Origin of the sequence: Brevibacterium album DSM 18261, from assembly GCF_000426445.1 — a bacterium.
In the GTDB taxonomy this organism is placed as follows: domain Bacteria; phylum Actinomycetota; class Actinomycetes; order Actinomycetales; family Brevibacteriaceae; genus Brevibacterium; species Brevibacterium album.
In genome coordinates this window covers 623,883-677,965 of sequence record NZ_AUFJ01000010.1, presented here as the reverse complement: position 1 = coordinate 677,965, position 54,083 = coordinate 623,883, and the positions used below count along the sequence as shown (strand labels likewise).

Sequence of the window (54,083 nt, the reverse complement as noted above, 5' to 3'; positions counted from 1 at the left end):
CCGCGTGCTCGAGTTCGGAACCCTCGCCGGCTATTCGGCGATCTGGTTCGCCCGCGCTGTGGGGGAGAGCGGCCGCGTGGTCACCCTCGAGCTGGAGGAGCAGAATGCCGAGGTCGCCCGCGAGAACCTCGCCCGCGCCGGGGTGGCCGAGCGGGTGGAGGTGCTCGCCGGCCCCGCCGCGCGCACTGCTGCAGAGCTGATCGCGGCAGACACCGAGCCCTTCGACCTCGTCTTCATCGATGCGGACAAGCCGAGCAATCCCGAGTACCTGGCCGCAGCGCTGAGCCTCACTCGGTCCGGATCCCTCATCGTCATCGACAACGTGGTGCGCGGCGGGCACGTCGTGGACGAAGACAGCGACGATCCGCGGATCCACGGCGTGCGGAGGGTGATCGAGGACATCTCAGCCAACCCGGAGCTCGATGCGACGGCTCTGCAGACGGTCGGCGTCAAGGGCTGGGACGGACTCCTCGTGGCCCGCAGACGCTGAGCGGACTCTCCTGTCGAGCGCGCGGAACAGCGCCTCCCGCATCGCCGCCCCTGTTCGGCCTCGCCCTACTCGGCCTCGGGCCGCCTGCGCTGCTGCTTCGTCACCGAGCGGCGGCGCTTGCCCTCGATCCGCCGGCGCCGCGATCCCCGCGTCGGCCGGGTGGGCCGGCGCTCGACCGCTGGCACGAGCGCCTCACGGAGCAGGTTCGCGAGCCGTTCCCGTGCGGCTGCGCGATTGCGACGCTGAGACCGATGCTCCTCCGCGCTCACCGTCAGCACCGTGCCCGTGAGCCGTCCCGACAGCCGCTGCAGTACCCTCACGCGCTGCACCTCCGTGAACACGGAGGCGGTGGCCAGATCCAGGCTGAGCTGCACCCGGGAATCGGCCGTGTTCACTCCCTGACCGCCGGGGCCGGAGGCATGTGAGAACTGCTCGCGCAGCTCCCTCGCGGGTACGACGAGACCGCGGGGCGCGCCGGGGCCGGGAGGGATTCGCAGATCGTGCACCTCACGAGTGTGCCTCACCGGGAGTCTCCGTGCCGGAGCGCTCGGGCGCCTGTCGGTGTCGGTCTAGGGTGAGAGGAGCACCGGCAGAGAAGGAGACGAGGCATGGGAAACGCCCCCGAGGTGGTGATCCGTCCCGCGGACGGCACGGCTGAGCATCCGCGGCTGGTGCAGATCTGGCGCAGCGCCGTTGATGCCACCCATGATTTCCTATCCCCGCAGGACAGAGACGCGATCGAAGCGCGCCTCGCCGCCGAGTACTTTCCCCACGTGCGCCTCCATGTGGCCGCGGTCGACGGTGAGGCGGTGGGGTTCGCGGGCACCGCCGCCGGGAGCCTCGAGATGCTGTTCGTCGACGCCGCGCATCGCGGCCGCGGCATCGGCGGCGCGCTGCTCGCCCACGTCCTCGGGAGGGGGACCGTGACCCGGGTCGATGTGAACGAGCAGAACGCGCAGGCCGCAGGGTTCTATGCGCGCTGGGGCTTCGAGGTCGTGGGGCGCAGCGAGCTCGACGGAGAGGGCCGCCCCTACCCCCTGCTCCATATGGCGCTCGCACGCGCTGCGGTGCGCCGAGGAGGGGATGCCTGATGGAGGACGGGACGGGGCGGGGAGCTGCGGCGGACACCCACCTGGTGCGGCTCATCCTGGAGAAGTTCGACGCGCTCGCGGCGCTGACGGCACAGCTGGACGACGGTACCGCGAACACCGTGCTCGCGGTTCCCGGCAGCAACTCCGTCGTCCAGCTCCTCGTCCACTGCTGCGGTCTCCTGCGGCGCTGGTCTTCGACCGTGAACCTGGGTGTGACGATCCCGCGTGACAGAGACGCCGAATTCGAAGCCGAGATGCCGGTCGCCGCTGCCCTGGCGCTGGCCGCGCAGACGCGTGCGGCCTTCCTGGCGGACATCGCCGTCACGGATCTCGCCGCCGCACCGCGCCTCCCTCCGCCGGACCACGACGACTTCTGGACCGCTACCTGCGAGGGCGTGCTTCTGCACGTGCTCGAGGAGCTCAGTCAGCACCTCGGGCATGCGGAGATCACCAGAGACCTGGTGCCGGACATTCTGGGACCTCAAGCTGAGGAATGTCGGTTCCCGGCCATCGAAGGAGAGCAGGACGGTTGAACAGACGAAGGGCTCTGCAGACCGAGGGCGCCAGTGAGCGAGCTGGGCTCACCGCGGTCCGCAGAGACTGAGCGTCACCGCCGCGGCCGGTAGCGCCTGCCGAAGCTGCGCGGACTGTCCTCGAGGATCTCCACGAGCTCCCAGTCGATGCGCCGCCCTCCGGGCACATCGAAGATCCGCACCCCGTCGCCCAGGAACACCGGCGCGACGAAGATCTGCAGTTCGTCGATGAGATCGTGTTCGAGCGCCTGCCGTGCGATGTCGGCGCTGATGATCTGGACGTCCCTCTCACCAGCGAGTTCACGCGCGCGGGCGACGACCTCGCGGATATCGCAGTCCAGCGCGATCACGGACGGATCGCCGGCGAGCTCCTCGGGGCGGTGGGTCAGGACGAACTCGGTGCCCGTCCACGCCCCGCCGTAGGCCTCGGAGGTCAGCTCGTCGCGCTCGTCCTGCTGCGCCTTCGCGGCGTCATAGCCGCTGCGTCCGGAGATGATCACGGCGACGTCTCCGGCCATCCGCTCCACGGTTCCCGGAGCGAGCGGCTCTGCCGCTGACATCCAGCTCATGTCGTGCCCCGGACCGGCGATGAAGCCGTCGATGGAACTCGTGAACCCCCATGTGACCCTGCTCATGCGATGACGCTACGGGCACGGGCGGCGAGGGTCAACGGCGCATCAGGAGGAGCAGGCGCCTCCGCGGGAGCGGCGGGAATCGTCATCGGGGCCGTTCGTCATCGGTCGTGAAGCCGTCTCGGGCCGTACGGTCCTCCAGCGACTCGAGTTCCTGGAAGAAGGTGACCTGCCACCCGGCCGGTCCCTGCACGCGGGCGCTGAGGGTCCGGAATGGGGTGCGGATCGGCGGTGCCAGCGTTTCGGCACCGTGCTCTGTCGCTGCGGCGACGGCACGCTCGGTGTCGTCCACCTCAAGCGCGATCCGCAGCGTCGGGCCGGGGAGTGGGGCGCACCCTCGACGGCGTCGATGCTGCGCGCATGTGCGGGCGTGGCGAGCTCGACCGTGGCGATGCCGGCGTGCAGGATCGAGACCCGGTCGTCGCCTTCGGTTGCGAATGCCGGCTGCTCCGGCATGCCGAGCACATCGCGGTAGAACCGGACGGCCCCTTCGAAGTCGTCGGTCTCGATGATCAGACGCAGCTGCGTGGGAGGAGTGACATGAGTCATGCCACCCATTGTGCGGCACGCAGAGCGCGCAGGCACCTGTTCCCCGGCCTCGGCGCGGTATAGGATGAGCCCGCGCGAGGCCCGCCCGCCCGACCGGCGGGACGCGCTCCGTGATCCGCACCCCGCGGGTCCGCGCACTCGATGAGGAGATGCCATGACCACTCAGATCTTCGTCAATCTGCCGACGGCCGATCTGCCCCGGGCCAAAGCCTTCTACACCGCGCTCGGGGCGGAGATCGTCCCCGAGTTCACCGATGACAACGCCGCATGCGTGAAATGGGACGAGAACGTCTTCTTCATGATGCTGACCCGGGACTACCTGGCGACCTTCACCGACAAGCCCATCGCGGACCCGCAGACCACCGCCCAGGTGCTCACCGCACTGAGCCGGGACTCGCGACAGGAGGTCGAGGAGACCCGTGCGACGATCCTCGCCAACGGGGGCGGGGAGAACAAGGAGCCGCAGGACCACGGCTTCATGTACGCGATCAGCATGACCGACCCGGACGGGAACATCCTCGAGTTCATGCACATGGACCCGGTCGCGGCTGAACAGGGGCCGGAGGCGTACTTCGAACAGCAGAGCGCGGGCTGACCCGGCCGCCGGCCGCTCAGTCCTCTGGCTCTGCGGCCATCCCGCGCCATGCGGTGTCGAAGGCCGCGCGACAGCGTGCGAGGGTGGCGGCCTCTCCCAGGTCCGCGCCCCGTACGACCACCTGGTAGTAGAAGACGCCGTTGATGAGGTCGATGCACGCCTCGGGATCGAGGTCGGGGCGCAGCTCGCCGCGCTCCATCCCCGAGCGCAGCGCCGCGACCATCCCCGAGCGGCGCCGTCGCACATGGGAGTCCCAGTATGCCCGCTGCAACTCGGGGCTCTCGAGCACGAGCATCAGCCTCATGCGGAACCGGCGGTCGCTGTAGCCTCGGCCCCGCGTCGCCTCCGGATCGTCGAAGAGCAGCGCGAGGAAGGTCTCCCTGATGGTTCCCGAGGTGTCGGGCAGGATCGGCGCCCGCCCCCGGTCGAGGGCCGCCGCGATGAGATCGGCGATGCTCGGCCAGCGCCGGTAGAGAGCGGCGCGGGAGACTCCGCTCGCCGCGACCACCGCATTCACGCTGATCCGCTCGCCTGCATCGATGAGACCGATGACGGCGTCGATGATCCGCTCGTCGTGCTGCGGGTCGCGCGGCCTGCCGGGCCCCGACGCCGTGCGTGGCGCTGCGATGTCGGGGGTCCGACCGGTGTGCGCTCCGCCGCGCGCGGCGGCAGTGCTCATGCGTGCGCGCGCTCCCTGAGCGTGGAGACGAGCCCGTCGGTGAGGCCCGCCGCACGCAGCGGCAGCAGCGGATCCGTATGCGTCCGGGCGAGGTGGCCCAGCAGCCCCGCCATCGGTGCGGAGGAGAACTCCGCGCGCAGCGCGGCCTTCGCGGCGTCCTCCAGGCGGATCCCGGTGTTCGCGAGCAGGGGCTCCATGACGGGAGCGATCCGCTCCATGATCCGGGCGGAGTTGCCGCCGGTGCGAGCGTAGTCGCTGATGATCGCCTCGGGCTCCGCGCCCAGAGCCATGAGGAGCGAGGCCGCGAGCACTCCCGTGCGGTCCTGACCGGCCGCGCAGTGGAAGGCCGTCGCGCCCGGGGAGGTCGCGATGATCGCCAGCGCCTGCACGATCCGCGGTGCCGCGGTCTCGTACATGCGGATGTACATCTTCTCGAAGGAGGGCTGGTGGGTGAGCGACTCACCGTCCTCCTGCCCCTCGTTCACGGAGGACAGGAACGGGACGTGGTGATAGGTCACGGGCATGGCCGCCAGGGGGCCGCGGCCGGTGAGCTGCACCTCGGCCGCGGTCCGGAGGTCGATGACCGTCGTGAGGCCCTCGCCCACGAGGCGTGCGGCCGTGTCGGGGTCGGCGGTCGAGAGGTCGTCCGCGCGCAGTGCGAAGCCGGCGCGCACGGGCCCGGCGGCCGCGGGGATGCCGCCCAGATCGCGGAGGTTGACGGGTGCGGTGAGCGGGATGTCCAGGATGGGAGCGGTCATGTGATCTTCCTTCTGATGAGTGCGCTGAGCTGGTCGATGATCGTCACGAGGACGATGATGCAGAGGACCATCGCGCTGAGGTGGCCGTACTCGTAGCGGTTCATGGCGGTGGTGAGCTCGAGGCCGATACCGCCGGCGCCGACGAGTCCCAGGATCGTGGCACCGCGGATGTTGCCCTCGAAGAGGAGCAGCGTGTAGCTCGTGAGCATGGGCAGCGCCTGCGGCACGATCGCGTACTGGATGATCTGGCGCTTGGAGGCGCCCACGGACTCCATCGCGGTGACGGGTCCGCGGTCCACCGCCTCCATCGCCTCGGCGAAGACCTTGCCGATCGAGCCGATGGAGCCGACCGTCATCGCGAGGATGCCGGCGAAGGGGCCCAGGCCCACGGCGGAGACGAACATGAGCGCGATGACGAGATCCGGGAGCGCGCGGATGACATTCATCGTCCACCGGCACGGGTAGTACAGCCAGACGGGGGCGATGTTGCTCGCGGCCCCGAACGCGACGACGAGCGAGAGAACCGCGCCGATCACGGTGCCGACGACGGCCATCTGCAGGGTCTCGAGGAGGAGGGAGAGGATGAGGCCGATCTTCGAGAAGTCCGGCGGGAACATCCGGCCGAGGAACTCGCCCATGTTGGCCGCGCCCTCGCCGAGCTTGAGGAAGTCGAACTGGGCGCCGTTCGCCGACCAGACGAAGAGCACGACGGCGGCGACGGCGCTCATGCCCACGCGGGCACGCGGGAGGCGGAACGCCCGTTCCATCCGTGCGCGGTCGCGCTCGTCCAGCTGCGGGGCCGAAGTGCGGGATGCGGTGGCGGTGCCGGTCATTCTGCTTCCTCCTCCGTGTCGTAGACGGGTGCGAGGGCGTCCGCGTCGAGGTCCGCCGCATCCCCGGAGACGACGACCTGCCCGTGGCGCAGGCCGATGATCCGGTCCGCGTGCTCGAGCGCCAGCGGGAGCACGTGCAGGCTCACGAGGACGGGGATCTGCTCCTCACGGGCGATCGAGCGCAGGAGCTCGAGGACCGTGTGGCTCATCCGGGGATCGAGCGAGGCCACGGGCTCATCGGCGAGGATGAGCTGCGGATCCTGCATGAGCGCGCGGGCGATCGCCACCCGCTGCTGCTGTCCGCCGGACAGCGAGCGGGCCTCGGCCCCGGCCTTGTGGGCGATGCCCACCCGGTCGAGGAGGTCGAGGGCGCGGGCGCGGTCGGCGCTGCGGAAGGTGCCCAGCAGATTGGCGGCGCCGGCGCGGTGCAGCGAACCCGTGAGCACATTCGTGAGCACGCTGAGGCGGCCCACCAGGTTGAACTGCTGGAACACCTGGCCCACCTGGACGCGGAGGGCGCGCATCCGGCGCTGCGGCAGACCGGCGACGTCGAAGCCGGCCACCTGAGCGGTGCCGTCGGTGATGGGTGCGAAGCCGGTGAGCGCCTTCATGAGGGTCGACTTGCCGGAGCCGCTGGAGCCCAGCAGCGCCACCGTCTCACCGCGGAACAGGTCGAGGTCGACGCCGTCGAGCACGAGCGGTTCGTCCGCGGAGTAGCGGACCCGCAGATCGCGCACACGGGCGAGGGCGGGGCCGGCTGCGGCGGTGGAGGCCTGCACCGAGCTCGAGGCCGGGGACTGCGCGGCTGCGGTCGCGAAGGGAAGGCCTCCGCGGTGAGCGGGGGCGATGGCGGGAGCGGTCATGGATCCTCCTCAGTCCAGGTCCGAGATGTCGACGTCCGCAACGGCGGCGATGTCGACGAAGGGGGTGAAGACATCGTCCGCGGGCTCGATCATGGGCTCGACGCCCTCCGGGATCGCCTCCATGTAGATGCCGAGCGCCTTGCGGTTGGCATCCGAGTACACCCGCGGGAGCGCTTCGAGGAGGACCGCGCGCTTCTCCTCGCTCATGTGCTGGCTGCCGAGCACGGAGATGGACACCGGCATGGAGATGCTCTCGCCGATCGAGCGGGTCTCGCCCTCCTCGAACGGGAACATGGGGTCGTCCTGCCCGGCCATGGAGGTGAAGATCGTCGAGGTGCACGCGACATCGGCCTGCCCCTCCTGGAGAGCGACGAAGCTGCGGTCGTGCCCGCCGGAGAACAGTTCCTCGAAAGCGCCCTCGTCCGCACGCAGGCCCGCCTGGTCGAGCATGTGGGTGGGCATGAAGTAGCCCGAGCTCGAGGCGGGATCGGCGAACGCGATGGTGGTCTCGGGGGTGATGTCCTCGAGGCTCGTGAGCGGCGAGTCGTCGAGGACGATGCAGCTGGAGACTGGCTCCTCCGTGCCGGGCCAGGCGACGAGCGAATCGACCTCGCCCGTGCTGACGGCCAGCGCGGAGGGGAAGCCGCTCATGAGGCCGATGTCCTCGTGACCGGCGCGCACGGCCTCGATGACGGCCGAGTAGTTGGGCACATCGGTGATCTCGACGGTCATCCCGGACTCCTCCTCGATGAGGGCCTTGAGCTCCTCGACGGGGGTGGCCACGGAGGGGTCGTCGGTCACGGGCATGGTGGCGAAGCGGATGACATCGTCGTCCGCGGCGGTGCTCCCGGATGCGGAGGCGCAGCCGGAGGCAAGGAGGGCGACGGCGGAGGACAGTGCGCAGGCGGTGAGTGCGGCACGGGATCGCATGGTGACGGTGGCCTTTCGTTCAGCGGCGTCAGCGGAGGTGACGACACCATGAAAGGCCGCGGAGGTGTCCGCGAATTACGAGAACGACGGTCTCGCAGTGGAAGGCGAGGTGAACGGTCGGTGATGCCTGTGGCGTCCGTCACTCGGGGCGCGGGACGGGACGCGGGGTGCTCGCGGCGGGTGCCGGGCCGCTCAGCGGTGGGCGCCGGGCCGTTCAGCGGCGGGCGCCGAACCTGGCCGCGAACCAGCGCCGGCGCGCCCTCCGCCGGATCACGACGAGGACGACGCCGGCCGCCAGGACGGCGAGGCCGGGCAGGCTGATGAGCGCTCCCGTGGTGTAGACGGGGCGTGCGAACTCCTCGAAGGCCTCCACGTTCCCGCCGCCGCCCATGAGGAAGAGGAGCATCGGCGTCACGAGGACGAGGAGCCCCGCCGCGAGGATGAGCGCACCTGCCACCAGGCACACCACTCCGAAGACGAGGGAGGGCGGCTTCTGCGGGACGTGCGTGGGGTGCGCGGTCATGGGAGCACAGTAGCCCAGCGGCCCAGCGGCCCAGCGGCCCAGTGCACACCCTGCTGCGCCCGCGCTGCTGTGCGTCCGTCCTGCTACGCTCCTGCGCATGAGCCGCATCTTCACGACGAGCTTCGCCTCCGTGTACCCCCACTACGTCGCCAAGGTCGAGAAGAAGGGGCGCACGCGGGCCGAACTCGACGAGGTGATCGAATGGCTCACCGGTTTCGACGCGGACGCGCTGGCTGCGCATCTGGCCGCGGAGACCGCCTTCCAGGACTTCTTCGCCGCCGCACGGCTCAACCCGCACGCCTCGCTCATCACGGGTACGGTGTGCGGGGTCCGCGTGGAGGACGTCGAGGACCCGCTCATGCAGCAGATCCGCTGGCTCGACAAGCTCGTGGACGAACTCGCCAAGGGCCGGCCGATGGAGAAGGTGCTGCGCGGCTGAGCGCAGTGTCCCTCCCCGCCGTACCGCAGAAGAACCATAAGGTGCCGATGTGACCGAAAGCTCCGTCCCCGCCGCACAGGACGGGCCTCCGCAGTCCGCCGTCGCCGAAGTGATCCACGAGCAGCGCGGCAGCCTTCAGCGCCGCCTCGCCTCCCGGCACCTCGGCATGATCGCGATCGGCGGGGCGATCGGCACCGGCCTGTTCCTCGGCTCGGGCGGCACGATCGCCCAGGCCGGTCCGGGCGGTGCGCTGCTCGCCTACGCGATCGTGGGCATGATGGTGCTCTTCGTCATGCAGTCCCTCGGCGAGCTCTCCACCCATCTGCCCGTCGCCGGCTCCTTCCACACCTACGCCAGCCGCTATGTGAGCCCGTCCTTCGGCTTCGCGATGGGCTGGAACTACTGGTTCAACTGGGCGATCACGCTGGCTGCGGAGCTCGTGGCCGCGGGTGTGATCATGTCGTTCTGGTTCCCGGACGCGCCCGCCTGGGTGTGGGCTGCGGTGTTCCTGGCCCTGCTCACCGGCCTCAACTGGCTCTCTGCCCGGGCCTTCGGCGAGGGCGAGTTCTGGCTGGCGCTCATCAAGGTCGTCACCATCGCGGTCTTCCTCGTCCTCGGCGTGCTCATGATCGCAGGCGTCCTGGGCGGATCCTCGCCGGGCCTGTCGAACTGGACGCACGGGGACGGCCCGTTCGTGGGCGGCTGGGTGTCCGTCATCAGCGTCTTCATGATCGCGGGCTTCTCCTTCCAGGGCACGGAGCTGGTGGGGGTGGCCGCGGGCGAGTCCGCGAACCCGCGTCGGGACATGCCGCGGGCCATCCGCTCCGTGTTCTGGCGCATCATGCTCTTCTACATCGGTGCGATCGCCGTGATCGGCTTCCTCCTGCCGTACACCGACCCCTCGCTGCTGGCCGCCGCGAACAGCGAGGACATCACCGCCTCCCCGTTCACCCTCGTGTTCGAGCGCGCGGGCATCGCGGTGGCCGCCGGCGTCATGAATGCCGTCATCCTCACGGCGATCCTCTCTGCGGGCAACTCCGGCCTCTACGCCTCCACCCGCATGCTCTACGCCATGGCGAAGGAGGGCGTGGCACCGCGCCTCTTCGCCCGGCTCAACGCCCGAGGCGTCCCGGTCATGGCGATGCTCGCCACCGCCGCGATCGGCCTGTTCGGCTTCCTCACCGAGGTGATGGGCGACGGGGCGGCCTACACCTGGCTCATCAACGTCTCCGGCCTCTCCGGGTTCCTCGTGTGGGTGGGCATCGCGTGGAGCCACTACCGGTTCCGCCGCGCATGGGTGCGGCAGGGGCGCCGCGTGGACGAACTGCCGTACATCGCGCCGCTCTTCCCCCTGGGCCCCCTGCTCGCGATCACCCTCCTGCTCATCGTCATCATCGGCCAGAACACGCAGGCGGTGGCGAACGGTCAGGTGCTCGAGGTCGTCTCGGCCTACATCGGCCTGCCAGTCTTCCTCCTCGTGTGGGGCCTCCACCGGCTCGTGACCGGCCGCGCCTCGAGGACGGTGCCGCTGCAGGAGATGGACCTCAGCGGGGAGTTGCCGGACACCGCCAGCTGAGCTGCTCTGCTGCTCGGGTCACTGCGCGTGCAGGGAGTGATCGACCAGTCCGTTCAGCACGTGCAGGCCGTCGGTGGACAGCACTGATTCCACGTGGGCCTGCACCGAGGCGAAACCCGGCCCGCGCAGTGCGATGACGTCCCCGCTGCCGGGCAGCACCGCGGCCTCGATGCCTTCGCCGAGCGCGCAGACGTCTTCGCCCGGGGGAGCGGCGACACCCTCCCCCGCCTCCTCGCCGGTGTTCGGTGGTGCGGACACACGGGCGGTGAACGTGTTGTAGAAGCCCAGCCGCGCGTCCCGGCCCCACAGCGGCACGGTGAGCTGCGCCCCCTGACGGGGCGCGTCCAGCGGGACGAGATCGAGGCCCAGCTCCGCGGCGAGCAGCTGATGGCTGAGGCAGACGGCGAGCAGTGCCCGGCCCGCGGCGCGGCGGCGGGCCACGAGCCCGCGCATGCGGGTGATGCGCGCGGAGGCCGCGTCCCGGGGATCGCCGGGGCCGGGTCCGGCGACAAGCAGATCCGCCGCGGCTGCCTCGGCGTCCATGACCGCATCCCAGTCCGCTGCGCGCACCTCCATGCCGAGGTGTCGGAGCTGGTGGGCGAGCATCGTCGTGAAGCGGTCCTCGGCATCGACGACGAGCGCGCTCCGGCCCGCGAACGGCGGAGCGTGGGGCGCGTCCTGCGGCTGGAGCCAGAAGTCCGCGAGCCGGGAGTTGCGCTCGCGCAGCTGCGCGTCGAGCTCTGCTCCCGCGCGCGTGGTCCCGGAGGCGGTGACGGGTGAGGGGACGGACCCGGCAGGGGCGCCCGGGCGCGGGATCGCCCCGAGGGCGCCGAGCACGCCGGCGGCCTTGCTGTGGGTCTCGGCGACCTCGGATGCGGGCACCGAGCTGCGGACGAGGGTTGCGCCCACCGGTACGCGCATCCGGCCGTCCTCCAGATAGGCAGTGCGGATGAGGATCGGCGCGTCGAGGTCGTGGCTGCCGGCCCCGTTCGGGGTGAAGAGGCCCGCAACGCCCGAGTAGTAGCCGCGCGGACCGCGCTCGTGCCGGGCGATGACCGCACAGGCGTTCTGCATGGGCGAGCCCGTCACGGTGGGGGCGAACATCGTCTCGCGCAGGATCTCGCGCGGATCGAGCGCGCTCGCGCCCCGGAGCACGTACTCGGTGTGGGTGAGGCGCGACATGCGCTTGAGGTGGGGACCGGTGATGCGCCCGCCGTCCGAGCAGACCGCGCTCATCATCTTCATCTCCTCGTCGACGACCATGAACAGCTCCTCGGTCTCCTTGGCGTCGCGGAGGAACGCGGCGAGGGCCGCGTCCGTGGCGCCCGAGGCCGGGTGCCGGAAGGTGCCGGAGATGGGGTTCATGGTCACCGTGCCGCCGCGGGCGATGACGTGGGCCTCGGGGCTGGCACCCGCCATGACGCCGCGGTCGGTGACGACCGCGAAGGTCCAGTAGGCGCCCGTCTCGTGCTCCATGAGGGCGCGGAACCAGGCGAGCGCCGTGTGCGCCTCCGCCGCGTCCACCCGGGCCGTGTAGTCGCGGCGGATGACGAAGTTCGCGCCCTCGCCGCGGCCGATCTCCTCGGCGATCACCCGGGAGACGGTGTCCGCGTAGTCCTCGTCGGAGACGTCGAAGCCGGCCTCGCGGAGCGGAGGCGGTGCCGCAGGCAGGGCGGCCAGCACCTCGGCGGCGGGGAGGGTGTGGTGCTCGTCGACCAGCAGGCAGGCCAGGGGAGTGCCGTCATCGGCGACGTCGAAGCCGCGCTCGCGGATCTGGCAGTAGGGGACGAGGGCGAGCACCTCGCGCGGACGGTCGTCCGCGCACAGGGGGATGTCTGCGAGCGCCTCGACGGTGACGAGCTCACCGGTGAGGATCTCGATGTGCGCGCCGTCTCCGCGGGAGAGCAGGGCGAAGGGGCGGCCGGAGGTGCTGAGCTCTGCGAGCAGCTGTGCAGTGGGGGTCATGACGTCTCCTGGTGGGTGCACCGGGACGTTCGCACTGGACACAGCAGGACCGCCCCGAGTGAGGCGGTCCGGTCTGCGAGTACGCGAAAGGGGCCGCCTAGGAGGCGGGCCACCAGCTGAGGTTCGCGTGCATGGCGTCACAGTAGCACGCTGTGAGCCGCGGTTCCGCCCTGGACGGGGCCGGCAGTCTGCGAGGGAGCGGTGGAGGGTTCTGGGCGAGGAGGAGGGGCTCCGATGAGCGACAGGAGAGCGGACGGGCGGGGCGCGGGCGTCCAGGGCCCGGGCGGTGCACGCCGGAAAGCTCTGGCCGCCCGGGGCCTGCTCGCGGCGGACGGCCTCGCCTGTGCTGCAGCCGGCATCGCCCTCGGAGGCGGCGACGGGCTGCTGCGGGCCGTCGACCCGAGCCTGCGGCTGCGCCTGCAGCTCGTCCTCGCTCTCGGCGCCACGAGCGCCTCGCTGCTGAGCGCTGCCGCGCGGACGGAGCCCCGGCCCGATGACCTCCTGCGCTCTGCGGCGGTGAACGGGGTCTGGACGGGCGTGTGTCTCGCCGCCCTCGTCCGCGGTCTGTCCCGGAGAGGTTCCGTGCGCACGGAGCGCACACGGACAGGGAGCGCCGGCGCCGCACCCTCGCCCTTCGGTCCCTCCGGGATCGGCTTGGGCCTCATCGCCGCGACAGCGGTCTTCGACGCGGCCGCCGGTCTCGCTCAGTGGAGGCTGGGCTCACGCATGGGCGGAGAGGCTCCTCGGCGGAGTTCGCGTCCGTGCGGTACCGTACCCTCAGCACAGGACATGTGACGCAGGCCTCCTTCCGCGCTCCTGAGCCGCTTGCCGGCGGCGTGGGGGGCAGGACGCGGTCGCAGAGGCGAGGACGGCAAGGGGGACTGAGATGGCATCGGTGGTGGTCCGCGATCTTCGCACGGACGATCTCGGCAGGATGGTCAGCCTGTGGGAGGAGACGCGCACACCGGGGATCGAACCGGTCTACGGTCTCCCGGAGGTGCTCGCCTCCTGCCAGGCGGACGAGGCCGTCGTCGCGGTGGTCGAGGGCGAGGACCGGCTCATCGGGGCGGCCGTGGGCCGCGCCGCGCACGAACAGGGCTGGGTGGTGTTCCTCGGGATCCTGCAGGAGCACCGCACCGAAGAGCTGGGCGGGCGCCTGCTGACCGCCCTGGAGCGCAGGCTGGCGGCGTCGGGCATCGGCACGATGTCCGCGCTCGTCGACAGCCACGAGCCGCACGGCCTCGACCTCTTCACCGGCAACGGCTTCGGCGTCCAGCACGAGCTGCGCTATGCCGAGCGCCGCATCCCCGTCCAGGGGCGCGACCTCGCGCTGCTGCGGGAGCTGGGCGGGCGGATACTGCCGCCGGGCCACTGGGACGCGATGGGCGGGATGGAGCAGGAGAAGGCGCTCATCGAGCGGCGGCTCGTCATGCCGCTGGCCCAGCCGGCGCTCGCGGAGCGCTACGGGGTGGTGCCGCCGCGTTCGGCGATCCTGTTCGGCCCGCCGGGCACCGGCAAGACCACCTTCGCGAAGGCCGTCGCCTCGCGCCTGGGCTGGCCGTTCGTCGAGGTCTTCCCCTCGCGCCTGGGAGGCGACCCCGCGGGGATCGCCTCTGCGCTGCGGGAGACCTTCGCCCGCATCGCGGAGCTGGAGCGCGCCGTCGTGTTCATCGACGAGGTGGAGGAGATCGCCTCCCACCGCAGGGGCGATCCGCCCTCGCCGCTGCAGGGCGTGACGAACGAGCTGCTGAAGATCATCCCCGATCTCCGGGAGCAGTCCGGCAGGCTGCTCATCTGCGCGACGAACTTCATCCGTTCCCTCGACACCGCGCTCCTGCGGCACGGGCGCTTCGACTACGTGCTGCCCATCGGTCTGCCCGATGCCGCCGCCCGCGAGGCGATCTGGCAGCGCTACATCCCCCGCGAGTCCGGGGCCGAGGTGGAGGTCGCTGCGCTTGTGAACGCCAGTGACGGCCTGACCCCGGCCGATATCGAGCACGCGGCTCGCAGGGCCGCGCAGAGCGCGCTCGAGAGAGCCGTGGAGCACGGCGAGGGAGCACAGCCGGGACCCTCGACGGCGGACTATCTCGCAGCCCTTCAGACCATCCGCCCCACCGTGAGCAGGGACGTGGTGGCGGACTTCCTCGAGGACATCGAGGTGCTCGGCCGGACCTGAGGTGGGACTGCAGTCGCAGCCGTGCGCGGACCTGTGGCATGTTCCTCCAGGTTCGCTCTCCTGTCCCATATTTGGGGCATTGCGGTATCCTGAGCACATGACAGTCGCGGTTCCAGACAGTGCACTCAAGCGAGTAGGGGCAGGGCTTGCGGAGTCCCGCCGCGAACGTGGGCTCACGCAGTCAGAAGCCGCCAGGCTCGCAGGGCTCACCCGCAAGGACGTCTCGCGGCTGGAGAACGGAGTCCCGGGGGTGGCGTGGGCGAAGCTCTACGCGCTGGTCGAGGCGCTGGGCAATGCGACTCCCGGTGTCGAAGCCGGACAGCCCCCCAGCGCCGATGCCATCTATAGGGCGATGCATGCTTGACCTCTATCTGAACAGCGCGTTCGCGGGAACCGTCGAAGTCGATGAGCTCGGCACATACATGCTGCGATACGCCGATGAGTGGGTGACCTCGCCGAATCGGTACCCGCTCTCCGTGTCGCTGCCCTTGACCGAGAAGACGCATTCAGGGAAGCGAGTTGAGAACGTCCTCCGGGGATACCTGCCCGAAAGTGACATCGTCCTCGAGTCGTGGAGCAAGCGGTACAGGATCTCGAACCCCCATGATCCCCTCTCGGTGCTGGAGAAGGTCGGCGAGGACGTTGCAGGGGCTGCACAGTTCATCCCGCACGGTCAGAAGATCTCGACCGCAGGAGTCCTCATCGACCTCGAAGAGGCCGAGATCGAGGAACTTATCGCGGATGCACGCGTCACGGGTGGAAGCATGCCCCACATCCGGACCGTTCCCCGGCTCTCCCTGGCGGGTATGCAGCCGAAGTTTGCCCTGCATCAGCGCGAGAATGGTCGCTGGGCGATCCCTGGCGGCCGGGCGGCCTCAACGCACATCTTCAAGCCAGGACGTCCTGAGCTCGAGGAGATCGAGAAGCTGGAGACGGCGTTGATGGAGGCCGCACGCCGGTGCACGATCCCCTCGGCCGAAGCGAGGGTCCTGACGTTCGGTGGTGAGTCGACGTACGTCACCGCACGCTATGACCGGGTGGCCACTGCCGAGGGTGTGGGCCGCGTGCACCAAGAAGACTTCGCTCAGGCCATGGGCATCCCTCCCGGGCGGAAGTACGAGGAAGACGGCGGGCCCTCTGCCGTGAAGTACGTGCAGCTGCTGCGGGAATGGTCGTCTGCCCCCGAGGCGGACGTGGACTCATTTGTCCGGCTGACGGCGTTCAACATTGCCGTCGGGAATGCAGATGCCCATGCGAAGAACTACGGGCTCCTGCTTGCTCCCGGCGAGCAGATCCGCTTGGCGCCGGCCTATGACATTGGTTCGCTGGCTGCCTATCCCGGCTATGACCAGCGTCTGTCGTTCGCCATCGGCGGTCAGCGTCATTACAAGGCTATCGAGCAGGCTCACTGGTGGAAGTTCGCCAGACGCGCCGGCCTCGACGGTGATCGCGTCATCGCACAGGTGCACTCGGTGTGGGAGAAAGTGCCCGATGCCGTCGGTGAGGAACTCGCCCGTGCTGAGCTGTCGCCGCGGGTCGTTGAGCGTGTCGAGGGACTGTTCCCGGGCCTGCACTCCCGCACGCAGCGCATGGCCCCTGCCGCGGCCTCGGGCATCGCGGTCCCGCGTCCACCGGCACCACCCGAACACGGTGACACATTCGGTGTCAATCTCCCCTAGAACCTCTCCACTGGAACATGCACAGACGCAGCCATCCTTCACCACCGCGGTACCAAGTTGCGATCCGGCTGCGACGCCCACAGCAGTCTTACTGCGGAGATCGCTGATGCAGAGTCCAGCGCGTAGGTAACCGGGCCGGTTGAGAGCGTGCCGATACGACGTCGGACAGCCGAACAGCGATACTTAGGCCATGGAACTCGAACCAGTGACGATAACCGCTCTCGTGGGCGCCGGAGGCGTGGTAATCGGTGCGCTCATCACAACGCTGATGGCAGGCATCAATTCATGGCTGCAGCGGAGGGAGGATCGCCATCTGGCTACACGCCAGGTGCGCGAAGAACAGTACTTCAACGCAACCGAAATCCTGCACGAGATGCATAGAGAACTAGAAGCGTTCCAGAAATCAAATAGTGGACTTGGCACAACACCCGAGAAGTCAAGGTCAATATTTCCGTGGAAGAATGCAATATACCGTTCAAGTGACGCTCGGTCGGCTCAGGCCGTGCGGTCACTCTTTGATTCTGCCGAGCGCGTGCGACTGCAAAAAGCTAAAATGGAGATAGTGGGCAGTCGCAAGGCAGCTCATGCGTTCGCGGAGTGCTACAGTGCGATTGAAGAATATATGGAAAAAGTCATCGACCACATCATGACTGATGGTCGATTTGTCTATAGTGATTCAGAGAGGTGCTTGGAAGTCTATGCATCTCGCGTCAAAAATGCGGTGAACCTGTTTCGGCAAGACCTCCGCACGAAAGACTGACTGTCAAGTCCTGGGACTTGATAGACATTAGAGCATGTTGTGAAGATAGCGTTCTATGCGCGTGATAGCCCTTCTGGCATGAATACGCTCCCGTGCGCCTGAAACTGGTTGGGCGTCGCTTCCATTGCGGTTCCATGGAATCGAGGAATCCCGTCGACGCACCAGGGCTCTGCGCTCCCCGGTCCAGTCCTCCGCGCGATCCTCAGGCGTCGGTTCGGTTCCCTGGCGCTCAGTCATGGTGAACGCTCTGAAGCGCCGCCGGTGCCCGACCGTGCCGCATGTGCCTGCCCGGCACCGCCTGTGCTCGTTCTGACACACATCCCTCCCTGCTGTGAAAATCGTGGCGGATACGGTGGAGGAGACAGTTCGAAAACACAGGGATTGAGGAATCGTCATGAACCGGAAGACCGCACTGCGCCCCACCGCTCTCGCCGCCGTCCTCGGCACCTCGCTCGTCCTCGCCGCCTGCGGGGGAGGCGAGGAGGCGACCGACGCCGCCGAGGACACCGGCCAGGTGCAGGAGGACGCTGCCGAAGCCGAGGAGGTCGCCGCAGAGGAAGATGCCGAAGAGGAGGCAGCCCCCGCCGGCGAGGGCGGTGTGCCCGCCTGGGCCAAGGAGCCCACCGAGGGCGGTGAGCAGATCGCCTCGGTCGAGGCCGGCGATGTTGCCGTCGACGTCTTCCAGATGGGCACCGCTTCGGCTCCGAAGGACGGCAACTGGGTCGATCCCGACACGGATGAGCCGATCATCGCCGAAGGCGATGACATCGTGTTCGTCAACTACGTCATCACGAATAACGGCGATCCGATCGACCTGGGCTCCAGCCTCGTGAGCGTCTCCGCGGAGTACGACGACTGGGAGTACATGCAGGGCATGGGCGGCATCACGGACAACGCGCTCTCCGAGGAGATGGGCGTGCAGTCCAGCGGAGTCGCGGAGACCGCGGATCCGACCGTCTACACGTTCGGCACCGGGGAGCACTTCAGCTACGGCGAGAACTTCCACTACCAGCCGGGCTCGGACATCAGCTTCGAGGTGACGATCACGCCGGTCGACGCCGAGGGCGAGCTGCTCCATGACGACAAGATCGAGGGCGAAGGCTCCGGCACCATCGAGTGACCGTCGCCTGCGCCTGTGGCCGGCCGTGCCCGCGAGCGCAGCCAGGGCCGCGATGGAGGCGGAGCGCGGCCTGCGCTGTGAGAAGGGGAGGGCGGGCACCCGCGGGTGCCCGCCCTCCCCTCATGCCCGCGCGGTCACGAACTCCGAGGGCGCGCGGCGCGCAGCAGCGCACCGGTGAACCGCGCGATCTCCCGCGGGCCGGAGACCGGGGCCGCCGCTTCGACGTCCGGGTTGTAGTTGGTGTTCGTGTTCACGTCGTACGTGAGCAGGCGGCCGTCAGCGGTCTCGATGAACTCGATGCCCGCGATCTCGATCCCGGCGGCTGCCAGGAAGCGCTCGTACTCGGCGATGATCGGCAGCTCTCCCGCATCCTCCCGGAGGCTGAACAGCGGTCGCTGACCGGGGAGTGCGCAGGCATCGGCCGGGCACAGCTCGAAGCTGCCGGAGGACACGTCCACGCGCACGGCGTAGAGGAAGCGGCCGCCCACGAACTCCGCCCGCGTGATGAACCCGTCCGCCGGCCGCGCGTACTCCTGGAGCAGGGAGACGCCGTCGTTCGGCTCCGCGAACTCCTCCGAGGCCGCCCAGGCGGCGAAGGAGGCGTGGTCGTCGAAGCGCTGCACGCTCAGCCCCCTGCCGCCCTGGTTGTGCTTGTAGACGAACGGGGCCGCGAAAGCGCGGGCGCGGTCCACGAGATCGGCCCGTCCGAGCACCGCCGCCGTCTGCGGCACCGCGATGCCGCTGCGTGCGAGCGCCAGGTGCTGAGCGGCCTTCGAGACCTCGAGCTCGAGGACCGCGGAGCCGTTCACGACGGTCCGGCCGTGGGCCTCCAGCCAGCGCAGCACCGCGCGACCGTACTCCTTTGCGTGGTCGTGCCCCCGCGACGGCGAGGACGCCGACAGCCGGGACCAGTAGACCCCCTCGGGCGGTGCCGTGCCGAGGTCGAGGGCGCCGCTCGTGAGCTCCCACTCCGCGAACGGGACGCCTTCGGCCGCGAACGCCTCCCGGAAGGGCGGGAGCCATTCCGGGTTGTCGTGGATGATGTGGACTGCGGTCACGAGAGGCCTCCTCCTGGCGGAACTGTCAGGCAACTCTATGCTTCGGCGTCATCCTGCGCGCCGGCGCTGTCATGGTTCGCCCTGCCCCCGGCCAGAGCCGTGAGCCGGGCCGCCATGTCACGAGCCGCCTCGCGCAGCTCCTCCGGCTCCAGGACGGCGACCTCCCAGCCGAGCATCGCGAGGTGGCAGGCGATCCACTCCAGCCGGTCGCCCGCGACCGTGAGCAGGCTCCAGCCCTCCTCCGCATCCGGCTCCACGCGGCCCACCTGCGGCGGCACCCGTGCGGCGAGTTCTTCGGCCGAGGTGCGGACCCGCACCCGGACAGTGCGACTGTAGGGCGCCTCGGCGACGGAGCTCCGGACGTACTCGACCGGATCCGGATGCTCCCTGCGTCGGAACCGCTGCCCCGTGGGCTCGAGGCCGCGCACGCGGTCCAGCCGGAAGGTGCGCCAGTCCTCCCGATCGAGGTCCCAGGCCATGAGGTACCAGCGCGGTCCGGTGGTGACCATGTGGACGGGCTCGACGGTGCGCGCGCTCTCGGCCCCCGTGCCGGAGACGTAGGAGAAGCGCACGCGCTCGCCGTCGCGGCAGGCGCGGGCGAGGGTGAGGAGGACGTCGGGACCCACATCGGCGACCGGCCGGGGCAGCGAGTCCGTGGCGGCGTGCACCGCCCGCACCTCCGCGCGGAGCCGGGGCGGCATGACCTGGTCGAGCTTGGCGAGCGCTCGCAGTGCGGCCTCGCCCGCGCCCGCGACGGCATGGGTGGAGGAGAGGCGGAGGGACAGCGCCGCAGCCACGGCCTCCTCGTCGTCCAGCAGGAGCGGGGGCATCCGGGCGCCCCGACCCAGCCGGTAGCCGCCGCCCGCGCCGGCCGCGGAGACGACCGGATAGCCCAGCGAGCGCAGGCGGGCCACATCGCGGCGCACGGATCGGGCGGTGACGCCGAGTTCCGCGGCGAGCTCCTCGGCGAACCAGGAGTGCCGCCGCTGGAGGAGCGAGAGCAGACGCAGCACCCGTGCGGCGGTGTCCTCCGTGCTCATGTGCTCTCCTTTCGCGGGTCGGGCCTCGTGCGCGCTTCCTGCACGCCTCGCGGGCGCCTCGCACGCGGCGGTGCCCCCTCTCGCTCAGCCTCCCACACACTGCGGACCGGATCTGTCCGCAGGCGGAGGGAGACTGGTGGCACGCGGGAGGTCCGCGCAGTCGGCGGCGCAGAATCGCCGGGGAAGAGAGGGGTGCGAAATGCGCGAGGGAGACGAGGCGCTCGGCGCGAGGGAGAGCGCGGACGAGGAGCGGTCCGCAGACGGCTGGTCCGCACAGCTGGTGGACCAGCTCGACTGGCACTGGAGGAACCAGCTGCGCGCACGCCTGGAGGGGCTCACGGACGAGGAGCTCTTCTGGGAGCCGGTGCCGGACTGCTGGAACGTGCGACCGCGGGGGACGGGTTCGCCGCCGATGCAGGGAGGCTCCGGGGCGATGACCATCGACTTCGCCTTCCCCGAGCCGCAGCCCGCACCGTTCACCACCATCGCCTGGCGGCTGGGGCACGTGCTCGTGGGCGTCCTGGGCGCTCGCACGGCCGCGCACTTCGGCGGCGAGCCGCGGGACTACTTCACGTACGAGTACGCGGAGACGGCCGAGCAGGCGCTGGCGCAGCTGGATGCGGAGTACGCGGCCTGGATCGCGGGCGTCGCGACCCTCACGGACGAGGAGCTCGCGCGGCCGTGCGGGGAGGCGGAGGGCGAGTTCGGGCATCTGCCCATGTCCGCTCTCGTCCTGCACATCAATCGCGAGTTCATCCACCACCTCGCGGAGATCTGCCTCCTCCGCGATCTCCGCATCCACACTCAGACAGGGGAGACGTCATGACAGATACCGCCGCGCGCACCGTGCAGATCACCTTCGACGCCCATGATCCCCGCGCTCTCGCGCTCTTCTGGTGCGAGGCGCTCGGGTACGCCGTCCCGCTGCCGCCCGGCGTGCCGGCCGCGTCCCCGGGAGGGGAGCCACACCAGGATCCCTTCCGTGCCTGGGAGGAGTTCCTCGCACGGCTCGGGGTGCCGCCCGAACATCGGAACGGGAGGGCCGCCGCCGAGGACCCGGCCGGCCTCGGGCCGCGCCTGTTCTTCCAGCGCGTCCCGGAGGGCAAATCCGTGAAGAACCGCGTGCACCCCGATGTGCGTGCGGCCCCGGGGCTCGCCGGTGAGGAGCGGATGGATGCGCTCGAGGCCGAATGCGCGCGCCTCATCGCCGTGGGCGCCCGCCGGCTCGAGCGGGTGGATCCCGATCCGCCGCTGGAGGCGGGCTTCATCGTCATGGCTGATCCCGAGGGCAACGAGTTCTGCCTCGACTGAGCTCCGGCGCCACCGGACCCTGCGCTCACCGGATTCCGGGCTCACGGAATTCCGCGTCTGCCGAGGGCGGTGCGGCCCTGCCGCCCATGACGGGCCCCGGAGGTGAACCCGCACCTCCGGAGACCCCGTCAAGGAGCTCATGCCGCCGCGAACACCTCCCGCTCCAGCCTCGCGTAGCTGGCCTCCATGCCGTCGGTCATGCCGGTGGCCAGCACCGCGTCCCTCGTCTCGGCGTCCGGGTAGGTGATCACGAGGGAGAGGAGCGTGCCGCCTGCCACCGGCGTCAGCGTCATCTCATTCACGACGGACTGCCACTGGTCGTCGGTCACCGCATCGGTCACCTGGTCCCCGCCGATCATCCGCTCGGTCGTGACCTCGCGGTGGGGCGGCTGCACCTCCTGGATCTCGCCGGTGAAGCCGAAGCGCTGCCGGCCGTCCTCGGACTCCCATTCGAAGCGGTACGTGCTCCCCGCTTCGGCGGAGATCTCGCACACCGGCATGGTCCAGCCGTCCGGTCCCAGCTGCCAGCGCTGCAGGAGCGCGGGATCGTGGTGGGCGCGCCAGACGTCCTCGACGCTGCCGCGGATCACCCGGCTCACCCGCACCTGGGTGTCGCTGAGGATCTCCGCCTCCACGGCCCGGTCCGCGGCGAAGGCGGAGAGATCGGCGAGCACGGTCTCGATCTGGCCCATCGCGGCCTTCGTGCCCTCGAGCATGCCCATCTCCAGGAGCTGATCGAGCTGCTCGGCGGAGTTGAAGTGCGTGACGGTGGTCAGCCGCGAACCCTCCGGCGTCTCCTCGAAGGAGAAGACCATGCGCATGGTCGGCATCTCCGCGCTCGGGCTGCCGTCCGCGTCCGCGAACCCGTCGCGGACCTCGAAGGAGTGCGGGGCGTCCACGGCGAGGAACTCCCAGTACCCGCCGGGGGTGTCGCCCTCGGGGCCGGTCATGAAGTAGTGCGAGCGGCCGCCGGCGACCATGTCGTGGCGGGTGAACGTCGCCGGATACTCCGGCGGACCCCAGAACCTCTCGATCTGCCGGGGATCGGCGTAGGCCTCCCACAGCCGCTGGAGCGGCACCGGGAAGTCCGCCGTGATGGTGAGCGTGAGGGCTTCTGCGTCCTTGTCGATGGCGGTGATGGGCATTGTTCGTGCCTTTCTCGTGAATGGCGCCCGCGCAGACCCCTACGCGGACTGCTCCTCGTCGAACAGTGCGTCGAGGCGCGTTATGCGCCCGCGCCAGATCTCTGCATAGGCGCCCAGCAGATCCTGGATGCCGCTGATGGTTCTGGGAACGCCGTGAACCACGCGTTCACGGCCCTGCTGCTCCTTCCTCACGAGCCCTGCCCCCTCGAGTACGCGCACGTGCTTCTGCACGGCGGCGAAAGACATCTCGTAGTCGGCCGCGAGCGCGGAGACGTTCGCGGGGGCGGACAGCGTACGGCGCACGATGTCACGCCGGGTCGCATCTGCGAGTGCGCGGAAGATCCGGTCCACCTGCTCGTCGGTGAGCGCGGGCACCTCTGCTCGGTCGGTGGGGCTCGAGGCCCCGTGCGCATATGCAACCATGTGGTTGTACGTTACTCCGCTGTGCGAGGTGCGTCAACGCTTCCGACCGCCGAGATGAGCCCGAGGCGACCGCGGCGCATGGCGGCACGATGCGCCCGGATTCCCAGCGGGCGGAGGAAGCGGAGCGCTCGCCTGTGCGTGACGACGCACCAGAGGAGGTCGATGCGCGCGCCGGTCGCCGTGTCCCGTGCCCGCCAGGCTCCGGAGCCGCGAAGATCGCCGGTGACCGCCGCCTCGCCCCCGTACGGCGGCCGGAGGCCCGTGAGGCGGAGACGCAGGCGGAGGATGGGCAGCAGCGGACTGCCGATGCCGAGGCGGACGTAGGCGGGAAGGTCGGCATCGCCGTGTCCGGGAGGGTCTGCCCCCGTGGGTGCCGCTGATGGTGAGGCCGGTGCTGATGGGGCGGGGGAGCCTGCGTGCTCCGGGTCGCCGGGCGGGGCTGAGCCCTCGCGCACCCAGCGCACATCCGGCCACCACAGCGGCCAGTCCCGCACCTGCGCGAACACGTCCCAGGCGGTGCGGGCCGAGCACGGCAGATGCCAGTGCGACTCCAGGTGGAACGGCGCGGACTCGCCCGCCCGCGGTTCCGTGTGCGCATGGAGCATCCCAGCCTCCCTCTCCGCCATGCCCGAGAGTAGCCTGAGCGGAAGGCGGATCGGGGCTGCGGAGGGGAAATGACAGTGAACGCGGAGTTCGAGCACCCTCGGCTGGCCGCCGTGTACGACCTGCTCGATCCCGACCGCAGCGACCTCGACGTCTACCTCGACCTCATCGGCGAGGACGGGGCCCGGAGTGTGCTGGACGTGGGCTGCGGTACGGGAGTGCTCGCATGCGCACTGGCCGCCCGCGGATTCCAGGTGGTGGCGGTCGACCCTGCGCTCGCCTCCCTGGACGTGGCCCGGGCCAAGCCGCACGCCGAGTGGGTGCGGTGGGTGCACGGCGATGCGCTCGCCGTCCGCGGACTCGGCCTCGCGGGCTTCGACGCCGCGACCATGACCGCGAACGTCGCGATGGTCTTCCTCGACGACGAGGACATGGCCGCTGCCCTGCGCGCTGTGCGTGAATCCCTGGCCCCCGGAGGACGGCTCCTGTTCGAGGCGCGCGAGCCACGCCTCCTCTCTCCGGAGCTGTGGACGCGGGAGTCCACATGGAGCAGGAGGGGGCTGCCCGGGCACGGTGAGGTCGAGGCCTGGTGTGAGACCGAGCGGATCGTCGGCAGTCTCCTCACCTTCCGGTGGACCTTCGTCTTCCACGCGGACGGCCAGGTGCTCACCTCGTGCTCGACGCTGCGCTTCCGTTCGCGGGAGGAGATCGCGACGCTGCTGGAGGCGGCGGGCTTCTCCGCTGTCGAGCTGCGCCGCCTGCCGCGGGCTCCGGAGCGTGCCTTCCTCGCCGCCGCGCGTCGCTCCTGAGCTCAGATCCGCCGAGCGAGCGGTTCCTGTCGGTTTGGGCGTCGTGGGCCTACAGAAACCACTCACTCGGCGGGTGGGAGGACGGACTGGAGGGTCGGTGTGCGGGAGGACTGGCGGATCGGGGCTGAGTCTTCCCTCCGGTGCGGAAGTGGAGGAGGATGGACACCGCACCTCTCGTGTCCGCACGGATCGTCACTCGGCAGGGGGCCGGAGTCTGCGCAGGGTGCGGTGAGATGCTCATCCAGCACCGGCGAAGGGAATCAGTCATGACCGAATCACTGGCCACGTACATCGCTCTGCCCGGCACCGCCGCCGAGGCGTTCGCGCATTGGAAGGAGGTCCTCGGCGGCGAGCTCAACCTGATGCGCTACGGCGACGCACCGATGGAGGGCATGCCGTTCGAGCCCGATCCGCAGGCCGTCGCCCACGCCGTGCTCACGACGCCGGCGGGGATCATCGCCGGTGGGGACGCGATGGGCGACGAGCAGGAGTACCCGATCCGCGACACCGCCTACTCCCTGCTCTACACGGCGGACACGCCGGAGCGGGCGCGTGCGATCATCGATGCCTTCACCGCCGGCGGCGGCTCTGTGAACATGCCCTTCGACGTCGCTCCGTGGGGCGACTGGTACGGGCAGGTCTTCGACCGCTTCGGCGTCATGTGGGCGCTCTCGGTCGAGAACCGCGGCAGCTGAGCGGAGGCGGCTTCGCGCGGAGCGCATGGGTGGGGGAGAATCCCACTCATGCGCTCCCGTCTCCGGTCAGTCCGCGGCCTCCGCCCCTCCCGTGAGCAGTTCGTCTCCGTCCTGGTCGCCGTGTGCGTGCTGGTCTTCGCCCTTCCCTTCGTCATCTCCCTGTGGCCCAGCCAGGCGCCCACCGGCCTGCCCAACGGCACCACGGTCGCCTACGAGCGCGCCGAGCTCAGCGATGTCGATCTCAGCGACTGCGAGACGTGGATCGACGTGGACTCCTACTGCGGACAGGCTGTCGCCCATCTCGAGGACGGCTCCCAGCACCAGATCGGCATCACCAAGGACGGCGCCACCGCGGGGCTCGACGACGGCGATGCAGTGGTCCTCTCCATCTCCACGACCGCAGACGGGGAGGCGACCATCTACGCCTTCCATTCCGTGGAGCGCGGTATGGGGATGCTCGTCATCGCCGCCATCGTGCTCGTCCTCGTGGCCCTCAGCGTGGGCGGCAAGGGGCTGCGGGCCTTCGCCTCGCTCGTCGTCTCGGCGCTCTTCATCTGGATGTTCCTCGTCACCGGCATCCACCTGGGCGGCAATCCGCTGCTCTATGCGGGGCTCACCTCGGTCCTCGTCCTCACGGCCGTCCTCCACTTCACCCACGGCTTCAGCGCCAAGACGCTCGCGGCCTGGGTGGGCACGGTGTGCGGGGTGGGCTCTGCCCTCGTGGCCGGCTGGATCATGTCGGCGGCCCTGCGGCTCACCGGCCTGGACGAGACGACCTCGGCCGCGGTCTTCGCCTCCTACGAGATCGATGTGCGGGTGCTGGCCCTGGCCGCCCTCCTCATCGCGCTCATCGGCATCCTCAACGACATCACGGTGGCGCAGGCCTCGGTCGTGTTCTCGCTCATGCACATGCGCGGCGGCGAAGCGCACGATCACGGGCACGGCGGCGGCAGTCACGGTGCAGGGCAGGGGGCGAGCGGCCACGGGGAGCGCACCTCTGCCACGGGAGTGTCGCAGACCGCCGCCGAGGCGCCTGTCGCCAGCCGTCGGGAGCTGCGGGCGCGCCGGAGGAGCGGTGGCGGTGAGCGCTCGCTCATGCGTCAGGCGATGGAGGTGGGCCGCGACCATGCGGCGTCCGCGATCTACACCGTGAGCTTCTCCGTCGTGGGCACGAGCCTCGCCTCCTTCGTGGTCGCCCGCTCCTACGATATGCCGCTGTGGGCGCTGCTGCAGTCGGAGACCGTCGCGAACACCATAGTGCAGCTGCTGGCCGGGATCTTCGGGCTGGTGGTGACGATGCCCGCGACCACGTTCTTCGCGATCCTGTTCGCCCGGCGCCTCGGGGAGCCGGAGGAGGGCGCTGCCGGTTCGAGCTGAGAAGCGAGATGTTGCGCATCGTGCAACTGTTGCGGATGAATCCGGACAAGGGCTTGGCCTGCATGAGGGTGTGTGGTTAGCTTTCTCGCTATCCGGTCTCGGCACCCGAGCCGGAGACGTCTTCCTCCTCGAGAAAGGAGAGCCCCGCGGCACATCGCCGTGCCGCGGCGGCGCAGATCCCATGAGCAGCATCCCCGAGACCACCGAGGAGCTCATCGAGCACCTCCAACGCACTCCCCGGCCGAAGCGCCGTCGCTTCCGCAGCGGAGTGGACCCCGTCGTCTTCTGCATCGCGGGGGCCCTCGCGGTCGCCTTCGTCGTCTGGGGATTCGTCTCGCCGACCGGACTCGGCGAGGTCGCTCAGGTGCTCCTCGACGGCACCATGAACCGCTTCGGCTGGCTCTTCGTCGTCGCGGGTGCGCTGTTCGCGACGTTCGTCATCGTCGTCGCCGCCGGCAAGTTCGGGCGGATCCCGCTGGGCAGGAACGACGAGCGCCCCCAGTACCGCACCTCCTCGTGGATCGCGATGATGTTCGCCACCGGGATGGGGATCGGACTGGTCTTCTACGGCGTGGGCGAGCCCCTCTTCTTCTACCTGTCCCCGCCGCCGGGAACGGTGGAGGGCTCCACGGACCTGGCGATGGGCGTGGCGATGGGCCAGACGCTCTTCCACTGGACGCTGTTCCCGTGGTCGATGTACGCGATCGTGGGCCTCGGCGTGGCGTACGGCTCCTTCCGGCTGGGCCGGTCCCAGCTGTTCTCCTCGATGTTCACGCCCCTCTTCGGCGAGCGGGTGGTCAACGGCCTCGGCGGCCGCGTCATCAACATCCTCGCGATCATCGCGACGCTGTTCGGCTCCGCGTGCTCGCTGGGGCTCGGCGCCATCCAGATCGGCGGCGGCATCGAGTCCGCCGGCATCCTCGCCGAGGTCACCTCGCCCGTCCTCGTCCTCATCATCGCCGTCCTCACCGCGGCCTTCGTGGCCTCGGCGGTGTCCGGGATCGAGCGGGGCATCCAGTGGCTGTCGAACATCAACATGGTGCTGGCCGTCCTGCTGGCCCTCATCGTGTTCATCGGCGGTCCCACGCTGTTCATCCTGAACGTGATCCCCTCCGCGCTCGGCTCGTTCATCGAGGGCCTCCCGCAGATGGCCTCGCGCACCACGGCGACCGGCGATGCCGCCATGGCCGACTGGCTCTCCACGTGGACGGTCTTCTACTGGGCGTGGTGGGTCTCCTGGGCGCCCTTCGTGGGCCTCTTCATCGCGCGCATCTCCCGCGGCCGCACCATCCGGCAGTTCGTCACCGGCGTGCTGTTCGTCCCCTCGGCCATCTCCCTGCTGTGGTTCTCCGTGTTCGGCGGCGGTGCGATCGGCCTGCAGGAGCGGGCCGAGCGGGGAGAGGACGGCGTCGAGGCCCTGGCTGCGGCGGTCGACGGCGTCCCGGACATCGACTTCGACCTCGTGCTCTTCGATCTCCTCGCTGCGCTGCCCGTGCCGGGCTGGGTGGCCGTGGTCCTCATGATCGTCACGGTCGTGCTCATCGCGATCTTCTTCGTGACGGGAGCCGATTCGGCCTCCATCGTCATGGGCGCCCTCGCCGAGAACGGTGCCGAGGAGCCCACCCGGCGCTCCGTGGTCTTCTGGGGCGTGTCCACCGGCGGGGTCGCCGCCGTCATGCTGCTGGCCGGCGGCAGCGACCCGTCCGAGGCGCTCAACGGTCTGAAGAACATCACCATCGTCTCCGCGCTGCCCTTCGTCATCGTCATGATGCTGCTGTGCGTCGCGCTGTGGAAGGACCTCTCCCGGGATCCGCTCGTCCTGCAGGGCAGGCTCGCCTCGAAGCTCCTGGAGGACTCCGTGATGAATGCGATCGACGAGCACCAGGGACCGTTCACGATCTCCACGCGCGAGGTGCTCGACACGGAGGACGGGGAGTCGTCGCCGTCCGCAGGCGAGGCCGATCCCGGCGCTGAGGCGGCGGTCGAGGCGACCGGCAGGACCGGGCCCGCGGAAGCGGGGGCGGGGCCTGTGTCCGGAGGAGGGGCCGCCGAAGCCGAGGTCCGGTCCGCCGGGGAGGCGGGGGCCGGAGCGGCAGCCGAGACGACCGGCGGCGCGCCCAGGATGAGCGCAGAGCCCAGCGCGAAAGCCGAGCCGAAGCCGGTGCCCGGGTCCTGACCCGCGGGCGCCGGCTGCGGCGGGAACGACACCTCCCCGGTCGTGTGGGGGGCTCAGACGCCGATGAGGCGCTGGACCACCCGTGCGATCGGGGCGGTGTCGTACCGGGGGTCGTGCTCAGCCCATTCGCCGGGCGAACGCCTCGAGCGCGTTCCGGCCAGCGAGCTCCCCGGGTACGAGCGGCAGCTCGCACAGGGGGACGTCCGGGAGAGCCGAGGCGACCCGGTCGAGCTGCGCCGCCTCGACGGTGCGGCGTCCTGCCAGGAGCTCCCCGGCATCGGCGGGGGAGCGGCGGTTGGCGATGAGCGCGCGCAGCGGCACACCCAGGACGGAGAGCGACTCCGCGAGCTCCAGGGTCTCGGCGACGGGCATGCGCTCGGGGGTGAACACGAGGAGGAAGCCCGTGCGCTCTGCATCCGTGACCGTGGCCCGCAGCCGTTCGAAGCGGTCGCGCCGGCGCAGGAGCGTCCGGCGCAGTTCCGCATCGGCCAGCTGCCGGGAGTCCTCGGCGCCGGGCACGGCGATCGCCTGCATCGCCGCGGAGAAGCGCTCCGAGCGGTCCCGGTTGCGCAGCAGCGTCTCCGTCCACGCCGTGAGCTGGCCCGGCAGGGCGAGCAGACGCAGCGTGTGACCCGAGGGCGCGGTGTCGAAGACGATGAGGTCGTACTCGTCCTCACCCAGCTCCGCAGCCTCGGCGATCCGCTCGAGGACGGCCGACTCGAAGCTGCCCGGCGCCTCGCGAGCGAGCTCGAGGTGCCGTTCGGCGTGCGGTCGCATGCGCTCGGGCAGCATCCGCCGCATCGTCTCGCCTACGGACCTGAGGTGGCGGTCCAGGGTCGCACGAGGATCGATCTCGAGCCCGTCCACGTGGCCGGGGGAGCTCCCCTCCGCGGGAGCGTCGAAGGTCGCCAGCCGGACGGGCGCATCGCCGACCTCGCGCTCCCACAGGTGTCCCAGATTATGGGCGGGGTCCGTTGAGACGACGAGGACGCGGGCGCCTTCCAGCGCCCTGGCGACCGCGAGGGTCGAGGCGACGGTGGTCTTGCCCACCCCGCCCTTGCCTCCCACGAAGAGCACGCGGAGGCCGGAGACGGTGTTCAGCAGCATGCGATGTGGTCCAGAGGGGAATCGGGCATGCCCATGCGGCGATGCCAGGCGTGGAAGTCCTGATAGATGCCGGGCAGGAGCTCTGCGGTGTAGTAGGCGGCCGGATCGGGCACGCCCAGGGCCTCGCCCAGGACGATGAGCGTGAAGAAGTCGTCCTCATCGCGCTTCTCGCGGGCGAACATCTGGCGGTAGGGGCCCTTGTAGAACTCCTCGAGACCGTCACGGAACGCGGCCCAGCGCCGGGAGAGCCCCTCTCCCGGCTGCTGGGCCGCGTCTCCGTCACCGCCGAGACGGTGCGTGCTCATCGGTCACACCTCTTCGCGGACCGATTCGAGCTTCTCGTCGGCGTCCTCGGGCTCGGGAGGCTCTGCCGCCGCCCGGGCCATTGCGCGGATGCCCTCTACGGCGACGAAGATCGAGGAGACGATGATGATGACGTCGATCGCGAACAGCAGCCAGTCCGGATTGCCGGGATCGGCCAGTGAGACGAGCTGCTCGATCGCGGCCCAGAAAGACATGACGAACACGATGCCCAGCGGCACGAACGCGGGCCAGGGGTTGCGCCGCTTTCTGATGAGCATGACCGCGATGATCATGAGCGTGAGTGAGGCGAGCAGCTGGTTCGTGGTGCCGAAGAGGGGCCAGATGCGCAGGCCGCCCTCACCGCCCAGGCCCTGCGAGAAGGTCAGGCCGCCACCCAGCACGAGGACGATGAGCGTCGCGGGCACCTTGGTGATTCGGATCTTCATATTGTCGCCGATCTCCTGCACGATGAAGCGCATGAGACGGACCACGGTGTCCAGGGTCGTGGCCGCGAAGAGGACGGCCATCGTGGCCAGGACAGTGGCACTCAGCGAGGCGGGGAGCCCGAGGCCGGCTTCCATGAGCATGCCGCCGCCCTCGACGAAGGACTGAACCCCGGCATCGCCGAAGCTGCTGTAGATCTCGTCCCACTCCGCCACCGTGCGGTAGCCGGCCGAGATCGCCAGGATGGTGCCGAGCGCCAGAAGGCCCTCGCCGACCGCGCCGAAGTATCCGACGAAGCGCGCATCCGTCTCCTTGTCCAGCTGCTTGGAGGTGGTTCCGGAGGAGACAACGCCGTGGAATCCGGAGATCGCGCCGCAGGCGATCGTGACGAACAGCAGCGGCACGATGCTGGGAGTGCCCTCCGGCAGCGCGGTGTTGATCGCCGGAGCGACGATGCCGTGCTCCCCGTCCGTGAAGATCGTGCCCAGGAGCAGCGCGCCGTAAAGCAGGATGAGGGCGATGAAGAGCTGGACTCCGTTGATGTAGTCGCGAGGCTGCAGCAGGACCCACACTGGGAGGATCGAGGCAATGCCGCCGTATACGAGGAGGACGACGATCCAGACGGTGGCCGGGGCCATCCCGAGGAAGGACTCGGGCAGCACCACGGGGTAGGCATCGCCCAGCAGGATGAGTCCGTAGAGGGCCGCCACACCCACGATCGTCACCGGTATGAGCGGCCACCGCAGGCGGTAGATCGCCACGCCCACGAGCAGTGCCACGCCGATCGCACCCCATGCGGGGATGACGGCGGAGGGCTGGCTCACCAGCAGATTGGTGATGACGACGGCGAAGGCGGCGATCACCATGAAGCCGAGGATGAAGATCACGACGAGGAAGAGATTGGCTCCGCGCTTCCCGATGTAGCGGGCCGACAGCCCTGCGATCGACTGCCCCTTGTTGCGGGCGGACGCCCAGAGCGCCCCGAAGTCGTGCATGCCCGCGAAGAAGATCGTGCCGATCGTCACCCAGAGGAACGCGGGCAGCCACCCCCAGATCATCGCGACCGCAGGTCCCACGATGGGAGCCGCTCCCGCGACCGAGGTGAAGTGGTGGCCCCAGAGGATGAACTTGTTGGTGGGAACGTAGTCGACGCCGTCGCGCAGCTCGTGCGCGGGCGTCTTGAAGCTGTCATTGAGACGGTATACGCGTTTGGCGAGGTACTTCGAGTACACGAGGAAGCCGAAGGCGAGGATCGCCAGGCCGATGAACATGAGCAGCACGGGATTCATCGTCGAATGCCTTTCTCACTGTCTGTGTGCAGTGTCGCTGCCCGGAGCAGGATCGCTGCGCTCTTGCGGTGGCTCCGGATGCCGACGGTCGCCACACTGATCCTCGCGATACTAGCAAAGCATGAGGAGTCCCTGTGATCATCCCGGGAAAACCGCGGTGTCTATGTGTGAGGGCGCGCGGTGCCGGGCCGCGCCTCCGTCTGCCCTGTCTTCTCCAGCCTCCCTCAGCCCGCCAGGAACTCACGCAGCCGCGGCAGCTCCCGCCTCGACTGGCTCAGCCCTGCCCGGTGCGCGGCCGCCAGCCGGGCGAGGTCGCGGGTGCCGTTGGACAGGGGCATGGTCTCCGGGGCGTAGACGAACGCCCGGCCCGCGCGTTCGAGCTCGAAGATCCGCTCCCGCGTCTCGTTGTAGCGGCGCCAGCGGGTGAGCAGCGCCTCGGCGACGGCGGGATGCCTGCGGAAGTGCGCGCGGAAGAAGGCCGGGAAGCGGGGCGGCGCCTTCTCATAGGCGCGCTCCTGCGTGAGCACCACGACGAACCGCTCACAGCCCTCGGCCTGCGCCTGCGACAGGGCGATCCCGCCGTCGCGGCCCAGGGCGCCGTCCACATAGGTGCGGCCTTCGATGGTCACCGGCGGCATGAGGACGGGCATGGTGGAGGAGGCACGGACCCGGACCATGAGGTCGTCCATCGTGGGGAAGTCCTCGCGTCCCCAGCACACCTCCTCGCCGGAGTCCGCATCGAAGGCGATGATCCGCGGCCGCGCCGTGCTGTCCCGGAAGGTCTCCCAGTCGAAGGGGAGGGCCGCCTCGGGGGCGCCGGAGCGCTGGTAGATGTACTCCGCATGGAAGAAGCCCTGCCCGCGCACCCAGGTACGCAGGTCCCCGAAGTTCTCGTCCGCCGCGAAGTCCACGAAGCTGCGCCGGGCCCGCCGTGCATCGCGCGAGAGGTAGTTCGCCGCATTCGACGCACCGGCGCTGATGCCCGCCACCCAGCCGAAGTCGAGTCCGGCCTCGAGCAGCGTGACGACGAAGGCGCTGGTGTGCGCCGCGCGCATGCCGCCTCCCTCGAAGATGAGCGCGGTGTCGGAGGGTGAGGCGGTCATGGGCTCCACTGTAGCGACGGCGAGGAATACCCGGGTCAGGGTGTGTGTTCCCGCCCACATGAAGGCGATCGGATACATGAGACCAGGCGGCCCCGACGTGCTGGAGGTCCTGGACCTGCCGGACCCCGCGGCCGGGCCGGGGGAGATCCTCATCCGGGTCCGTGCGGCGGCGGTCAGTCCCACGGACACGATGCGCCGGGCGGGTGCGCGCTGGGAGGATTCCCCGGGCCCGCCGCTCGTGCCCGGGATGGACGTCGCCGGCACGGTGCAGGCCGTGGGCCCGGACACGGAGACGGATCTGCGAGCCGGGGACGAGGTCATGGCGATCGTTCTGCCCGAGGGCGCTCACGGTGCGTACTCGGAGCTCGTCGCGGTGCCGGCGGAAGCCGTGGCGCGCGTCCCCCGGGGCGCCTCGTTCGCCGAGGCGGCGACGCTGCCCATGAACGGTCTCACCGCGCGTCTGGCGCTCGACACCCTGCGGCTGCCCGCGGGCTCCGTCATCGCAGTCACCGGCGCGGCGGGGGCCTTCGGCGGCCATTCTGTGGAGCTCGCCAAGGCGGACGGGCACACCGTCATCGCGGATGCCTCGGAGGCGGACGAGGAGCTCGTGCGCTCCCTGGGGGCCGACCACGTGGTGCGCCGCGGTCCCGGCTTCGCCGCGGCGGTGCGCGAGATCGCACCCGCTGGGGCGGACGGCGTCATCGACGGCGCCGTCCAGCTCGACGAGATCGTGCCCGCCGCGAAGGACGGCGCCACCGTCATCACCATCCGCGGCGACAAGGGCGAGCGGGACCGCGGGGTGACCTTCTGGTCGATCGTGGTGGGCAAGTACGGGCGCCGCGCCGACCTCCTCGGAGAGCTGCGGGAGCTCGCCGAGGCGGGCTCGGTGCGCCTCCGGGTCGCGGATGTGCTGCCCAAGGAGAGGGCCGCCGAGGCGCACCGCCGGCTCGAGGCCGGCGGCACCCGGGGCCGCCTCGTGCTCGAGTTCTGAGTTCTGATCCTTCCATCGAGTGAGCGGTTTCCGTCGGTTCGAGCGTCGCAGACCGACAGAAAGCGCTCACTCGGCGGATCGGGGCTGAGGGGCGGCCGTCGCCTCCCACACCTGCCGCCATTTGGCGGCGAGGGAGTCGATGTTCTCGTGCGCATTGAGCCCGCTGGGCTGGGGCACCACCCACAGCTGCACGGTCTCCGGCCAGCCCGGCACCGCTGCGGGATCCTGCCCGCCCAGCACCGCCCGGCGCTGGCCGAATGCGGTGCGGAACGCCGTGATGCCCGCGATCGCCGCCGAGCGCGGCCGCATCTCCCGCACGCGTGCGATGAGGCGCTCGCCGCCGGCCCGCAGCTCTTCGGCCGTGAGCTCGTCGGCGCGGACGGTCGCCCGGCCGACGAGGTTCGTCAGCCCGATGCCGCGCTCGAGCAGCTGCGCCTCGTCGGCGGCGGAGAGGCCTGCTGCGGCATCGACCACGTGGTCCGTGAGGCCGGCCCTGTGCAGCGAGGGCCAGAACCGGTTGCCCGGCCGTGCGAACGGGGCGTTCACCGCCGCTGTCCACAGGCCGGGGTTGATCCCGACGATCAGCATGCGCAGTCCCGCATCGCCGGCCGGCAGGATGTCGTCGATCGCATCCGGATCGTCCGTCGCGAAGCGCTGCAGCTCCGCGCGGGTCGGTCTGCGTCCGCCCAGCGGGGAGGGTCTGCGCGGACGGCCCGGTGCTGCTGAGGTGCTCATGCGGGCACTGTACCCGCGTCCGGGCTGCGTCTCAGGGCATGCCGGCCTCCCCTGCGGAGGGCTCTTCCGGACCGGCGGACGGTCCGCGCGAAACTGTGCGCGCGGCGCCATTCCCACATGTGACCTGCGTCGCTACGATGGCGACATGAGTATCGACATTCCCACACGACAGGATCTGGCCGAACTCACACAGCACCGCAGCGATGCGAGTGTGACCGTCTACCTCAGTGCTGCGGAATGGGGCTTCCGGGCGGTGGCCCACGCGACGGAGGCCGCCCACCTCGCACTCCGCACCGCAGTCAGCGAATCCCTCGCGGAGCTGGGGGAGGGGCTCAGCCGCGAGGACCGCGAACGCCTCACCGCGCACGTGAGGGAGCTCGAACAGGACCGCGATTTCTGGGGGACCGGAGCCCGCAGCATCGCGGTCTTCGCGTCTCCGGAGGGACTGTGCGCCTTCCGGCTCATGAACGAACTGGCGCCGGGGCGCTACACGGGCGACCGCTTCGACGTGGGCCCGATGATCCGGGCCGTCACCTTCGAGCACACCGGCTACGTGCTCGCGCTCACGGAGGGCGATGTGCGCCTCCTCCACCTCGACTCCGGGGCGACCAGCCGGCGGGTGGAGCTGACGGACCTGCCCGAGGACGCCTCGGAGGCGCTCACCCGCGCGCCGCAGGAGGGCCGCTTCGACCGGCACCGGGCCGATGGGACGCTCGGTCCCAAACCGGAGCAGAAGCGGTACGCGAGCCTCGTGCAGAAGGCGGTGCTCGAGGCGATCCGCGATCCCGAGGCGCCGCTGCTGCTGGCGGCGGCGAACGGCCTCGATCCCGTCTACCGCGATGTGAACAGCCACGACAGGCTGCTGGGGGAGTCGATCGCGGTCAACCCGGCCTCGCTGTCGGACGAGGACCTCGAGGCGCGTGCCCGTGAGATCCTCGATCGCCACTACGGACAGCGGATCAGTGACTGGGTCGAGCACTTCGGGAATCAGCGCGCGGCCGGGCGTGCGAGCTCGCAGCTCACAGATGTGGCCCGGGCCGCGCGCGAGGGCCGGGTGGCCGAGCTGCTCTTCGACATCGAGGCCGATCACGAGGGGATGATCGACGAGTACGGCGCCGTCGCGCTCGCGGACGAACCGGGGCCTGCGACCTATCGCGTCGTCGACGAGGTCGCCGCACAGGTCCTGCGCACGGGTGGGCGGGTCCGCGGCGTGCGTGCCGCGGAGATGCCGGACGAGGGCTGGACGGCGGCGGTGTTCCGGGGCTGAGGCGGAAGCCGCTTCCCGGCGGCGCTCCCGGGGCAGTAACGCCTCCGGGAATACCTGTGCGTGGGCCGTGTTGACGGGAACAGGACCCGGACGACGACCCGAGGAGGTCTGGCATGGCCACGGAGAATCCGAACAGGCGCGCAGTCATCGTGGGCGGGCACGGCAAGATCGCCCTGCTGACTGCGCCGAGGCTCAGGGGGCTGGGGTGGGAGGTCCGCTCGCTCATCCGCAATCCCGAGCACGAGGCCGATGTGCGCGAGGCGGGAGCCGAGCCTCTCGTCCTCAGCCTCGAGGAGGCGAGCGTCGAGGACCTCGCGCGCGTGTTCACGGGGGCGGACGCCGTCGTGTTCTCGGCCGGGGCCGGCGGAGGGAATCCCGCCCGCACGCATGCGGTCGACTACGAGGGCGCTGTGAGGACGTTCGAGGCGGCCGCGACTGCGGGGGCGAAGCGCTTCGTCATGGTCTCCTATGCGCGGGCCGGGGTGGATGTCGACCGTCTCGATCCGGAGAACTCGTTCTTCCCCTATGCGAAGGCCAAGCACGATGCGGATGCGCGCCTGCGGGAGACGGAGCTCGACTTCACGATTCTGGGACCCGGTCGGCTCACCCTGGAGCCGGCGACGGAGCGGATCGTGCTCGCGGAGAAGGACGGCTCGGTGCCCGAGGGACTGGCGGACGGCCGGGAAGCGGTGACGAGTCGCGAGAACGTCGCGGCCGTCATCGCCCACGTCCTCGAGCACGGCGCATCCCTCCGCGAGACCGTGAACTTCTACGACGGAGAGACCCCCATCGCCGAGGCCCTGGCCTGAGGGGCAGTGCGGAGGGAAGCCCGATAGCCTGGGGGAGTGAACGCTGAGACCTCTCCCGGCCGCGCTGGCGCCGGCCCCGCGACACCGCACCTGCACACTCAGACCGTGCCCGGCGGGCCGGGCCGGGCGGTGTTCGTCCACGGGCTCTTCGGCCGGGGCAAGAACTTCACCACCGCGGCCAAGGCGCTCGCCGAGACCCACACGAGCCTGCTCGTCGATCTGCCCAATCACGGGGAGTCCCCGTGGACGGAGAGGTTCTCCTACCTCGAGATGGCCGATGCGCTCGCGGCGACCCTGCGCGAGGGCTTCGCCGCGGACGGGCCGGTGGACGTCATCGGGCACTCGATGGGCGGCAAGACCGTCATGGCGCTCGCCCTGCTCCATCCGGAGCTCGTGCGGCGCCTCGTCGTCGTGGACATCTCGCCCGTGCGCTCCCCGGAGACGGGGGAGTTCCCGCACCTCCTGGGCGCACTGGCCGGCCTCGACCTCACGGCCCTCGGCTCGCGGGCGGAGGCGGACGAGCAGCTGTCCGGCCCCATCCCCAACCCGGTGACCCGCGGCTTCCTGCTGCAGAACCTCCGGCCGGTGTCCCGCGCCTCGGCCGGGGCCGCCGCAGGCGCACAGTCCACGGATGCACGGCCCGCGGCCGAGGCGCGCTTCCGCTGGCAGCCCAATCTCACCCTGCTCCGCGCCGAGCTCCCCGCGGTGGGAGGCTTCCCCGATCTGGCCGGCAGGACGTTCGGCGGGCCGGTTCTGTGGGTGGGCGGAACCCGTTCCGACTACGTCACGACCGAGGCCGAGCCCGTCATGCGCACGTTCTTCCCGCGCGAGCGGAAGGTCATGGTCAAGGGCGCGGGGCACTGGGTGCACTCGGAGAAGCCGGAGGAGTTCGCGGGTCTGCTCCGCGCCTTCCTCACGGCAGCGGAGTGAGGGCAGGGGGATGGGCAGTGTGCGTGAGACGGGATCGGTGCGGCAGCCCCGGTGGGCCCGCCGCCGGGAGCACGCGCTCGCCAGGGCGATAGGCCCGGGCGCGCCCGTCTGCGCGGTGCCGCTGAACCGGGCGCCGTTCGCCTTCGTCCTCGTGCTGTTCGCGGCGGCCACGGCCGGGGTGTGCGCGCTGCTCGGCGTCCTCCTGTGGTTCGACCTTCAGGACGCGGATCGCTCGCTCGGGGTCCTCCTCCTGCCGGCGGCGTTCCTCGCGCTCCTGTACGCCCTCCTGCTCGTCCTCCTCATCTGGAGCTGGCGGCACAGCCTGCTCGTCACGACGGCCGGTCTGGAGCTCGTCGAGGGTTGGAGGACCACCCGGGTCCGCTGGCAGGAGGTCGCGTGGATCGAGTCCTCGCTGTCGTGGCGGCACCCGGGCTGCGCCGTCGTGGTGCTGCGGGACGGCCGCAGGATCACGAGCACCGTCACGGGGCCGCGGTACACGCTGGTGAACGGGGTGCGGGTGCGCGACTACCGTCCGCGCATCCTCCCCGACGGCTCGAAGCGCTACATGACCCCGCTCGTGGACCTGCTGATCGACGCCCACCGCCGCAGTCTGGGGCTGTGAGGAGGCCCGGCCGGCTGATCCGGGGCTGATCCGGGGCTGACCCGGCGGCTGATCGCGCAACCGGCCGCGAACGCCGAATGCGCCGGCTGATGGCACCGCCGACTCAGCGGCGCACTGTGACGCAGCTCGCCGCGGAATACACCGGCCCCTGCGTAGGGTTGTGGCGAGAGGACGCGCTCCGGCGTCCGCCCCGTACGCACGTCTCGGAGGAACGATGACCGATACCGCACCGCAGGCTCAGGCGCCGCAGGTCGAGCACGACGCGAGTGACCCCAAGTTCGCCGGCTACAGCACGCAGAACCGTCTTGTGAGCACGCAGTGGGTGGCCGAGCGGATCGACGCGGACGGGCCCACCGTGCCCGGCCTGGTCCTCCTCGAGAGCGATGAGGACGTCCTCCTCTACGAGACCGGCCACCTCCCCGGTGCCGTGAAGATCGACTGGCACACGGAGCTCAACGACCCCGTCACCCGCGACTACGTGGACGGGGAGGGCTTCGCCGCGCTCATGCGCGCCAAGGGCATCGCGCGCACGGACACCGTGGTGATCTACGGCGACAAGTCCAACTGGTGGGCCGCCTACGCCCTGTGGGTGTTCACCCTGTTCGGCCACGAGGACGTCCGGCTCATGGACGGCGGCCGCCAGAAGTGGGAGGCCGAGGGCCGCGAGCTCACCCGCGTCAAGCCCAGCCCGCGTCCGGCCGAGTACCCCGTGGTCGAGCGCGACGATGCGCGCATCCGTGCCTTCCTCCCCGAGGTTCGCGAGGCCATCGGCGCCATCCCGCTCATCGACGTCCGCAGCCCGCAGGAGTACACCGGCGAGCGCACGCACATGCCCGCCTACCCGGAGGAGGGCGCGCTGCGCGGCGGCCACATCCCCACCGCGCGCTCCGTGCCCTGGGCGACCGCGGCGAACGAGGACGGCACCTTCAAGCCGGCCGAGGAGCTGCGCCGGATCTACCTCGAGGAGCTGGGCCTCGAGCCCACCGGCGAAATCATCGCCTACTGCCGGATCGGCGAGCGCTCCTCGCACACGTGGTTCGTCCTCGAGCACCTGCTGGGCTTCGACCGGGTGCGCAACTACGACGGTTCGTGGACGGAGTGGGGCAACGCTGTGGCCGTCCCCATCGTCACCGGCGAGGAGCCGGGGGAGGCGCCCGCACGATGAGCGACACCGCCGCCGAGGAGATGCCGCTGCCGCCCTCCCTGCAGGAGATCGCGGACGACTTCGCCGCGATGCCGGAGGGCGAGCGGCTGCAGCTGCTCCTCGAGTTCTCCGACGGCCTGCCCGATCTGCCGCCGCACCTGACCGAGCATCCGGAGCTGCTCGAACCCGTGCCCGAGTGCCAGTCGCCGATCTTCCTCCGCACTGAGCTGGGTCCGGTGGACGGTGCGCAAGCGGGGGACGGGGGCTCAGGGCCGGTGCCGGCCGAAGCGCTCGCCGCGACTCCGGTGCGCCTGTTCTTCTCCGCGCCGGCCGAGGCGCCCACCACCCGGGGCTTCGCCGGCATCCTCGCCGAGGGCCTCGACGGGCATTCGGCGGCCGAGATCCTCTCCGTGCCCGCGGACTTTCCGCTGCGGCTGTCGCTGACGAAGGCGGTGAGCCCGCTGCGGCTGAACGGCATGTCCGGCATGCTCGCCCGCATCCAGCGGCAGGTGCGCGAGCACGTGGCCGCGACCACATGAGCGGTCCCGCGGTACTCCCGGCAGAGGACGGTCCGGCGGAGCACCGGCCCGAGGCGCCGGAGGCGGATATGCGGGAGGACCCGTCGGAGGGTCTGGCGGAGACCGGTCCGGACGTCCGCCGTCACGAGCGCGACCACGCCGTCCCCTGGGCCCTGCCCATCGTCGTCCGCCGCTCGAAGGCGCATCCCGCCCGTGAGGTCGATGTGTGCGAGGCCGCCGCCGAGGTCGTCGTCAGGCTCCTCGACGATCCGCGCTCCCGGCCCGGCGGGGAATGGCACGAGGCCCTCGAGCACTGGCGCGCCGGCGCGATCCGCAAGGTCGTGCGCCGCGGTGACGGACAGCAGTTCGCCGATGCCCGCGCTCTGGACTGCGTGGGCGCGCTGGTCCCGGCACCGGGGGAGGACCGCGGGCCGGCCGAGGCGCTCGCCTTCCCACCGGGACCCGTGCGGCCTCTGCCCCGAGCGCTGAAGAAGCTGCAGGTGGGCGGCACCGCGTTTCCCGCGGAGGGGGAGAGCGCCGTCCCCGCCGCCGAGGCCGTCGTCACCGTCGAGCTCACGCCCCACCATGCCCTGACCTCGGGGAAGGCCGCGGCGCAGTGCGCGCACGCCGCGCAGCTCGCCTATGAGCAGATGCCCGCGGCCGTGCGGGAGCGCTGGCGGGCGGCGGGCTTCCGCGTCCGGGTGGAGCGGGCCTCGGCGGAGGCATGGGCGGCCGGAGGCCGTTCCGTGAGCATCACCGATGCCGGCTTCACGGAGCTCGACGGTCCCACGGAGACCACTCGCGCCCGGTGGTGAGCGAGGCGCTCGCGGGAGTGCGTGCCGCGGGTGCGGGACACCGCACGCAGCAGTGGGGCGCACCCCCGCCGGGACTGCGGCGGACCGCCGCGGAGGCGGGGGTTTCCTCCCTTGTGGGCCCGCGGGGGCAGGCGTAGCGTCGAGGACATGAACAGAGCATTCGATTCCATCCGCGGTCTGGGCTTCCGCCGCGGCCCCCACCGCCTCCTCGCCGGGATCGCGGGCGGCCTGGCCCAGGCCCTCGGCGTCAACGTCTGGCTGGTGCGGCTCCTCGTCGCCCTGTCGTTCCTGCTCCCCTTCGTGGGCCTCGGCCTCTACCTGGCGGTGTGGCTGCTCACGCCCTGGCAGGACGGGACCATTCCGCTCGAGAGGATGCTGGGCGGCCCGCCCCAGGTGCGCTGAGCGGCACCGGCAGGGCCGGTGTCACAGGCCGTCCGGGCAGCGCGCTCGCACTTCCGCAGCGCTCGCCCGGGCGGCTTCCGTTCTCAGCTCTCCTCGATGAGCTTGCCGCTCTTCGCGAGCTCCGGATCCGTGCATGAGGCGAGGTCGAAGCAGCACGGGCGCCGCTTGCCGGCCAGCAGCTTCGAGACCGTCACGCCGATCCGCTTGTCCCGGGTCGCAGCACTCTTCGTCGCCCCGATCCAGCGGACCCATTCCCAGCGGGCCATCGGCGTGATGTCCTGCCAAGGCGCTGCGGTCTCCGGCTCCGCGGCGAGCGCCTCGCGGAGGTCGGCGGGCACCTCGGGCTCGGGCCAGGCGTCGCTGCGCTCGATCTCGAAGGAGGTCTCCTCGCCGGCACGGACGCCCGTCGCCGCCCGCAGCTCCTCCGTCACCGCGATCCAGTGGCCCTTGCGGCCGTCCGGTTCGAGCACCGTGTCGAAGGCGTACTCGCCCAGCCGCGCGTGCACCGCGACCTGTCCGCGCGAGGGCATCGCCAGGCTCGCCTCCGCGGGAAGGCGGACCAGCAGCCTCCCGCCGATCCGACTCACCCGCGCACGGCCGCTCGCCGCTGCCTCGCCGCCGCTCGTATGCACCCCAGCCATGTCTGCTCCTCCTCGTCCTCGCGGCACCCCGATGCCGCCGTCCGTCGCCCCTCGGCGATTCCAGCCTATGCACGCCGTGCCGGCGGTGCTTCTCGATCCCTGCTCGGATCATCGTGCACCCCGGCGTCGCCGCGAAGCCGGATCAGTGTTCCGTGAAGATCCTGGGCATTGGGGGAGAAGCAGGTGGGAAGCGCGCCTGTAAGCCAAGTTCGGTTGTGCTGTTCCGGGATCCGTGGGAGCGTTGCGGCATGTTGAACCGACTCCATGACCGGCTCCGACTGCGCACCACACCTGCGGTGTTCTTCGCCGCCGCCGGTGTCATCGTCCTCTTCGTGCTCGCGACGATCCTCTTCACCGACCCCCTGTCCGCGGCCACGGGCGCGGCCTCCCAGTGGCTCATGGTGAACCTCGGCTGGTTCTACGTGCTGGGCGTGACGCTGTTCCTCGTCTTCCTCATCTACATGGCCGCGAGCAGGTTCGGCCGAGTGAAGCTGGGCCCCGACGACGAGGCCCCCGAGCACTCGAACGCCACCTGGTTCGCGATGCTGTTCGCCGCCGGCATCGGCTCCATCCTCATGTTCTGGGGAGTGGCAGAGCCCGTGAGCCATTTCGGCGCCCCGCCGCGCGGTGCCTCCCTCGGGATCGAGCCGGAGACGGGTGCGGCCGCCGTCGACGCGGTGAACTTCGCGCTGTACCACTTCACGTTCCACACGTGGGCGATCTTCACCCTGCCGGCGCTGTGCTTCGCCTACTTCATCCACAAGCGGAACCTTCCGCCCCGCGTGTCCTCGATCTTCCAGCCGATCCTGGGCAAGCGGATCCACGGTCCCATCGGCCGGTTCATCGACGTCGTCGCGATCATCGGGACGGTGTTCGGCGTCGCAGTCTCGATCGGCCTGGGCGTCCTGCAGATCAACGGCGGGCTTGCGCAGCTGTTCGGCGTCCCGGAGAACGCGGGCTGGCAGCTCATCATCATCGGCGTCGTCACCCTCATCGCGATGATCTCCGTGGGGCTCGGCCTCGAACGCGGCATCAAGGTCCTCTCGAACGTGAACATCGTCGCGGCCGTGGGCCTGCTCCTCTTCGTCCTCGCGGCCGGCGGCTCCGTCCTGTTCGCGCTCAAGGGCACACTCGAGTCCTTCGGCTCCTATCTCGTGAATCTGCCTGAGCTCGCCTTCTGGAACGACACGCTGGGGGACACGGGCTGGCAGAACACGTGGACGGTCTTCTACTGGGCCTGGACCATCACCTGGTCGCCGTTCGTGGGCATCTTCATCGCCCGGATCTCGCGCGGGCGCACCATCCGGCAGTTCGTCGTCGGGGTCCTGGCGGTCCCCTCGCTCTTCTCGGTGATCTGGTTCGGCGTCTTCGGCTGGGCGGCGCTGGACGTCGAGCTGAACGGCGACGGCGGGCTGGTCGAGAGGGTGGTCGAGGAGGAGGACATCCCCGGCGCGCTCTTCGAGCTGCTGTCGAACTATCCGGGTGCGTGGATCGTCTCGGTCATCGCGATCGCCGTGGTCGTCGTCTTCTTCATCACCTCGCTCGACTCCGCCGCACTCGTCATCGACACGATGGCCAACGGGCACGAGGACTTCAACCCCCTGGGCCAGCGCCTGTTCTGGGCGCTCGCCGTCGGCCTCATCACGGCCACCCTGCTGGTGTTCTCCGGCGAGGGCGGTCTCACGGCGCTGCAGTCGATCAGCATCCTCATCGGCCTGCCGTTCTTCGTCATCGCGTTCTTCCAGATGTACGCGCTCAGGCGCGCGCTGCGCGAGGATGCCGGCGAGCTCCCTGCGATGCGCACGCGCGAATGGCGGCGCGTGCTGCCCCCGGAGGAGTACGTGCGGCGGATGCGCGGGGGAGACGAGGACCCCTACGACTACGACGACCCCGAGCAGGCGGTCACCCGGCCGCAGCCGCGCACCGAGGTGCCGGTCATGCGCGATCCCTACGTCGATGACCGTGACAGGCCGCGCGGGAGCAGGCGGCCGAGGCGGAACGTCACCCTCGCCGGCCGGACCGGCAGCAGGCGGCTGCCGCAGGCCGGACAGCAGGCCCCGGCACGGGAGAGCCTGCCGCTCGACGATGTGGAACCGCGCGGCGAGTAGGCGCCTGTGCGGTGGTGCACCGCGGGCGTGAGCCGCCACGAGGGCTTCACGCCAGGTCAGATGCGGTGTAGCGTGGACTTCAGAGGGCAAGACGCGTTGTCTCTGAGGAGTATTCTTCGGAGGGGTGTCCTGTTTCCCTCAGCAGGTCTACCCTGGAAGCAGACCTTCCTCATCTGGAGGACTGGTCCGCTCACCGCCCCGGCAGCCGCCGGGGCATCGAGAAAGGAGCAGCATCATGGTCGTCATCGGCTGGATCGTCGTCGGACTGCTGGCAGGAGCGCTCGCGAAGCTCATCCTCCCGGGCAAGCAGGGCGGCGGCTGGATCGGCACCATCATCCTCGGGCTCATCGGGGCCTTCGTGGGCGGGCTCCTGTTCGGCCTCTTCGGCGGCAAGGGGATCGGAGCGGTCTTCAGCGAGCCCTGGTCGTGGGGCTCGTTCCTCATCGCCGTGATCGGCGCGCTCGTGTTCTCCTTCGTGTGGGGTCTGCTCACCAAGGGCAGGACCCGGGCCGAGGCCTGAGGGCCCCGAGAACCCCCGTTCAGGCACCTCCGGCGAGGGCCTGGGCGGGGGCTTCTCCTGCCCGGTCGCTTGCGGCGCCCTCCTCCGGCTTCTCAGCGGCCGCGCGCTCCGCCGGCGAGGAGAAGCCGAGCCCCCGGAAGTCGCCGTTCCTGCGCCACCGCTCGAGGTGGTCGAAGAAGACGAACGCCCCGCCGGGGTGCCCCACGTTGTACCTCACTCTCTCAGGCGCAGCCTGCCCCTCATTGTTGTAGTAGCCGGGGGTGCAGTCGCTGCGGTTCATCGGCCGCGCGTTGTCCACGAGCATGCGCACCCATTCCTCCTGCGCCTCGGCGGTGGCCTCGACGCGGTCCGCGCCGGTCGCCCGGGCATGCGCGAGGACGGCGGCGATGGCATCGGCGGCATGCGTGTAGTTGTGCGGGACGTTGGAGCTGAGGAAGGCGCCCTGCACGAGCTGTTGGACGAAGAGGTTGGGGAAGCCGTGGACGTGGATCCCGTGCAGTGTCCGCATGCCTCCTGACCAGGCCTCGGCCAGCGTACGGCCGCCGCTGCCCGCGAGTTCGAAGCCGCAGCTCGCGGAGGGGTCGGCCGAGTACTCGAAGCCGGTCGCGTAGACGATGACGTCGACGGGGTGCTCCTCGCCGCCGACGACCACCCCGCGCTCCGTGATCCGCTCGACGCCGCGTCCGTCCGTGTCGACGAGGCGGACGTGCGGCAGATTGAAGGACTGCAGGTACTCGTCGTGGAAGCCCGGCCGCTTGCACAGCTGCGAGTACCAGGCCTTGAGGCCGTCCCGCGCGACCGGATCCTCGACGACGGCGTCGACGCGGGCGCGGATCTCGTCCATCTTCGCGAGATCGGCCTGCGCCACGGCCCGGGCGTAGGCTTCAGGTCCGGCCTCCTCCGGGGGCACGCTGCGCACCGCCGCGCGCAGACGCCGACCCAGATCGGTCCAGCCGTCGCCGATGAGGTCCTCGACCTCGCCCTCCTCACCGAGCCGGTGGCCGTCCCAGACGCGCGTGAAATTGTCGAGGAGCCGCGCCTGCCAGCCGGGGTGCGCAGCCAGCTCGGCGAAGCGCTCAGGGTCCACGGGCCCGTTGTCGCGCACGTCCACGGAGGTGGGTGTGCGCTGGAAGACGAGCACCTCGGCCCCTGACTTCGCGAGTTCGGGGATCGCCTGGATCGCCGTGGCGCCGGTGCCGATGACGGCCACCCGCCGCCCGGCGAGCTCCGTGAGCGGGGCGCCCTCCGGGCTGCCGCCGGTGACGGAGTAGTCCCAGCGGCTCGTATGGAACCAGGGGCCGGAGAAGTCCGCGATGCCGGGGATCGCAGGCAGCTTCGCGATGCTCAGGGGTCCCATCCCCATGCCGAGGTGCCGCGTACGGAAGGCATCGCCGCGATCGGTCTCGACGAGCCACCGGGATTCGCCCTCGAGCCATTCCGCCCGTGTGACCGAGGTGTGCAGGAGCGCGTTCTCGTAGAGCCCGTACTGACGGCCGATACGCCGGCAGTGTGCGGCGATCTCCGGCCCGTGCGCATAGCGTTCAGTGGGCCGGTGGCCGGTCTCCTCCAGCAGCGGCATGTAGATGAGGGAACTCGTGTCGCACATGAGGCCGGGATAGCGGTTCCAGTACCAGACCCCGCCCAGGTCCCCGGCGGAGTCGATGATGCGCACGTCCTCGGGCGCGAGCCCGGCGTCGCGCACCCGTGCGGCGGTGAGGAGGCCGGCGAAGCCCCCGCCGACGAAGGCGAACTCGACTTCGTCGCGGACCGGCTCGCGCGGGCGCATCGGCTGATGGGGGTCGGCGGGCTGCTCGGCGAAGGCCTCGCGGACCCGCACGTACTCGCGACCTCCTGAGCGCAGGCGCTTCTCGCGCTCGGCGGCGTACCGCCGCAGGGTCTCGGTGCTCATATGCGTCTCCTCTGTGCTTCCACGACGTCGTCATCGCACGGGACTTCGTCACGGCGGAGGCCCGCCACAGGAGCGCTGCCTCGACCCGTCGCGGGGCCTGCTCCGAGCGGGCTCCAGCTCAGCGCAGTCCGCGCCAGGCGGCGGTCCGCTCGCTGAGGGGGTCGACGGCGGTGGTGCGCACGGTGTCGAAGACCTCGACCGTGCGGTTCTCCGGGGTGTAGGGCGCCCACGGGAGGCTGCCCGTGCCGATGAACTCCGTCCAGGTCCGGTGGAGGTCGGCAGCGAGGCCGCGGGGCGCATCGGGGCCTGTGAGGGCGGAGGACTGCTCAGCGTCCAGCGTGTCGAAGGCGAAGGCGAGTTCGAGCGCATGGCATGAGCCGAGGCTCTCCATCGGGCTCGGCCATGCGAACTCGTACATATAGGTGGGCAGGGTGTGGGCGCCGGCGCGTGCCTCGGCGAATCTGATGGCGGGGATGCGGAACATCCAGTCCGTGAGGACGTGCGTGAGCGCGGCGCCGGGGCTGCGGTCGCCCGGATCGGAGAAGAGCGGCGCGGCGGTTTCCGGATCCGCGAAGCCCAGCCCGCGCAGCACCCGGTGCAGGGCTGCGGTGTCGGCCGCGGCGAAGGCGCCGGAGGGGACCGTGAAGAGCCGGTTCTCGTCCCGGTTGGTGCCGATGAGCACGGGGACGTCGGCTGTCCTCCCCGCGGCCGCGGCGGTCACGGGCAGCTCCGTCAGCACCTCTCCGTCGATGGTGGGGGAGAACAGCATGGCGTTCGCGGCCGCCTCCCGGAAGCGCGCATGGTCCGGTGCGGTCTGCAGCTGGAGCGTGAGGCGCTTGACCGCGGCGAGGACATCAGCCGTCTCGCTGGCGGCGAACGCCTCGCGGGTGGGTGTGATGCCGAGCTCGTCCGCGAGCGCGTGGCCCACCTCGTGCGCAGTCTCCGCCGGCAGCGCGTGGTGGCCGGCGCCGCTCTGGAGGATCGCGCCGCGGAACAGGCCGCGGGCCTGCGGTGAGGCGAGCAGCGCGGCCGCGCTCATGGCGCCGGCGGACTCGCCCCCGATCGTCACCCGCGCCGGATCGCCGCCAAAGGCCGCGATGTTCTCCTGCACCCACGTCAGGGCGGCGATCTGATCGCGCAGGCCGATGTTCGCGGGTCCCTCCGGGAGGTGGAGGAAGCCCTGCGCCCCCAGGCGGTAGTTGAGGGTGACCGTGACGATGCCGCCGCGAGCGAATGCGGTGCCGTCGTACTGCGGCACGGCACCGGAGCCGTGCACGAAGGCGCCGCCGTGGATGAAGACGTAGACCGGCAGGGAGGCGCCGGGGTCCGGCGTCCACACATTGAGGTTGAGGATGTCCTCACCGGGGTGCTGCGGGTTCGCGAGCAGCCGGGCGTGCGAGGGGGCGTAGGGGGTCTGGGGCGCGGTGGCTCCCCACCCCTGGGCGGACCGGACCCCGTCCCACGCGGCCACCGGGACCGGCGGATGGAACATGCCCGTCCTGCTGGGAGCCTCCGCATAGGGGATCCCGCGGAAGACGTGCACGCCTCCGGCCTCGCTGCCCTCGACCGTGCCCGTGCGTGTGCTCACCTGCGTCATCGCGGTGTCCCTCCGATCCCACCGGCGGCGCTGCCGGTGCGCGAGTCCCTCTGCTGAGCAAGTGTTCACTCAGTTGAAGCGGGCGTCAAGTGGTGGGTCGGTGGCACGGAAGGAGGAGGAACCGCACCGTGTGAAGGCCCAGCGCAGCGGCCCATACCGCGGCCCATACGGAGGCCCGGTCGGCGGCCCGCTCGGAGGCCTGACGAAGAGCGTGCGAATCTGCACGGCGAGTGTGAGCCGTCGCCTGCCCGGGTCACTAGGCTTGTCGGGCCAGCGCTCGCGGTGACAGGAGGCGGAATGCGGAAGCTGCAGGGCTCGGCTCGCGGGAGGGCATGCGCCTCTCTCGCCTCCGTGGTCGCGGCGCTCATCGTGCTGGCCGGGTGCGTCGGGGACAGGGGATCCCAGCCCGAGCCGGAGTCCTCCGCGGATGAGCGCACGGGTCTGCGCGACTCCGCGACGGAGGAGCCGGCGGAGTTCGCCCAGGACTTCGGCTCCGGTGAGCCGATCGCCGCCGAGGCCGGCATCGGGCTTTCCGCAGAGCCCACGGGCGCGCGGATGACCGCGGAGAACGTGGGAATATCGTTCGAGGCCACCGACCTCGCCGACCCGCGGCTGGATCCCACGGCTTCGACGCTCGACGAGCGCCTGCGCGAACTGGGCTCTCCCGCGCTTCGGTTCGGCGGGAACCGGCTGGACCGGAACCTGTTCTGGACCTCCTCGGGCGAGGCGCCGCCGCCGGAGGAGAGCGTCACCGTCGGACCGAATGACCTCCGACGTCTCGCGCGTCTGATCGAAGCCACCGGCTCCACCGTGACCCTGGGGCTGCCACTGGGGACATTCGAGCCCGATCGGGCGGCGGACATGGCCGCGTACGCCCAGCAGATCCTCGGCGATGCGCTGCTTGCGGTCGCGGTGGGGAACGAGCCCAACGGCTACACCGTCGACGGCGACCCCAACCACAGGCTCCGGCCCGACGGCTGGGACGTTGCGGGCTATCAGGAGCAGCTGCGGGCGTACGAGGCGGCGATCGAGGAGCGGGCGCCCGGTCTGCCCCTGGTGGGGCCGGACGCCTACGACGGGGTCTGGATGCGCGGCTTCGCGGAGTCCGGGATCGCACGGCCCGAGGCGCTCGCCCAGCACTGGTACGCGCTGTACGAATGCGAGTCCGCCGAACTGCCGGGCCGGGGTCCGCTCGCGGCCAACCTCGTCTCACCGCTCGTGCGCGAGGCCGCCGCCGAGGCGCTCGGGATCGGTCTCGACGCCGCCGAGGCCGCGAACCTGCCCCTGTGGATCGAGGAGGCCGGACCGACCAGCTGCCCCGGCACCAATGACTCCTCCCGCACGCAGGCGCAGGCTCTGTGGACCGTGGACTTCGCCCTGCACGCGGCCTCGCTCGGAGCGGAGCGCCTCGCCCTGCATTCAGCGCTCGCCCCGTGTCGCGGCGGGCCGCCCATGTCCGTCGTGTGCGCCGGTGAGGAGGAGGCGCTCCTCGTGGGGCAGGAGGGGCACGCCGGGCTCCGCCTGGCCGCGCTCAGCGCGGGCGGGGAGTTCGTCGAGGTCGAGGTGACCGGCGGAGGAGAGGCGCTCCGGGCCTACGGGGTGAGGAAGGCGGGCGGCCGGCTCGTGCTCACGGTGATGAGCACCGCCGACGCGGCCGAGGTCTCCCGCACTCCTGTGCGCATCTCGGCCCCGGAGGGATACCGGGCGGTGGAGGCCGCGCAGGTCTCGGCCGATTCGCTCGCCGCGGTCTCGCAGACCCGCTTCACCCCTCCTGCGCCGCTGCCGGAAGCGCCCCCGTACTCGGGGGCGGGCGCGGGGTCCGGTGGGGAGGCGGACCCCGGTGGGGACTCCGAAGAGACGCTCCGGATGGACCTCGACGCGAGCGCCGCCACCGTGATCGTGTTCGAACGCGGATGAAGCGCGAAGGGCGCGAGCCCCCGACGGGGTCCCGCGCCCTCCTTGTGATCGCCCAGTCCGCGACCGGTTCAGGCTCGGGGGTCGACGATGATCTTCACGTGCTCCTCGTTGTTCTCGATGAGCTGTTCGAAACCGCCCGTGATGAGCTCGTCGAGGCCGATGCGACCGGTGATGAACGGCGCGAGATCGATCTTCCCGCTGCGCACCAGCTCGATCGTGGCCGGGTGGTCCCCGGCATAGCCGATCGTCCCGCGCAGGTCGATCTCCTTGAGCACGAGGCGCGGCATGTCGACCTCCGGCTTGTGGCCCCAGATGGACACGTTCACGATCACGGCACCCGGTCTCACGGCATCGATGAGCGTGTCCAGCACCACCGGCACGGAGGAGCACTCGAATGCGACGTCCGCGCCCTCACCGCCGGTGAGCTCGCGCACCCGCTCCGCGACATCGCCCTCACGGGGGTCGAGCACCTCGTCCGCGACGCCGGTGGCGCGGGCCTTCTCCTTGCGCGCCTCCGAGAGCTCGGAGACGTACACCGTGAGGCCCTCGGCCTTGAGGATGGCGGCGGTGAGCAGGCCGATGGGACCGGCACCGCCCACCAGCGCCGTCTGGCCGGCCCCCGCGCCGGAGCGGACGAAGGCGTGGTGGGCGACGGAGAGCGGTTCGATGAGAGCTGCCTCGTCCAGGGGGATATCGCCGACCGGGTGCACCCAGCGGCGCTCGACGACAATCTTCTCGGAGAGACCGCCGCCGCCCCCGCCGAGGCCGATGAAGTTCATGTCCTTCGAGAGCTGGTAGCTCTGCCCGGGGCTCGTGTCCACGTCCTCGGCGATGATGTACGGCTCCACCACGACGGACTCGCCCACCTGGAGGTCGGTGACCCCCTCGCCCAGAGCCGTGACGGTGCCGGAGAACTCGTGGCCCAGGACGACCGGTGCGGACTCGCCGGAGATCGGGTGGGGGTGGCCTGCGGGCGGGACGAAGATGGGGCCCTCGAGGTACTCGTGCAGGTCGGTGCCGCAGATGCCGCACCAGGCGACGTCGATCGCGACTGTCCCGGGCCTCACCTCCGGCTCCGGGATGTCCTCGATGCGGATGTCCTTGCGGTCGTAGTACCGTGCTGCCCTCATGGGAGCCTCCTCCGGGATCGGGTCCGTCTGCACCACCCACGCTAGGAGCCGTGCGGGGTGAGGGGAAGCCCCCGTCATCCGACGGGACGGTCCGTCTCAGCGGTGAGTGCGCCAGACTCCGCGGGTGTCGAAGACCTCCGCCCGGGTGAGCTCGGCGGGATCCGCGTTCCGGAAGAGCGTGTGATCGACGAGGAGGAGCACGATATCGGCTTCCCGCATCGCGTCCTCGAACGGCGTGAGCGTCACATTGCCCTTGGCGGCGAGGGGCTCGGGCAGCGCATCGATGTGCGGCTCCACCGCGAGGACCGTGCCCTCCTGCACGCGGTCGGCGAGCTCTGCGACGATGCTCATCGCCGGGCTCTCGCGGAGGTCGTCGATATCGGCCTTGAATGCCAGCCCCAGGGCTGCGATGCGCGGTGACCTGAACCGCTGCGCCCGCGGCAGGACCCTGTTCAGCACGAACTCCGGTTTGGCGTCGTTGATCTCGCGTGCGCTCCGGATGAGCCTGGCCTCGTCGGGAGCCGCCGAGACGATGAACCACGGATCCACCGCGATGCAGTGCCCGCCCACACCGGGACCGGGCTGCAGCACATTCACCCGGGGATGGTGGTTGGCGAGCTCGATGAGCTCCCAGACGTCCACCCCCACACGGTCTGCGATGACGGACAGCTCGTTCGCGAAGGCGATGTTGACATCGCGGAAGGCGTTCTCCGTGAGCTTGGACAGCTCCGCCGTGCGGGCATCGGTGAGCAGGATCTCGCCGTCGCAGAACAGCTGGTAGAGGTCGCGTGCGCGTTCACCCGCCGTCTCGTTCACCGCACCCACGATGCGGTCGTTCGTCCTGAGCTCGACCATGATGCGGCCGGGCAGCACGCGCTCGGGACAGTGCGCGAAGTACACGGAGCCAGGCTGGTGGGCTTCCAGCGTGAGGTCCGGTCGCAGCCCGAGCACGGTCCGCGCGACGAACTCAGTGGCACCGGGGGGAGCCGTGGACTCGAGGATGACCAGCTCCCCGCCCCGCAGCTGGGGCGCGATGCTCGTCGCCGCCGCCTCGACGTACGAGAGGTCCGGCTCCTTGGACCCGCGCGTCTCGCCGTTCCTGAAGGGAGTGGGCACGGCGATGATGAAGCAGTCGGCCTGAGGCACCTTCGTGTCCGCCCGCAGGGTCCCCTGGGAGACCGCACCGGCGAGGACGGTGCCGAGCTCCGGCTCGACGAACGGCAGCCGGCCGGCGTTGACGGCATCGACTGTTATCTGACTGATGTCCACACCCGTGACGGAGGCTCCGCTGCTGGCGAGCACCGCTGCTGTGGGCAGGCCTATGTAGCCCAGGCCGATGACGGCGACGGCGGGTTCGGGAGAGGTGACCATGGAATGTCTTCCTTGCGGGGGTATCGGGCGGCGGGGCCGCCGGGTCAGAGGAAGTGCTGCTCCGGAGCGAAGCCGAAGCCGTGGACGGTCCCGGTGGCGAGCAGCTCCGAGTCCTCGACGTGCCAGGTGTGGGAACCCGCGGGCCGGCGGACCTGGACGAAGTTGAACCTGTCGGCGGAGTAGACGGTGCCCCCGGCGCGGACGAGGCGGCGCTGGAAGTCCGTGTCCTCGCCCGTGGTCCTGGCCTCGAAGCCGTTCGCGCGGAACGCCTGCGCGTGTCCCGTCAGGGTGGGGCCCATGACGAGGTCCGTGTACTTGTGCTCGCGCTCGGGGAAGCGCAGGAGCATGGTGTTCGAGCCTTCGAGGAAGAGGTAGTGCGCCTGCTTGCCCACGAGGTCCGCACCCGAATAGCGGAGGGCTGCGATCTGGTCGGCGAGGTAGTGGGCGCCGTAGCGGTCGTCATCGTCGAACTTCGCGAGCACCTCGCCGTCGGCGGCCTCGACGGCGAGGTTGAGGCACTCTCCCAGCGCAAGGTCGGCCGCCGCCTCCCGGTGGACGAGACCGTGGGGGCCGAGCACCTCCCGCAGGCGGTCCAGCTCGGCCGCCGACGGTGCGAAGCCGTGCGTGACGAGCGCGAGCTGAACCTCCTGACCTGTCTGCGCGGCCACGCTGCGGACGAGGTGCTCGAGCTGCTGCGGCCGGTTCGTCGAGGCGATGACGGTGGCCGAGGGCGCGGTCGGGTCCGGGTGCTCCAGGCCGAGCGCCTCCATGACTGCCATCGCCCGGTGCGTGTACGTGTGCTCACGCCAGATCCGCCGCTGGGCCAGATGCACGGCGCGGTCCCGCAGCTCGGGACTGCGCAGGAGCGCGCGGACCGTGTCGCGGGCCTCGGCCCTGTCACCGGGCTGGAAGACCTCATCGGGCGGGAAGAACTCGGCGGTGGCCGCGCTGGGAGCGCTCACCACGGGTGTGCCGCTGGCGGTGATCTCGAAGATGCGCCGGGCGCACATGCTGGGGGAGTCGACCACCGAGTTCACGTTGAGGAACACCGCGAAGTCCTTGTACGCGCTCAGCATCCGCGCATAGGGGAGGGAGCCCACGACGTGCGCGGCGAGGCCGTCCGGGAACTGGTAGCGCTCATCGCCGCCGTGCTGGCGGGAGAAGATCTCGAACCGGTCCCCGGTCTTCGCGGCGGCCTTGGCGGCACCGCCCAGGAGCCAGTCCATCTGCTCCCGCCGCTCGGGGTACTTGTGCGCGAAGTACATGCCTGCGAAGGCCGCCCCGTGCTCCCGGCGCGGCCCGACCGGGCGCACCGGATTGTGGACGGCGGGCTGGGCGGCGAAGCTCAGGACGCCCACCCGCTCGTGTCCCAGCCGGCTGCGGTACTCCTCGACGAGGCGCACATCGCTTGTGAAGACGTGGTCGAACAGCCCCGCCGCCTCGAGGAAGTCCTCGAAGTGCGGCGGATCCTCCTTGTTCCAGAACACGGTCGGCAGGCCGCGCTCGCGGCAGGCGGCCAGCAGGACGCGGAACTCCGGCTTCACCCCGCTGGTGCCCGTGAGCTGGTACTGCCACTGCCCGCC

Annotated in this window: 56 protein-coding genes (2 of these 56 cut by a window edge); 30 read left to right on the top strand and 26 right to left on the bottom strand. The window is 70.6% G+C overall.

Features of this window, described 5'->3' with window-relative positions; translation table 11 throughout:
• A protein-coding gene (locus K318_RS0107205) for an O-methyltransferase (protein WP_029088991.1) crosses the window boundary here: on the top strand, positions 1–490 show its 3' portion. The gene continues 191 nt to the left of window position 1, outside the view; 490 of the gene's 681 nt are visible here — the last part of the coding sequence; its start codon lies off the left edge, out of view; its stop codon occupies positions 488–490.
• A gap of 65 nt (positions 491–555) precedes the next feature.
• Here K318_RS0107205 and arfB read toward each other — a convergent pair whose 3' ends face one another.
• Positions 556–996 (bottom strand): alternative ribosome rescue aminoacyl-tRNA hydrolase ArfB, encoded by a 441-nt coding sequence (gene arfB / locus K318_RS0107200; RefSeq protein ID WP_029088990.1) that lies wholly within the window; start codon positions 994–996, stop codon positions 556–558.
• Positions 997–1,098: 102 nt separating this feature from the next.
• Between arfB and K318_RS0107195 the strand changes: the two genes are divergently transcribed.
• Both K318_RS0107195 and K318_RS20100 read left to right on the top strand, forming a co-directional pair.
• The gene (locus K318_RS0107195) at positions 1,099–1,581 is read left to right on the top strand and encodes an acetyltransferase (protein ID WP_035280786.1); all 483 of its coding nucleotides are present in this window, start codon (positions 1,099–1,101) and stop codon (positions 1,579–1,581) included.
• Positions 1,581–2,114 carry a mycothiol transferase gene (locus tag K318_RS20100; protein ID WP_084499813.1) on the top strand — a complete coding sequence of 178 codons (534 nt, stop codon included), beginning with the start codon at positions 1,581–1,583 and terminating at the stop codon, positions 2,112–2,114. The genes K318_RS0107195 and K318_RS20100 overlap by 1 nt, the downstream gene beginning before the upstream one ends.
• Positions 2,115–2,188: 74 nt before the next feature.
• Here K318_RS20100 and K318_RS0107185 read toward each other — a convergent pair whose 3' ends face one another.
• Both K318_RS0107185 and K318_RS25525 read right to left on the bottom strand, forming a co-directional pair.
• The gene (locus K318_RS0107185) at positions 2,189–2,749 is read right to left on the bottom strand and encodes a dihydrofolate reductase family protein (RefSeq protein WP_029088988.1); all 561 of its coding nucleotides are present in this window, start codon (positions 2,747–2,749) and stop codon (positions 2,189–2,191) included.
• An 82-nt stretch (positions 2,750–2,831) separates the two neighbouring features.
• A complete protein-coding gene (locus K318_RS25525; protein ID WP_245579794.1) occupies positions 2,832–3,038 on the bottom strand; it encodes a hypothetical protein in 207 nt (68 codons plus the stop codon).
• Positions 3,039–3,449: 411 nt separating this feature from the next.
• On the opposite strand from K318_RS25525, the gene K318_RS0107175 reads away from it, so the two are divergent.
• The gene (locus tag K318_RS0107175) at positions 3,450–3,890 is read left to right on the top strand and encodes a VOC family protein (protein WP_029088987.1); all 441 of its coding nucleotides are present in this window, start codon (positions 3,450–3,452) and stop codon (positions 3,888–3,890) included.
• 16 nt (positions 3,891–3,906) lie between these two features.
• Here K318_RS0107175 and K318_RS0107170 read toward each other — a convergent pair whose 3' ends face one another.
• The 6 genes from K318_RS0107170 to K318_RS0107145 form a co-directional block, all read right to left on the bottom strand.
• Positions 3,907–4,569: a TetR/AcrR family transcriptional regulator gene (locus K318_RS0107170; protein WP_084499811.1), complete on the bottom strand. Its 663-nt coding sequence runs from the start codon at positions 4,567–4,569 to the stop codon at positions 3,907–3,909.
• Entirely contained in the window at positions 4,566–5,327 is a 762-nt protein-coding gene (locus tag K318_RS0107165; RefSeq protein ID WP_029088985.1) for a tyrosine-protein phosphatase, read from the bottom strand. The genes K318_RS0107170 and K318_RS0107165 overlap by 4 nt, the downstream gene beginning before the upstream one ends.
• A complete protein-coding gene (phnE, locus tag K318_RS0107160) occupies positions 5,324–6,160 on the bottom strand; it encodes a phosphonate ABC transporter, permease protein PhnE (protein ID WP_029088984.1) in 837 nt (278 codons plus the stop codon). The genes K318_RS0107165 and phnE overlap by 4 nt, the downstream gene beginning before the upstream one ends.
• The gene (locus K318_RS20090) at positions 6,157–7,023 is read right to left on the bottom strand and encodes a phosphonate ABC transporter ATP-binding protein (protein ID WP_051297645.1); all 867 of its coding nucleotides are present in this window, start codon (positions 7,021–7,023) and stop codon (positions 6,157–6,159) included. The genes phnE and K318_RS20090 overlap by 4 nt, the downstream gene beginning before the upstream one ends.
• Positions 7,024–7,032: 9 nt before the next feature.
• Entirely contained in the window at positions 7,033–7,953 is a 921-nt protein-coding gene (gene phnD, locus K318_RS0107150) for a phosphate/phosphite/phosphonate ABC transporter substrate-binding protein (RefSeq protein ID WP_029088983.1), read from the bottom strand.
• A 214-nt stretch (positions 7,954–8,167) separates the two neighbouring features.
• On the bottom strand, positions 8,168–8,476 hold the full coding sequence (locus K318_RS0107145; RefSeq protein ID WP_029088982.1) for a hypothetical protein: 309 nt from the start codon (positions 8,474–8,476) through the stop codon (positions 8,168–8,170).
• 97 nt (positions 8,477–8,573) lie between these two features.
• On the opposite strand from K318_RS0107145, the gene K318_RS0107140 reads away from it, so the two are divergent.
• Both K318_RS0107140 and K318_RS20085 read left to right on the top strand, forming a co-directional pair.
• Positions 8,574–8,915, top strand: a complete 342-nt coding sequence (locus K318_RS0107140; RefSeq protein ID WP_029088981.1) for a DUF2200 domain-containing protein — start codon at positions 8,574–8,576, stop codon at positions 8,913–8,915.
• A gap of 109 nt (positions 8,916–9,024) precedes the next feature.
• On the top strand, positions 9,025–10,491 hold the full coding sequence (locus K318_RS20085; protein WP_035281079.1) for an amino acid permease: 1,467 nt from the start codon (positions 9,025–9,027) through the stop codon (positions 10,489–10,491).
• 18 nt (positions 10,492–10,509) lie between these two features.
• On the opposite strand, the gene K318_RS0107130 is transcribed toward K318_RS20085, so the two are convergent.
• Positions 10,510–12,456 carry a chorismate-binding protein gene (locus K318_RS0107130; protein WP_029088980.1) on the bottom strand — a complete coding sequence of 649 codons (1,947 nt, stop codon included), beginning with the start codon at positions 12,454–12,456 and terminating at the stop codon, positions 10,510–10,512.
• A 234-nt stretch (positions 12,457–12,690) separates the two neighbouring features.
• Between K318_RS0107130 and K318_RS0107125 the strand changes: the two genes are divergently transcribed.
• The 6 genes from K318_RS0107125 to K318_RS0107110 all read left to right on the top strand — a co-directional run bounded on the left by K318_RS0107125 (position 12,691) and on the right by K318_RS0107110 (position 18,191).
• Entirely contained in the window at positions 12,691–13,251 is a 561-nt protein-coding gene (locus tag K318_RS0107125) for a hypothetical protein (protein ID WP_029088979.1), read from the top strand.
• 91 nt (positions 13,252–13,342) lie between these two features.
• On the top strand, positions 13,343–14,632 hold the full coding sequence (locus K318_RS0107120; protein WP_029088978.1) for an ATP-binding protein: 1,290 nt from the start codon (positions 13,343–13,345) through the stop codon (positions 14,630–14,632).
• Between the two features lie 97 nt (positions 14,633–14,729).
• Positions 14,730–14,996, top strand: coding sequence for a helix-turn-helix domain-containing protein (locus tag K318_RS24265; RefSeq protein ID WP_084499809.1), 267 nt, complete (start codon positions 14,730–14,732; stop codon positions 14,994–14,996).
• Complete coding sequence (locus K318_RS20080) at positions 14,989–16,311, top strand: type II toxin-antitoxin system HipA family toxin (protein WP_051297644.1); 1,323 nt, start codon at positions 14,989–14,991, stop codon at positions 16,309–16,311. The genes K318_RS24265 and K318_RS20080 overlap by 8 nt, the downstream gene beginning before the upstream one ends.
• Positions 16,312–16,501: 190 nt before the next feature.
• On the top strand, positions 16,502–17,071 hold the full coding sequence (locus tag K318_RS24635; protein ID WP_156913837.1) for a hypothetical protein: 570 nt from the start codon (positions 16,502–16,504) through the stop codon (positions 17,069–17,071).
• A gap of 394 nt (positions 17,072–17,465) precedes the next feature.
• Positions 17,466–18,191 (top strand): hypothetical protein, encoded by a 726-nt coding sequence (locus tag K318_RS0107110; protein ID WP_029088977.1) that lies wholly within the window; start codon positions 17,466–17,468, stop codon positions 18,189–18,191.
• A 134-nt stretch (positions 18,192–18,325) separates the two neighbouring features.
• Here K318_RS0107110 and K318_RS0107105 read toward each other — a convergent pair whose 3' ends face one another.
• Both K318_RS0107105 and K318_RS0107100 read right to left on the bottom strand, forming a co-directional pair.
• Positions 18,326–19,249, bottom strand: a complete 924-nt coding sequence (locus K318_RS0107105; RefSeq protein WP_029088976.1) for an ATP-grasp domain-containing protein — start codon at positions 19,247–19,249, stop codon at positions 18,326–18,328.
• A gap of 35 nt (positions 19,250–19,284) precedes the next feature.
• Positions 19,285–20,289: a helix-turn-helix transcriptional regulator gene (locus tag K318_RS0107100; RefSeq protein ID WP_029088975.1), complete on the bottom strand. Its 1,005-nt coding sequence runs from the start codon at positions 20,287–20,289 to the stop codon at positions 19,285–19,287.
• A 199-nt stretch (positions 20,290–20,488) separates the two neighbouring features.
• Between K318_RS0107100 and K318_RS0107095 the strand changes: the two genes are divergently transcribed.
• Positions 20,489–21,115, top strand: a complete 627-nt coding sequence (locus K318_RS0107095) for a DinB family protein (RefSeq protein ID WP_084499805.1) — start codon at positions 20,489–20,491, stop codon at positions 21,113–21,115.
• Positions 21,112–21,600 carry a VOC family protein gene (locus K318_RS0107090; protein ID WP_029088973.1) on the top strand — a complete coding sequence of 163 codons (489 nt, stop codon included), beginning with the start codon at positions 21,112–21,114 and terminating at the stop codon, positions 21,598–21,600. The genes K318_RS0107095 and K318_RS0107090 overlap by 4 nt, the downstream gene beginning before the upstream one ends.
• Before the next feature lie 137 nt (positions 21,601–21,737).
• Here K318_RS0107090 and K318_RS0107085 read toward each other — a convergent pair whose 3' ends face one another.
• From K318_RS0107085 to K318_RS23585, 3 genes are read right to left on the bottom strand one after another with little or no spacing between them, the layout of a single operon-like run.
• Complete coding sequence (locus K318_RS0107085; RefSeq protein ID WP_029088972.1) at positions 21,738–22,745, bottom strand: SRPBCC family protein; 1,008 nt, start codon at positions 22,743–22,745, stop codon at positions 21,738–21,740.
• Positions 22,746–22,784: 39 nt separating this feature from the next.
• Positions 22,785–23,168: an ArsR/SmtB family transcription factor gene (locus K318_RS0107080; protein ID WP_051297642.1), complete on the bottom strand. Its 384-nt coding sequence runs from the start codon at positions 23,166–23,168 to the stop codon at positions 22,785–22,787.
• 11 nt (positions 23,169–23,179) lie between these two features.
• A complete protein-coding gene (locus tag K318_RS23585; protein ID WP_029088970.1) occupies positions 23,180–23,773 on the bottom strand; it encodes an SRPBCC family protein in 594 nt (197 codons plus the stop codon).
• 69 nt (positions 23,774–23,842) lie between these two features.
• Between K318_RS23585 and K318_RS0107070 the strand changes: the two genes are divergently transcribed.
• From K318_RS0107070 to K318_RS20070, 4 genes are all read left to right on the top strand, one after another.
• Positions 23,843–24,580, top strand: coding sequence for a class I SAM-dependent methyltransferase (locus K318_RS0107070; protein WP_029088969.1), 738 nt, complete (start codon positions 23,843–23,845; stop codon positions 24,578–24,580).
• Between the two features lie 266 nt (positions 24,581–24,846).
• Entirely contained in the window at positions 24,847–25,275 is a 429-nt protein-coding gene (locus K318_RS0107065) for a VOC family protein (protein WP_029088968.1), read from the top strand.
• Positions 25,276–25,323: 48 nt separating this feature from the next.
• The gene (locus K318_RS0107060; RefSeq protein WP_029088967.1) at positions 25,324–26,652 is read left to right on the top strand and encodes a YibE/F family protein; all 1,329 of its coding nucleotides are present in this window, start codon (positions 25,324–25,326) and stop codon (positions 26,650–26,652) included.
• A gap of 181 nt (positions 26,653–26,833) precedes the next feature.
• Positions 26,834–28,828 carry a BCCT family transporter gene (locus tag K318_RS20070; protein WP_084499803.1) on the top strand — a complete coding sequence of 665 codons (1,995 nt, stop codon included), beginning with the start codon at positions 26,834–26,836 and terminating at the stop codon, positions 28,826–28,828.
• Between the two features lie 117 nt (positions 28,829–28,945).
• Here the strand turns inward: K318_RS20070 and K318_RS0107050 are convergent, their stop codons facing one another.
• From K318_RS0107050 to K318_RS0107035, 4 genes are all read right to left on the bottom strand, one after another.
• A complete protein-coding gene (locus tag K318_RS0107050; protein ID WP_029088966.1) occupies positions 28,946–29,935 on the bottom strand; it encodes an ArsA family ATPase in 990 nt (329 codons plus the stop codon).
• Positions 29,926–30,240 (bottom strand): cory-CC-star protein, encoded by a 315-nt coding sequence (locus K318_RS0107045; protein ID WP_029088965.1) that lies wholly within the window; start codon positions 30,238–30,240, stop codon positions 29,926–29,928. Before K318_RS0107045 ends, K318_RS0107050 begins: the two co-directional genes overlap by 10 nt.
• A 3-nt stretch (positions 30,241–30,243) precedes the next feature.
• Positions 30,244–31,971 carry a carbon starvation CstA family protein gene (locus K318_RS0107040; protein ID WP_029088964.1) on the bottom strand — a complete coding sequence of 576 codons (1,728 nt, stop codon included), beginning with the start codon at positions 31,969–31,971 and terminating at the stop codon, positions 30,244–30,246.
• A gap of 224 nt (positions 31,972–32,195) precedes the next feature.
• Positions 32,196–33,074: a patatin-like phospholipase family protein gene (locus K318_RS0107035; protein ID WP_035280779.1), complete on the bottom strand. Its 879-nt coding sequence runs from the start codon at positions 33,072–33,074 to the stop codon at positions 32,196–32,198.
• A gap of 76 nt (positions 33,075–33,150) precedes the next feature.
• Between K318_RS0107035 and K318_RS0107030 the strand changes: the two genes are divergently transcribed.
• Entirely contained in the window at positions 33,151–34,065 is a 915-nt protein-coding gene (locus tag K318_RS0107030; RefSeq protein WP_245579793.1) for a quinone oxidoreductase family protein, read from the top strand.
• Positions 34,066–34,131: 66 nt separating this feature from the next.
• Here the strand turns inward: K318_RS0107030 and K318_RS0107025 are convergent, their stop codons facing one another.
• The gene (locus tag K318_RS0107025; RefSeq protein WP_029088961.1) at positions 34,132–34,800 is read right to left on the bottom strand and encodes a mismatch-specific DNA-glycosylase; all 669 of its coding nucleotides are present in this window, start codon (positions 34,798–34,800) and stop codon (positions 34,132–34,134) included.
• Between the two features lie 145 nt (positions 34,801–34,945).
• Here K318_RS0107025 and K318_RS0107020 point away from each other — a divergent pair, with 145 nt between their 5' ends.
• The 8 genes from K318_RS0107020 (at position 34,946) to K318_RS0106985 (ending at position 41,307) form a co-directional block, all read left to right on the top strand.
• A complete protein-coding gene (locus tag K318_RS0107020; RefSeq protein ID WP_029088960.1) occupies positions 34,946–36,067 on the top strand; it encodes a baeRF11 domain-containing protein in 1,122 nt (373 codons plus the stop codon).
• Positions 36,068–36,180: 113 nt separating this feature from the next.
• The gene (locus K318_RS0107015) at positions 36,181–36,876 is read left to right on the top strand and encodes an SDR family oxidoreductase (RefSeq protein WP_029088959.1); all 696 of its coding nucleotides are present in this window, start codon (positions 36,181–36,183) and stop codon (positions 36,874–36,876) included.
• Between the two features lie 36 nt (positions 36,877–36,912).
• On the top strand, positions 36,913–37,806 hold the full coding sequence (locus K318_RS0107010) for an alpha/beta fold hydrolase (protein WP_342664196.1): 894 nt from the start codon (positions 36,913–36,915) through the stop codon (positions 37,804–37,806).
• Between the two features lie 10 nt (positions 37,807–37,816).
• On the top strand, positions 37,817–38,428 hold the full coding sequence (locus K318_RS23580; protein ID WP_029088957.1) for a hypothetical protein: 612 nt from the start codon (positions 37,817–37,819) through the stop codon (positions 38,426–38,428).
• Between the two features lie 214 nt (positions 38,429–38,642).
• Positions 38,643–39,593, top strand: coding sequence for a sulfurtransferase (locus K318_RS0107000; protein ID WP_029088956.1), 951 nt, complete (start codon positions 38,643–38,645; stop codon positions 39,591–39,593).
• Complete coding sequence (locus K318_RS0106995) at positions 39,590–40,111, top strand: SufE family protein (RefSeq protein ID WP_029088955.1); 522 nt, start codon at positions 39,590–39,592, stop codon at positions 40,109–40,111. Before K318_RS0107000 ends, K318_RS0106995 begins: the two co-directional genes overlap by 4 nt.
• A complete protein-coding gene (locus K318_RS0106990) occupies positions 40,108–40,905 on the top strand; it encodes a peptidyl-tRNA hydrolase (RefSeq protein WP_245579792.1) in 798 nt (265 codons plus the stop codon). Before K318_RS0106995 ends, K318_RS0106990 begins: the two co-directional genes overlap by 4 nt.
• A 147-nt stretch (positions 40,906–41,052) precedes the next feature.
• Positions 41,053–41,307, top strand: coding sequence for a PspC domain-containing protein (locus K318_RS0106985; RefSeq protein ID WP_029088953.1), 255 nt, complete (start codon positions 41,053–41,055; stop codon positions 41,305–41,307).
• Between the two features lie 83 nt (positions 41,308–41,390).
• Here K318_RS0106985 and K318_RS0106980 read toward each other — a convergent pair whose 3' ends face one another.
• Positions 41,391–41,948, bottom strand: a complete 558-nt coding sequence (locus K318_RS0106980) for a YdeI/OmpD-associated family protein (RefSeq protein WP_051297641.1) — start codon at positions 41,946–41,948, stop codon at positions 41,391–41,393.
• 248 nt (positions 41,949–42,196) lie between these two features.
• Here K318_RS0106980 and K318_RS20060 point away from each other — a divergent pair, with 248 nt between their 5' ends.
• Both K318_RS20060 and K318_RS0106970 read left to right on the top strand, forming a co-directional pair.
• The gene (locus K318_RS20060; protein WP_051297640.1) at positions 42,197–44,056 is read left to right on the top strand and encodes a BCCT family transporter; all 1,860 of its coding nucleotides are present in this window, start codon (positions 42,197–42,199) and stop codon (positions 44,054–44,056) included.
• Between the two features lie 235 nt (positions 44,057–44,291).
• Positions 44,292–44,576: a GlsB/YeaQ/YmgE family stress response membrane protein gene (locus K318_RS0106970; RefSeq protein ID WP_029088951.1), complete on the top strand. Its 285-nt coding sequence runs from the start codon at positions 44,292–44,294 to the stop codon at positions 44,574–44,576.
• Positions 44,577–44,595: 19 nt separating this feature from the next.
• On the opposite strand, the gene K318_RS20055 is transcribed toward K318_RS0106970, so the two are convergent.
• Together K318_RS20055 and K318_RS0106960 are read right to left on the bottom strand one after the other, a co-directional pair.
• Positions 44,596–46,485, bottom strand: coding sequence for a flavin-containing monooxygenase (locus K318_RS20055; protein WP_084499801.1), 1,890 nt, complete (start codon positions 46,483–46,485; stop codon positions 44,596–44,598).
• A gap of 118 nt (positions 46,486–46,603) precedes the next feature.
• On the bottom strand, positions 46,604–48,073 hold the full coding sequence (locus K318_RS0106960; protein ID WP_211233294.1) for a carboxylesterase/lipase family protein: 1,470 nt from the start codon (positions 48,071–48,073) through the stop codon (positions 46,604–46,606).
• 306 nt (positions 48,074–48,379) lie between these two features.
• Between K318_RS0106960 and K318_RS0106955 the strand changes: the two genes are divergently transcribed.
• Positions 48,380–49,999, top strand: coding sequence for a hypothetical protein (locus tag K318_RS0106955; RefSeq protein WP_084499799.1), 1,620 nt, complete (start codon positions 48,380–48,382; stop codon positions 49,997–49,999).
• Between the two features lie 68 nt (positions 50,000–50,067).
• Here the strand turns inward: K318_RS0106955 and K318_RS0106950 are convergent, their stop codons facing one another.
• The 3 genes from K318_RS0106950 to K318_RS0106940 form a co-directional block, all read right to left on the bottom strand.
• Positions 50,068–51,129 carry a 2,3-butanediol dehydrogenase gene (locus K318_RS0106950; RefSeq protein WP_029088948.1) on the bottom strand — a complete coding sequence of 354 codons (1,062 nt, stop codon included), beginning with the start codon at positions 51,127–51,129 and terminating at the stop codon, positions 50,068–50,070.
• A gap of 96 nt (positions 51,130–51,225) precedes the next feature.
• Positions 51,226–52,500 (bottom strand): UDP-N-acetyl-D-mannosamine dehydrogenase, encoded by a 1,275-nt coding sequence (gene wecC, locus K318_RS0106945; protein ID WP_029088947.1) that lies wholly within the window; start codon positions 52,498–52,500, stop codon positions 51,226–51,228.
• 44 nt (positions 52,501–52,544) lie between these two features.
• Positions 52,545–54,083, bottom strand: the 3' portion of a protein-coding gene (locus tag K318_RS0106940) for a glycosyltransferase family protein (RefSeq protein ID WP_245579791.1). Its footprint extends 336 nt past the window's final position; only the last 1,539 of its 1,875 coding nucleotides appear in the window; the start codon falls outside the window, past its right edge; its stop codon occupies positions 52,545–52,547.

What these genes read in the sequence shown, in the direction of transcription:
- K318_RS0107085 (WP_029088972.1), bottom strand. Translation starts at nt 22,745, where the DNA reads ATGCCCATCACCGCCATCGACAAGGACGCAGAAGCCCTCACGCTCACC.
- K318_RS23580 (WP_029088957.1), top strand. Translation starts at nt 37,817, where the DNA reads ATGGGCAGTGTGCGTGAGACGGGATCGGTGCGGCAGCCCCGGTGGGCC.
- K318_RS20090 (WP_051297645.1), bottom strand. Translation starts at nt 7,023, where the DNA reads ATGACCGCTCCCGCCATCGCCCCCGCTCACCGCGGAGGCCTTCCCTTC.
- K318_RS0107035 (WP_035280779.1), bottom strand. Translation starts at nt 33,074, where the DNA reads ATGACCGCCTCACCCTCCGACACCGCGCTCATCTTCGAGGGAGGCGGC.
- K318_RS0107140 (WP_029088981.1), top strand. Translation starts at nt 8,574, where the DNA reads ATGAGCCGCATCTTCACGACGAGCTTCGCCTCCGTGTACCCCCACTAC.
- K318_RS0107025 (WP_029088961.1), bottom strand. Translation starts at nt 34,800, where the DNA reads ATGAGCACCTCAGCAGCACCGGGCCGTCCGCGCAGACCCTCCCCGCTG.
- K318_RS0107100 (WP_029088975.1), bottom strand. Translation starts at nt 20,289, where the DNA reads ATGAGCACGGAGGACACCGCCGCACGGGTGCTGCGTCTGCTCTCGCTC.
- K318_RS0107015 (WP_029088959.1), top strand. Translation starts at nt 36,181, where the DNA reads ATGGCCACGGAGAATCCGAACAGGCGCGCAGTCATCGTGGGCGGGCAC.
- K318_RS0107110 (WP_029088977.1), top strand. Translation starts at nt 17,466, where the DNA reads ATGAACCGGAAGACCGCACTGCGCCCCACCGCTCTCGCCGCCGTCCTC.
- K318_RS0107165 (WP_029088985.1), bottom strand. Translation starts at nt 5,327, where the DNA reads ATGACCGCTCCCATCCTGGACATCCCGCTCACCGCACCCGTCAACCTC.
- K318_RS20100 (WP_084499813.1), top strand. Translation starts at nt 1,581, where the DNA reads ATGGAGGACGGGACGGGGCGGGGAGCTGCGGCGGACACCCACCTGGTG.
- K318_RS24635 (WP_156913837.1), top strand. Translation starts at nt 16,502, where the DNA reads ATGGAACTCGAACCAGTGACGATAACCGCTCTCGTGGGCGCCGGAGGC.
- K318_RS0107145 (WP_029088982.1), bottom strand. Translation starts at nt 8,476, where the DNA reads ATGACCGCGCACCCCACGCACGTCCCGCAGAAGCCGCCCTCCCTCGTC.
- K318_RS23585 (WP_029088970.1), bottom strand. Translation starts at nt 23,773, where the DNA reads ATGCTCCATGCGCACACGGAACCGCGGGCGGGCGAGTCCGCGCCGTTC.
- K318_RS0107020 (WP_029088960.1), top strand. Translation starts at nt 34,946, where the DNA reads ATGAGTATCGACATTCCCACACGACAGGATCTGGCCGAACTCACACAG.
- K318_RS0107060 (WP_029088967.1), top strand. Translation starts at nt 25,324, where the DNA reads ATGCGCTCCCGTCTCCGGTCAGTCCGCGGCCTCCGCCCCTCCCGTGAG.
- K318_RS0107120 (WP_029088978.1), top strand. Translation starts at nt 13,343, where the DNA reads ATGGCATCGGTGGTGGTCCGCGATCTTCGCACGGACGATCTCGGCAGG.
- K318_RS20060 (WP_051297640.1), top strand. Translation starts at nt 42,197, where the DNA reads ATGTTGAACCGACTCCATGACCGGCTCCGACTGCGCACCACACCTGCG.
- K318_RS0107045 (WP_029088965.1), bottom strand. Translation starts at nt 30,240, where the DNA reads ATGAGCACGCACCGTCTCGGCGGTGACGGAGACGCGGCCCAGCAGCCG.
- K318_RS0107195 (WP_035280786.1), top strand. Translation starts at nt 1,099, where the DNA reads ATGGGAAACGCCCCCGAGGTGGTGATCCGTCCCGCGGACGGCACGGCT.
- K318_RS0107065 (WP_029088968.1), top strand. Translation starts at nt 24,847, where the DNA reads ATGACCGAATCACTGGCCACGTACATCGCTCTGCCCGGCACCGCCGCC.
- K318_RS24265 (WP_084499809.1), top strand. Translation starts at nt 14,730, where the DNA reads ATGACAGTCGCGGTTCCAGACAGTGCACTCAAGCGAGTAGGGGCAGGG.
- K318_RS0107130 (WP_029088980.1), bottom strand. Translation starts at nt 12,456, where the DNA reads ATGACCCCCACTGCACAGCTGCTCGCAGAGCTCAGCACCTCCGGCCGC.
- K318_RS0107030 (WP_245579793.1), top strand. Translation starts at nt 33,151, where the DNA reads ATGAGACCAGGCGGCCCCGACGTGCTGGAGGTCCTGGACCTGCCGGAC.
- K318_RS20070 (WP_084499803.1), top strand. Translation starts at nt 26,834, where the DNA reads ATGAGCAGCATCCCCGAGACCACCGAGGAGCTCATCGAGCACCTCCAA.
- K318_RS0107170 (WP_084499811.1), bottom strand. Translation starts at nt 4,569, where the DNA reads ATGAGCACTGCCGCCGCGCGCGGCGGAGCGCACACCGGTCGGACCCCC.
- phnD (WP_029088983.1), bottom strand. Translation starts at nt 7,953, where the DNA reads ATGCGATCCCGTGCCGCACTCACCGCCTGCGCACTGTCCTCCGCCGTC.
- K318_RS0107185 (WP_029088988.1), bottom strand. Translation starts at nt 2,749, where the DNA reads ATGAGCAGGGTCACATGGGGGTTCACGAGTTCCATCGACGGCTTCATC.
- K318_RS0106955 (WP_084499799.1), top strand. Translation starts at nt 48,380, where the DNA reads ATGCGGAAGCTGCAGGGCTCGGCTCGCGGGAGGGCATGCGCCTCTCTC.
- K318_RS0107000 (WP_029088956.1), top strand. Translation starts at nt 38,643, where the DNA reads ATGACCGATACCGCACCGCAGGCTCAGGCGCCGCAGGTCGAGCACGAC.
- phnE (WP_029088984.1), bottom strand. Translation starts at nt 6,160, where the DNA reads ATGACCGGCACCGCCACCGCATCCCGCACTTCGGCCCCGCAGCTGGAC.
- K318_RS0107040 (WP_029088964.1), bottom strand. Translation starts at nt 31,971, where the DNA reads ATGAATCCCGTGCTGCTCATGTTCATCGGCCTGGCGATCCTCGCCTTC.
- K318_RS20055 (WP_084499801.1), bottom strand. Translation starts at nt 46,485, where the DNA reads ATGAGCACCGAGACCCTGCGGCGGTACGCCGCCGAGCGCGAGAAGCGC.
- K318_RS20080 (WP_051297644.1), top strand. Translation starts at nt 14,989, where the DNA reads ATGCTTGACCTCTATCTGAACAGCGCGTTCGCGGGAACCGTCGAAGTC.
- K318_RS0106995 (WP_029088955.1), top strand. Translation starts at nt 39,590, where the DNA reads ATGAGCGACACCGCCGCCGAGGAGATGCCGCTGCCGCCCTCCCTGCAG.
- K318_RS0106950 (WP_029088948.1), bottom strand. Translation starts at nt 51,129, where the DNA reads ATGAGGGCAGCACGGTACTACGACCGCAAGGACATCCGCATCGAGGAC.
- K318_RS0106970 (WP_029088951.1), top strand. Translation starts at nt 44,292, where the DNA reads ATGGTCGTCATCGGCTGGATCGTCGTCGGACTGCTGGCAGGAGCGCTC.
- K318_RS0106990 (WP_245579792.1), top strand. Translation starts at nt 40,108, where the DNA reads ATGAGCGGTCCCGCGGTACTCCCGGCAGAGGACGGTCCGGCGGAGCAC.
- K318_RS0107050 (WP_029088966.1), bottom strand. Translation starts at nt 29,935, where the DNA reads ATGCTGCTGAACACCGTCTCCGGCCTCCGCGTGCTCTTCGTGGGAGGC.
- wecC (WP_029088947.1), bottom strand. Translation starts at nt 52,500, where the DNA reads ATGGTCACCTCTCCCGAACCCGCCGTCGCCGTCATCGGCCTGGGCTAC.
- K318_RS0107175 (WP_029088987.1), top strand. Translation starts at nt 3,450, where the DNA reads ATGACCACTCAGATCTTCGTCAATCTGCCGACGGCCGATCTGCCCCGG.
- K318_RS0107125 (WP_029088979.1), top strand. Translation starts at nt 12,691, where the DNA reads ATGAGCGACAGGAGAGCGGACGGGCGGGGCGCGGGCGTCCAGGGCCCG.
- K318_RS0107070 (WP_029088969.1), top strand. Translation starts at nt 23,843, where the DNA reads ATGACAGTGAACGCGGAGTTCGAGCACCCTCGGCTGGCCGCCGTGTAC.
- K318_RS0107090 (WP_029088973.1), top strand. Translation starts at nt 21,112, where the DNA reads ATGACAGATACCGCCGCGCGCACCGTGCAGATCACCTTCGACGCCCAT.
- K318_RS0107080 (WP_051297642.1), bottom strand. Translation starts at nt 23,168, where the DNA reads ATGGTTGCATATGCGCACGGGGCCTCGAGCCCCACCGACCGAGCAGAG.
- K318_RS0106985 (WP_029088953.1), top strand. Translation starts at nt 41,053, where the DNA reads ATGAACAGAGCATTCGATTCCATCCGCGGTCTGGGCTTCCGCCGCGGC.
- K318_RS0106980 (WP_051297641.1), bottom strand. Translation starts at nt 41,948, where the DNA reads ATGGCTGGGGTGCATACGAGCGGCGGCGAGGCAGCGGCGAGCGGCCGT.
- K318_RS0107095 (WP_084499805.1), top strand. Translation starts at nt 20,489, where the DNA reads ATGCGCGAGGGAGACGAGGCGCTCGGCGCGAGGGAGAGCGCGGACGAG.